The following is a 57,184-nucleotide window of genomic DNA, read 5'->3' on the forward strand; positions in this document are numbered from 1 at the left end:
GGGCAGGGCTTCAGCTGAGGCTTATTCCTTGCCGCAGCACTGCTTGTACTTCTTGCCGCTGCCGCAGGGGCAGGGATCGTTGCGGCCCACCTTGTCGCCGTCGCGGCGCTGGGTGGCCGGGTTGCGCTTGGCCAGCCAGAAGCGGTGGATTTCGGCCACGGCCAGGGGCAGATCGTCCTGGCACTGCTTTTCCATGTCGGCCTTTTCCTTGCCGTCGGGCCATTCCTCGCCGTGCTCCTTGGCGGCGGCCTCGGCTTCGCCGGTCAGCACCATGAAGGGGAACAGGCGCTCGTCCAGCCATTCCAGTTCCTCTTCGTCGGCGATGGCGTCGAACCAGTCTTCCGGCGCCGCATCCACGCCCAGCAGGTAGGCGGAACACCAGGGGGCGAAATCGCTGGGGGCGTCGTCCCCTTCCTCCTGGCCGTAGAGCAGCAGCACGGGGGGCTCGCCAGAGTTGAGCAGCTCGGCCTGGCCGGCGGCAAAGCGGCGCAGCAGGCCGGTCAGTTCCTGGCCGGCGGGGCTGGCGGCGGCTTCGTCGCTGCCCAGGACCTCGGCCAGCCATTCTTCTTCGGGCACCGGCACCGGGCCGCCCAGGGTGGCGCAGAGGTAGCCCTGGATTTCGTCCAGGCGCAGGGTGTCTTCCAGGGCCGGGTCGTCCAGCAGGACTTCCAGACGGTCCAGGTCGGCATCGTTGAGCGGGGTGGGGGGAGTGGTGGTCATGGTGAGGTCTCAGGGTTTGATTTCAGTGGAATCCGGGTGCAACAAATCGGTCGTGTGGGGCCTTGGCCGGGGCTGGTCCGCCGGCGGCGGTGTTGTGCGGCAGGGCGGAAAACCGGACATGTCGCCTGCCACGCCGAGGCGCTTCAGGCGGGGCGCCGCACTGCCGTTGCCTGAATGAAACTGTCGGCGGACGGCCAGTTTTTGCTGCTGCCCGGCCCGGTCCCGGTTTCTGCCGGTGAAAAAGGACCGGGGCATGATGGCGGGGTAGTTCGTCCGCCACAGGCAAAATGCTATTATACGCGCCCATGTATGTGGATTCCGGGGCGCCCGCAGTCTTTTCTGGCGCCCTTTTCGTTTCATTTGGATTAACGAGAAACGCGATCCGGGCTTTTCGGGGGAAAAACCAAGTTTTCTCCTCCGGCCGACCCGCCGCCTGACTGACCCGCCGATGCGCCTGACCAAGCTCAAACTTGCCGGCTTCAAATCCTTTGTCGATCCCACCATGGTGGCCCTGCCGGGGCAGCTGGTGGGCGTCGTCGGCCCCAACGGCTGCGGCAAGTCCAACATCATGGACGCGGTGCGCTGGGTGCTGGGGGAGTCCAAGGCCTCGGAGCTGCGCGGCGAGTCCATGCAGGACGTCATCTTCAACGGCTCCTCCAATCGCAAGCCGGTGTCCCGGGCCTCCGTCGAGCTGATCTTCGACAATTCCCTGGGCCGGGCCATGGGCCAGTGGAGCCAGTACGCCGAACTGTCGGTGAAGCGGGTGCTGACCCGTTCCGGCCAGTCCGACTACCTGATCAACAACATCAAGGTCCGCCGCAAGGACATCACCGACCTGTTCCTGGGCACCGGCCTGGGTCCCCGGGCCTACGCCATCATCGGCCAGGGCATGATCTCCCGCATCATCGAGGCCAAGCCCGACGAGCTGCGGGTGTTCCTGGAAGAGGCAGCCGGCGTCACCCGCTACAAGGAACGGCGGAAGGAAACCGAAGGTCGCCTGGCCGACACCCGGGAAAACCTGCTGCGGGTGGAGGACATCCGTCTCGAGCTGGCCGGCCAGATGGAGCGCCTGGAAGCCCAGGCCGCCGTGGCCCGCCAGTACCACCAGCTGAACGACGAACTGACCCTGAAGCAGCAGGTGCTGTGGGTGCTGCGGCGCAACGAGGCCAAGGCCGAGCAGCAGCGCTTCGCCATGGAAATCGAGCGGGCCGGTACCGATCTGGAAGGCCAGACCGCCGCCCTGCGCGACATCGAGGCCCAGCTGGAAGCCTCCCGGGAAGCCCATTTCGCCGCCAGCGACGGCGTGCACCAGGCCCAGAGCGACCTCTTCGCTGTCAATGCAGACGTGGCCCGGCTGGAAACGGAAATCCGCCACCAGCGCGAATCCGGCGTGCAGCTGGAATCCCGCCTGGCCCAGTTGGAAGGCGAGCAGCAGCACTGGCAGGAACAGGCCGAGCGCCTGGACATGGACGAGGAACGCTGGCGCGAACTGCAACTGGTGGCCGAAGGCCGCCAGGAACAGGCCCAGATGAAGCTGGAGGCCCGCCAGGAGCGCCTGCCCATGGCCGAGGAGGCCCAGGCGGCGGCCCAGGAGGCCCTCAACCAGCAGCGGGCCGAGATGGCCAAGGTGGAGCAGGCCCTGCAGGTGGAACAGACCCACCGCAGCCATGCCGAGCGCACCCTGCAGAGCATCGCCCAGCGCCGCGATCGCATGGAGCAGGAGCGGGAAAGCCTGGCCGATCCGGATACCAGCGAGCTGGACCTGAAGACCGAGGAACTTGCCGAACAGCAGGAGCGCCTGATTGTCCTGCAGGACAAGCTGGGCGCCGCCCAGGGCGAACTGCCCCAGCTCGAGGCCCGTCGCCGCGAATTGCTGGAGGAAGTGCAGGCGGCCGTGAAGGATGTGGCCGACGTGCGCGCCCGCCGCGCCGCCCTGGAACAGTTGCAGGAGCGGGTCCAGTCCGGCGGCAAGGTGGGTGAATGGCTGCGCCGTCACGGCCTGGAAAGCCGCACCCCCCTGTGGAAGCGCCTGGAAGTGGACGCGGGCTGGGAAGACGCGGTGGAAGCCGTGCTGCGCGAACGCCTCAACGCCGTTTCCCTGGAAGACCCGGCGGCCCTGGCCGCCCTGGTGGACGACAAGCCGGCGGGCAAGCTGACCCTGCTCCTCTCCGGCGCCGCCGAAGCCCCGGCCGGCGGCCTGCTGGGCCGCATCCGCTGCCATGAGCCGGCCCTGGCCGGCGTCCTGGCCGACTGGCTGCACGGCATCGATTGCGTGGACAGTATGGAGGCGGCCCTGCAGCGGCGCGCCAGCCTGGCCTCCGGCCAGCTGCTGGTGACCCGGGAAGGCCATCTGCTGAGCCGCCACAGCCTGACCCTGTTCGCCCCCGACTCGGCCGAACACGGCCTGCTGGAACGCCAGCGGGAAATCGAGGCCCTCGCCGCCGCCCTGGACGACAAGCAGCTGGCGGTGGAAACCGCCCAGGCCCGCCTGGCCGAAGTGGAAGAACGCATCGCCGCCGGCCAGAGCGACAGCCAGAACCTGCGCCGCCGCACCCAGGAACAGCAGGACCGCATCCACACCCTGCAGATGGAAGTGATGCGGCAGAACCAGATTCTCGAGCGCATCCGGGAGCGCCACGCCCAGATCGAACAGGCCGCGGCCGAACTGGCGGCGGAAGAGGAAGTGGAGCAGGAGCGCCTCTTCATCGCCGACGAGGCCATCGCCCAGCAGCGGGAAAACCTGGACGCCCTCCATGCCCGCTTCGCCGGCGTGCGGGCCCGCCTGGAAGAGGCGGACCGGGCCCTGCGCGAGGAACGGGAAGCCCTGGCCAACGTGGAGCGGGAACACCGGGAAGCCCAGTTCTCCCTGCGCGAGGCCGAAGGCAAGCTGGCCGAAGTGGCCAACAACCGGGTCATGTCCCAGCGCCAGCTGCAGCGCATCGCCGACGACCTGGCCCAGTGCCGCCAGACCCGGGAAAACCTCCAGGTCGAGATTCTCGAACCCAAGCTGCAGGAAGCCCTGGAACAGCGCGTGTTGCGCGAGCAGGCCCTGGCGGCCCAGCGGGAGGCCATGGAAAACGCCACCCAGGCCCTGCGCCAGCTGGAAGAGCAGCGCCTGAAGATCGAGCAGGGCCTCAATCCCATGCGCGACCGGGTCGGCGAACTGCGCCTCAAGGAACAGGCGGCGGCCCTCAATGTGGAACAGCTCACCGCCCAGCTGCTGGAAGCCGGCGCCAACGAGGAAGTCCTGGCGGAACAGGCCCAGGCCTTCGCCGGCACCAAGGCCAGCAGCCTGCAAAGCTCCATCGGCAGCCTGCAGAAGGCCATCCTGGAACTGGGGGCGGTGAACCTGGCGGCCCTGGAGGAACTGGAATCGGCGACCCAGCGCAAGCAGTTCCTCGACGACCAGGCGGAAGACCTGAACACCGCCATGGAAACCCTGGAAAACGCCATCCGCCGCATCGACAAGGAAACCCGGGACCTGCTGCAGGCCACCTACGACACGGTGAACCGGCACTTCGGCGAACTGTTCCCGACTCTCTTCGGCGGCGGCGAGGCCCGGCTGGTGATGACCGGCGACGAGATCCTCGATGCCGGCGTGCAGATCACCGCCCAGCCCCCGGGTAAGAAGAACGCCACCATCCATCTGCTCTCCGGCGGCGAGAAGGCCCTCACTGCCATCGCCCTGGTGTTCGCCATGTTCCAGCTCAACCCGGCGCCCTTCTGTCTGCTCGACGAAGTGGATGCGCCCCTGGACGATTCCAATACCGAGCGCTTTGCCGAGATGGTCAAGCGCATGTCTGCCAATACCCAGTTTTTGTTCATCAGCCACAACAAGATCGCCATGGAAATGGCCCAGCAACTGGTGGGCGTGACCATGCAGGAATCCGGGGTGTCCCGGATCGTCGAGGTGGATATCGCCGAGGCCCTGCGCATGCGCGAACAGGTGGCCGCATGACCCCGATGGAAAAGGAAAAGCCATGACCGAATTGCACATTGGCCTGTTGGCTTTCGGCGGCGTCGCCGTGGTTGGCGTGCTGGCCTACAACAAGTGGCAGGAGCGCAAGCACCGCCAGGTGGCCGAGCAGATGCTGCGTCCCAGCGACGAGGACGTGCTGCTCGACGGCGAGGAGGATGCCGTGGAGGAAGAGGGCGAGGAGGAATACGCCGTCCTCATCCAGCGCGATGAAAACGGCGAGATCATCCGCGCGCCCCAGCTGGCCCAGCGCAAGGAGCCGGTGTTCGAGGCAGAGGCGGAGCCGGCCCCGGCCGCGCGCCAGGAACCGGTGTTCAGCTTCGACGACGAACCGGCCCCGGCGGCCGAGCCCGTTTATGCCGCCGAAGCACCCCGGACCGCCGCCAAGGCCACGCCCCAATCCGCCCTGGACTTCGATGCCGAGCCTGCCCTGGCGGTGAAGCCCGCTGCGCCTGCCTTCGCCGCGACACAGGCCCAGGGTGCTCTGTCCATCGACCCGATCGCCATGCCCCTGCGGGAAGCCGCGCCGGCCGTGGCTGCGCGGGCACCCGCCAGCGAGATGCCGGCCCCGGGCGAAGCCGAGGCCCCCCGCACCCTGATGGCGCCGGCCCTGCCCACCTTCCTGCTCTCTCCGGCCGCCGACTACATCGTGGCCCTGGAAACCGTGGATTTCATTCCCGCCGGCCAGTTCATGCAGTCCCAGCGGGAAGCCCTGCTGCGCATCGGCAAGCGGGTCACCTGGGTCGGCCTCAACGAAGGCAGCGGCGAGTGGGAAGTGATGGACGAGAACAGTCCCCAGGAATACCGCCGCCTGCGCATCGGCGTGCAGTTGGCGGACCGCCGCGGCGCCATTTCCGACGCCGAGCTGTCCATTTTTCACACCGCCATGCGCCAGCTGGCCGAGGAGTTCATGGCCGTGGCCGATCTGCCGACCCGCAAGTCGGCCCTGGAAGACGCCTACGAACTGGACCGCTTCTGCGCCGACGTGGATATCCAGATCGGCATCAACGTGGTGGCCGTGGGCCAGCTCTTCCCCGGCACCAAGATCCGCGCCCTGGCCGAAGCCGCCGGCATGGTGCTGGAAGCCGACGGTGCCTTCGTCCGCCGCGACGACGACGGCCGGGTGCTGTACACCCTCAGCCACCAGAGCCAGCAGCCCTTCACCGCCGAGGCCATGAAGACCCTCTCCTGCCACGGCCTGACCTTCCTCCTGGATGTGCCCCGGGTGCCCAACGGCGACCGGGTCTTCAACCAGATGGGCGACCTGGCCCGCCGCTTCGCCGATTCCCTGCACGGGGTGGTGGTGGACGACAACCGTCAGCCCCTGACCGAGGCCCTGCTGGAGCCCATCCGCAAGCAGGTGGCCCAGTACCAGGGCGCCATGGCCCAGCGCGGCCTGGTGGCCGGCGGTTCCCTCTCCCTGCGCCTGTTCGCCTGATGCCGGTGGGGGAAGTCGCCCGGGCCCGGGCCGCGGCCCTGCGGGCCGAGCTGGAAAGCCACAACCACGCCTATTACGTGCTCGATGCGCCGACGGTCCCGGATGCGGAATACGACCGCCTGTTCCGGGAACTGCAGGCCCTCGAAGCCGAGTATCCCGAGCTGCTCAGCGCCGATTCGCCGACCCAGCGGGTGGGCGGCAAGCCCCTGGACAGCTTCCCCAGCGTCAGCCATGCGGTGCCCATGCTCTCCATCCAGACCGAGACGGATACGGAGCCCCGCGGCGCCTTCAATTTCGACGCCCGGGTGCGCAAGGAACTGGAGCTGGAGGAGGGCGCGGCGCCGGTGGAATACGCCGCCGAGCTGAAGTTCGACGGCCTGGCGGTGAGCCTGCGCTACGAGCACGGCGTGCTCGTCCAGGGGGCCACCCGGGGCGACGGCGCCAGCGGCGAGGACGTCACCCAGAACCTGCGCACCGTGCGCTCCATCCCCCTGCGCCTGCAGGGCCCGGCGGCAAGCCTGCCGCCCCTGCTGGAAGTGCGGGGCGAGGTGTACATGCGCCGGGACGACCTGGCCCGCTACAACGAAAAGGCCCTGGCCCGGGGCGACAAGACCCTGGTCAATCCGCGCAACGGCGCCGCCGGCAGCATCCGCCAGCTGGACCCGGCTATCGCCGCCAGCCGCCCCCTCAATTTCTTCGCCTACGGCATCGGCGCCGTCTCCGGATGGACGCTGCCCGCCACCCATGCCGGCCTGCTCGACGCCCTGGCCGCCTTCGGCCTGCCCGTGTGCCAGCACCGGGACGTGGTGCGGGGCGCCGCGGGCCTGGCCGATTTCCACCGGCGCATGGGCGCCCTGCGGGACAGCCTGCCCTTCGACATCGACGGCGTGGTGTACAAGGTCAATTCCCTGGAACTGCAGGCCCGCCTCGGCTTCCGCTCCCGGGAACCGCGCTGGGCCGTGGCCCACAAGTATCCGGCCCAGGAGGCCCTGACCGTGGTCGAGGCCATCGACATCCAGGTCGGCCGCACCGGCGCCCTGACTCCCGTGGCCCGGCTGCAGCCGGTCTTCGTCGGCGGCGTCACGGTGACCAACGCCACCCTGCACAACGAGGACGAAATGGCCCGCAAGGGCGGGCTCTGCATCGGCGACACAGTCATCGTGCGCCGGGCCGGCGACGTCATCCCCGAAGTGGTGGGGGTGGTGGCCGAGCGCCGTCCCGCCGGCGCCACGCCCTTCCAGATGCCCCGCAGCTGCCCGGTGTGCGGCTCCCATGTGGTGAAGGAGGAGGGCGAGGCCGTGGCCCGCTGTTCCGGCGGCTTCGCCTGCCGGGCCCAGCGCATCCAGGCCATTCTGCACTTCGCCGGGCGCCGCATGATGGACATCGAGGGCCTGGGGGAGCGCTATGTGGAACGGCTGGTGGAGTTCGACCTGATCCACGGCGTCGCCGACCTCTACCGCCTGACCCTGGCCGACCTGCTGGAAATGAAGCGCCTCGCCGACGAGCGGGATGGCGTCACGCCGGAGACGGTGAAGCAGGGCCAGATCGCCACCCGCTGGGCGGAGAACCTGCTGGCCGGCATCGCCGCCAGCAAGACGCCGCCCCTGGCCCGGCTGCTGTTCGCCCTGGGCATTCGCCACGTCGGCGAATCCACGGCCAAGACCCTGGCCGACTGGCTCGGCTCCCTGGCCGTGGTGCGCCGGGCTCCGGCGCCCCTGCTGGCGGCCCTGCCGGATATCGGCGCCACCGTGGCCACGGCCATTGCCGACTTTTTCGCCGAACCCCACAATGCCGCCGCCGTGGATGCCCTGCTGGCGGCCGGTGTGGCGCCGGCCGACGAACATGCCCCCAGCCCCGAGCTGGGCGGCCGCCTGGGCTGGAGCGAACTCTACGCAGCCCTCGGCATTCCCCGCCTGACGCCGGTGCGGGCGCGCCAGCTGGCCGACCTGGTGCCTGAAGGCGAGGGACTGGCTGCCCTGGCACCCGGCTGCCTGGAACTGGCGGCCCTGCCCGCCGAGGTGGCGACCGCGGTGCTGGCCTGGCTGGAGGAGGAGGGCAACCGCGCCCGCCTGACGGCCCTGGCGGTCCTGCGGCGGGAACTGCTGGCAGCCCTGCCGGCCCAGGCCCTGGGGCCCCGGCCCCTGGCGGGCATGACCTTCGTCCTCACCGGCACCCTGCCGACCCTGAAGCGGGACGAGGCCAAGGCCCGCATCGAGGCCCAGGGCGGCAAGGTCAGCGGCTCGGTGTCGAAGAAGACCGATTATGTGGTGGCCGGCGAGGAAGCCGGCTCCAAGCTGGAAAATGCCTTGAAACTGGGGGTGCCCGTGCTCGACGAGACGGCCCTCCTGAATCTGCTGAATGAGGAAAAATCCAATGAAAAAAGTGCGTAAGGCCGTCTTTCCCGTGGCCGGCCTGGGAACCCGCTTCCTGCCGGCGACCAAGGCCAGTCCCAAGGAAATGCTGCCCATCGTGGACAAGCCCCTGATCCAGTACGCGGTGGAAGAGGCCTGTGCCGCCGGCATCACCGACATGATCTTCGTCACCGGCCGCAGCAAGAGGGCCATCGAGGACCATTTCGACAAGGCCTACGAACTGGAGAAAGAACTGGCCGAGCGGGGCAAGACCGAAATGCTCAAGTTCGTGCAGGACATGCTGCCCAAGTCCATGAACTGCATCTACATCCGCCAGCCCGAGGCCCTGGGCCTGGGCCATGCCGTGCTGTGCGCGGCGCCGGTGGTGCAGGACGAGCCCTTCGCCGTGATCCTGGCCGACGACTTGCTGGACGGCGAGACGCCGGTGATGAAGCAGATGGTGGACACCTACGACTACTACCATTGCTCCGTGCTGGGGGTGCAGGACGTGCCCCGGGCCGACACCAAGAGCTACGGCATCGTGGACGCCAAGCCGGTGGCCGAGCGCCTGGAGCAGATCGCCGCCATCGTCGAGAAGCCCAAGCCCGAGGAGGCTCCTTCCACCCTGGCGGTGGTCGGGCGCTACATCCTGACGCCGCGCATCTTCCACCACCTGGAGCGCATCGGCAAAGGCTCCGGCGGCGAAATCCAACTCACCGACGGCATCGCCTCCCTGCTCTCGGAAGAGCAGGTGCTGGCCTACCGTTATGCCGGCACCCGCTACGACTGCGGCTCCAAGCTGGGCTATCTGCAGGCCACGGTGGACCTGGGCCGGCGCCATCCCGAAGTGGGGGCCGCCTTCGGCGCCTATCTCGATTCCCTGAAATAAGAAGGAGCAGCCCATGGCTACCCGTGAAGAAGCCCTGGCCCTGCTGGCCCGGGGAGAATTGGTCCATTCCGCCGAAACCGTGTCCGCCGCCGTGGACCGGGTGGCTGCGGAAATCACCGCCCGCCTGGGGGAGAGCAATCCCCTGATCCTCTGCGTCATGACCGGCGGCGTGGTCTTTGCCGGCCAGTTGATGGCCCGCCTGCCGTTCCCGGCGGACTTCGACTACCTGCATGCCACCCGCTACGGCCAGGATACGGCCGGCGGCGCCCTGTCCTGGCGCGCCGCGCCCTGGACCAGCGTCAAGGACCGCACCGTGCTGGTGGTGGACGACATCCTGGACGAAGGCGTGACCCTGGCGGCCATCAAGGACCGCCTGCTGCACCAGGGGGCCAAGGCCGTCTATCTGGCGGTGGCGACGGACAAGGAAAACGGCAAGAATAAGCCCGTGACCGCCGATTTCGCGGCCCTCAAGGTGCCCGACCGCTTCGTCTTCGGCTACGGCATGGATGCCTACGGCGCCTGGCGCAACCTGCCGGCCATCTACGCCCTCAAGGACGAGTAATCCCGGCGGCGGCCTTCGCCGCCACCGGCCAATCTTCGGAGTTTTCCCGCAATGCTTGCAATCATCGGCGGCAGTGGCCTGACCCAGCTGGCCAACCTGGATATTTCCCACCGGGAAATCGTCCGCACCCCCTACGGCGAGCCCTCCGGGCCCGTCACCTTCGGCAATATCTGCGGCCAGCCCGCCATGTTCGTCGCCCGCCACGGCTACGGCCACACCATTCCGCCCCATGAGGTGAATTACCGCGCCAACCTGTGGGCTCTGTGGTCGAAGAAGGCCACGGCCATCGTCTCCGTGGCTTCCGTCGGCGGCATCCGCGGCGACCTGGCTCCCGGCGACATCGTCGTGCCGCACCAGATCATCGACTACACCTGGGGCCGCCGTTCCACCTTCCACGAAGGCGACGGCTGCACCGTGACCCATGTGGATTTCACCCATCCCTACGACGAGCTGCTGCGCAACCAGATTCTCACCGCCGCCTCCATGATCGGCGAGGAGGTGCGCATGGGCGGCGTCTATGCTGCCACCCAGGGGCCGCGCCTGGAGACGGCCGCCGAAATCAACCGCATGGAGCGGGACGGTGCCGACCTGGTGGGCATGACCGGCATGCCCGAAGCGGTGCTGGCCCGGGAGCTGGATCTGCCCTATGCCGCCATCAACGTGGTGGCCAACTACGCCGCCGGCCGCGGCGAGAGCCGGGACGGCATCCACTTCGAGTCCATCGAGGACGTGCTGCAGAACGCCATGGGGCGGGTGCGGGGCATCATCGAGCAGCTGGTCGCCAACCACGGCGCCCGGGACTGACCATGGCCGCCGGCGTCGCCCGTCCCGTCCTGCGCATGGGCCATCCGGTGCTGCGGCAGCGGGCCCGGGAAATCACCGAGTTCGGCACTCCGGCCCTGGCCGCCCTGATTGCGGACATGGAAGCGACCATGGTGGCGGAGGGCGGCGTCGGCCTGGCGGCACCCCAGATCGGCGTGGACCTGCGCCTGGTGGTGTTCGGCTTCGACAGCAGCGAGCGCTATCCGGAGGCTCCGGCCATTCCCTTCACGGTGCTGCTCAATCCGCAGCTGGAGCCCCTCGGCAGCGAGGAGGAAGAGGGCTGGGAAGGCTGTCTCTCCCTGCCCGGCATGCGCGGCTGGGTGCCCCGCTGGAAGCGCCTGCGCTATAGCGGCTTCACCCCCGGGGGAGAGCCCCTGGAGCGGGTGGTGGAAGGTTTCCACGCCCGGGTGGTGCAGCACGAGTGTGACCATCTGGACGGCCTGCTCTATCCGGCCCGCATCCGGGACTTTTCCCGCTTCGGCTTCATCGAGGAGTTGTTTCCCGAGGGCCCCGGCACGGGGGCGGAGGATTAAAAAAAGGAGGCCTCGGCCTCCTTTTTTCTTGGCGCAGTCCACCGCCTGGATTCTGCCCTAGACCTGCAGCATTTCCAGCAATTCCGTTTCCAGACGGATGCGCTTGCTGCTCTGGTCCAGGTCGCCGCCGGAAACGAGGAAGGTGTCCTCGGCCCGTTCGCCCAGGGTGGCGATTTTCGCCGTCTGCAGCCCGGCGCCGTGTCGGGCCAGGGTCTGGGCAACGGAAAAGAGCAGGCCGGGACGGTCGGCGGCGACGATGGAGAGGACGCAGTGGCCCCGGTCGTCGGGCAGCAGGCTGACCTGGGGCGCGATGGGGAAGTGCCGCACCTGGCGGGACAGGCGGCCGGTGGGCGGTGCCTCCGGCGGCCCCGGGTGGAGCAGGGCCTCGGTCAGTTCGTGTTCCACATAGCTGGCCATTTCCCGAGGAATCTCCCGGTTGGAGACATCGAGCAGGATGAAGCTGTCCAGGGCGTAGCCGTGGCGGGTGGTGTGGATCTTGGCATCGACGATGTTGAAGCCGGCGCGGCCGAAGAAGCCGCAGAGGCGGGCGAAGAGGTCCGGCTGATCCCGGGTGTAGACCATCACCTGCAGGGTCTCGGTGGCCTCGCTGCAGTCCTGGATCTGGCGCAGGCGGGCCTTCACCAGGGGCTCGTCGTGGTGGATGCGGTAGTGCAGGCAGCGGGTGTGCCAGGCGATTTCCTCGGCCGAGTGGCGCAGGAAATAGACCGTGTCCAGCTGCTTCCACAGGCCCTGGTGCACCGTGTCGGAGAGGGCGAAGTAGCGCAGCAGGCGCAGGGCCTCCTCCTGGCGCTCCTCGATGACGCCGTGGGGTTCGGGCGTGACGCCCTTTTCCAGCAGGCGCAGGGTCATGCCGTAGAGGTCCTCCAGCAGCTTGCCCTTCCAGGCGTTCCACACCTTGGGGCTGGTGCCCCGGATGTCGGCCACGGTGAGCAGGTAGAGGGCGGTGAGATGGCGTTCGTCCCTGACCCGGGCGGCAAAGGCGGCCACCACTTCGGGATCGGTGATGTCCTCCTTCTGGGCCACCTGGGACATGACCAGGTGCTGGCCCACCAGCCATTCCACCAGCTCCGTGTCTTCCGGCGCCAGGCCGTGGTTTTCACAGAAGGCGCGGGCGTCGGCCATGCCCAGGCTGGAGTGGTCGCCGCCCCGGCCCTTGGCGATGTCGTGGAACAGGGTGGCGATGTAGAGCAGCCAGGGGCGGTCGAAGCCGGCCACCAGGCGGGAGCAGAGGGGGTATTCGTGGGCGAATTCCTCCATGGTGAAGCGGCGCATGTTGCGCATCACCTGGAGGATGTGCTGGTCCACCGTGTAGGCATGGAACAGGTCGTGCTGCATCTGGCCCACCACGGCGCCGAAGGCCGGGATGTAACGGCCCAGGATGCCGTACTGGTTCATGCGGCGGAATTCGTGGACGATGCCCTGCTTCTGCTGGAAAAGCTTGAGGAAGCAGGCCCGGTTGGCCGGATCGGCGCGGAATTCGTCGTTGATGAGCAGGCGGGCCCGCCACAGGGCGCGCAGGGTGCGGGCGGTCATGCCCTTCAGGTCCGGGTTCTGTTGCAGCAGGAGAAAGGCTTCCAGCAGGGCGCCGGGACGGCGCTGGAAGACTTCTTCGTCGCTGACGTCGAGCAGGCCGTTGGCCTTCTGGAAATCGGCGTCGATGGCTTCGGGGGCCCGTTCCTGGGCCGGGAAGATGGCGGCCCCGATGTTCTGCATGAGGATGATGTTGAGCTGGGTCACCAGCTTGGCATTGCGGTAGTAACGCTGCATCAGCTGTTCGCTGGAGCGGCGGGTGGGCGTGGCTTCGATGCCCATGTCCGCCGCCATGGGCGTCTGCACGTCGAACAGCAGCCGGTCCTCGCGCCGGCCGGTGAGCAGGTGCAGCCTGACCCGCAGGGTCTCCAGCAGGCCCTGGGCCTCGATCAGGGCCTGGGTTTCCTCGGCGGTGATGAAACCGCCCCGTTCCAGATCCTGCCAGGTTCGGCCCAGGCCGGCCGCCTGGGCCACCCACAGCACCACCTGGAGGTCCCGCAGGCCGCCCGGGCTTTCCTTGAGGTTGGGCTCCAGGGCGTAGGGGGTTTCATGGAAACGGATGTAGCGCTCATCCTGCTCCAGCTTCTTGGCCTTGAAGAAGGTCTGGGGGTCCAGGGTGGCCGCCAGTCCCTGCTGGAAGCGGCTGAAGAGGGCCTGGTCGCCGCTCAGCAGGCGGGCTTCGATGAGGGCCGTCTGCACCGTGATGTCGCCGGCAGCTTCCTGCAGGCATTCTTCCAGGGTGCGGACACTGTGGCCGATTTCCAGACCGATGTCCCAGAACAGGCCCACCAGCTGTTCCAGCTTGCCCTTCAGGGCCTCGTCGGGCTCCTCCGGCAACAGCAGCAGCAGGTCGATGTCGGAGGCCGGATACAGCTCGCCGCGGCCGTAGCCGCCCACGGCCACCAGGGCCAGGGAGGAGGGGAACTGCTGGTCCTGCCAGATTTGCACCAGCAGTTTGTCGATGTTGCTGCAGCGTTGCCGCAGCAGGGCAGCGGCGTCGCCTTGGGACTGGTAGTCCGACTTCAGCGCCTGCTGCCCTTCCTGCAGCATGGCTTTGTAATGGGCCAGGGGATGGGGAGCGGGGGCGCTGCTGGGCATGGGCTTCAGATCCAGTCGGGTTTGGGGCGGCTGCCGGCGGAGACGGTCAGGGCTTCGTAGCCGGTTTCGGTGACCAGGATGGTGTGTTCCCACTGGGCGGAAAGGCTGCGGTCCTTGGTGACGATGGTCCAGCCGTCGCCCATTTCCTTGATGGCGGCCTTGCCGGCGTTGATCATGGGTTCCACGGTGAAGATCATGCCGGGCTTCAGTTCGATGCCGGTGCCGGCCTTGCCGTAGTGCAGGACCTGGGGGTCTTCGTGGAACTTGCGGCCGATGCCGTGGCCGCAGAATTCCCGGACCACGGAAAAACCGGCATTTTCCGCATATTTCTGGATGGCGGCGCCGATGTCGCCCAGGTGGGCGCCGGGCTTGATCTGGTTGATGCCGATCCACATGCAGTCGTGGGTGATCTCGCACAGGCGCTTGGCCAGGATGGAGCCTTCGCCGACCACGAACATGCGGCTGGTGTCGCCGTGGAAGCCGTCCTTGATGACAGTGATGTCCAGGTTGACGATGTCGCCGTTCTTCAGCGGCTTTTCCCCCGGGATGCCATGGCACACTTGGTGGTTGATGGAGGTGCAGATGGACTTGGGGTAGGGCGTGTAGCCCGGCGGGGCGTAGTTGAGGGGGGCGGGGATGCAGCCCTGCACATTGACCATGTAGTCGTGGCAGATGCGGTCCAGTTCGCCGGTGGTGACGCCGGGCTTCACATAGGGGGTGACGTGGTCGAGCACTTCCGCCGCCAGGCGGCAGGCGATACGCATTTTTTCGATTTCGTCGGCGGTTTTGATGATGACGCTCATTGCGGCTCTTTGTCTGATGCGGGTTGAAGGGCGAAGGATATAGAAGGCGCCACCCTTAGGCAATTTTGGCGGCCGGAGGTTCGCCTTGAGTAAAAAGCGATGAAATGCTAAAATCCTGCGGCTTTTCGGCTTCGGTCCATCGAAACCGGGAAGACGGGGCTGGCGAAACTGTTTTGCCAGGCCTGCATGTCATGGAACCGGGTGGTCCGGTTCCGGGCAAATTACTCACATCCGCCTCTATCTAGGGTGCCCGCTTTGCGGGTGGCAGTAGTGGCTTTTAAAGCTGTAATGCGGCGGATGGCGGTTCAACCCTTGAGGAGTTTTATATGTCCGCAACTATGCGTCAGATGCTGGAAGCCGGTGTTCACTTCGGCCACCAAACCCGTTTCTGGAACCCGAAGATGGCTCAGTACATCTTCGGTGCCCGCAACAAGATTCACATCGTCAACCTGGAAAAGACCCTGGCCAAGTACAACGAAGCCATGGCCTTCGTGAAGAAGCTGGCCGCCAACAAGGGCACCATCATGTTCGTCGGCACCAAGCGCCAGGCTCGCGAGATCATCGCCGAAGAAGCCCAGCGCGCCGGCACCCCCTATGTTGACCAGCGCTGGCTGGGCGGCATGCTGACCAACTTCAAGACCGTCAAGCAGTCCATCAAGCGTCTGCAGGACATGGAACAGTCCGTCGAGGACGGCTCCATCGAGCGTCTGGGCAAGAAGGAAGCCCTGATGCAGAAGCGCGAACTGGAAAAGCTGCAGAAGTCCATCGGCGGCATCAAGAACATGGCCGGCCTGCCCGACGCCCTGTTCGTGGTGGACGTGGGCTACCACAAGATCGCCATCACCGAAGCCAACAAGCTGGGCATCCCCGTGATCGCCGTGGTTGATACCAACCACTCCCCCGAAGGCGTGGATTACGTGATCCCCGGCAACGACGACTCCTCCCGCGCCATCCGCCTGTACGCCCGTGGCGTGGCCGATGCCATCCTGGAAGGCCGCAGCATGTCCCTGCAGGAAATCGTGGCTGCCACCGGCGGCGACGACGAGTTCGTTGAAGTGGAAGAAGCTGCCGAGTAATCGGTCCCTTCCGACGCCGCTTCCGAGCGGCGTTTCTGATTCGTTTATGTAAATCCGGAAGGGCGCCTGCGTGGCGCCCTTCCAGTAGCAACCGGAGAAAAAATATGGCGGCAATTACCGCAAGCATGGTGGCTGAACTGCGCGCAAAGACCGATGCGCCGATGATGGAATGCAAGAAGGCCCTGACCGAAGCCGACGGCGACATGGGCAAGGCCGAGGAAATCCTGCGCGTCAAGCTGGGCAACAAGGCTACCAAGGCCGCTGCCCGCGTGACCGCCGAAGGCGTGGTCGGCATCTACATTTCCGCTGACGCCAAGCTGGGCGCCATCGTCGAAGTGAACTGCGAAACCGACTTCGTGGCCAAGAACGACGACTTCCTGGAACTGGTGAAGAACGCCGCCGAACTGGTGGCCACCAAGAACCCGGCCGACGTGGAAGCCCTCTCCGCCCTGGAAGTGGGTGGTCAGAGCCTGGAATCCATCCGTGCCGCCCTGGTCGGCAAAATCGGTGAAAACATGTCCTTCCGCCGCTTCGTGCGCGTGGAAGCCCAGGGCAAGCTGGCCTCCTACATCCACGGCGGCGCCAAGATCGGCGTGCTGCTGGACCTGGTGGGCGGTGACGAACAGCTGGCCAAGGACATCGCCATGCACATCGCCGCTTCCAAGCCCAAGGCTCTGGATGCTTCCGGCGTTTCCCAGGAACTGATCGACACCGAGCGTCGCGTCGCCATCGAAAAGGCCCGTGCCGACAACAAGCCCGAAGCCATGCTGGAAAAGATTGCCGACGGCACCGTGCAGAAGTTCCTGAAGGAAGTGACCCTGCTGGCCCAGGTCTTCGTCAAGGCTGAAGACGGCAAGCAGACCATCGAACAGCTGCTGAAGGCCAAGGGTGCCTCCGTGGCCGCTTTCACCCTGTTCATCGTGGGCGAAGGCATCGAGAAGAAGGTCACCGACTTCGCTGCTGAAGTGGCTGCCCAGGCTGCCGCTGCTGCCCAGAAGTAATCTAGCAATCTAAGGATGCCCATGCCCGATACCACTCCCCAGCCGGCCTACAAGCGTATTCTCCTCAAACTCAGCGGCGAGGCCCTGATGGGCTCCGATGCCTACGGCATCAATCGCCAGACGATCTCCGAGATTGTCGCCGAGATCAAGGAAGTGGCTGAACTGGGGGTGGAAATCGGCGTGGTCATCGGCGGCGGCAACATCTTCCGCGGTGTTGCGCCTGCCGCCACCGGCATGGACCGGGCTACTGCCGACTACATGGGCATGCTGGCCACCGTCATGAACGGTCTGGCCCTGCAGGACGCCATGCGCATGGCCGGCCTCAACAGCCGGGTCCAGTCCGCCCTGGATATCGAGCAGGTGGTGGAACCCTACATCCGGGGCAAGGCCATCCGCTATCTGGAACAGGGCCGCATCGTCATTTTCGCTGCCGGCACCGGCAACCCCTTCTTCACCACCGATACCGCCGCCGCCCTGCGCGGTGCCGAAATCGGCGCCCAGATCGTGCTCAAGGCGACCAAGGTGGACGGCATCTACACTGCCGACCCGAAGAAGGACCCGTCCGCCACCCGTTACGACAAGATCAGTTTCGACGAAGCCATCGCCCGCAATCTGGCGGTCATGGATGCCACCGCATTCGCGCTGTGCCGCGACCAGAAACTGCCGATCAACGTGTTTTCCATCTTCAAGAGCGGCGCCCTGAAGCGGGTGGTGCTGGGTGAAGCGGAAGGCACGCTGGTCTACTGCTGAGGGGAACAGACCATGATTTCCGAAGTCAAGAAGAACACCGAAGCCAAGATGCAGAAGTCCATCGAGGCCTTGAAGAACGACCTCGCCAAGGTCCGCACCGGCCGTGCCCATACCGGCCTGCTGGATCACGTGCAGGTGGATTACTACGGCAGCATGGTGCCGGTTAACCAGGTGGCCAACATCACCCTGGTGGACGCCCGCACCATCGGCGTGCAGCCCTGGGAAAAGGGCATGGGCGCCAAGATTGAAAAGGCCATCCGCGATTCCGATCTGGGCCTCAATCCGGCCACCCAGGGCGACCTGATCCGCGTGCCGATGCCTCCCCTGACCGAAGAGCGCCGCCGCGACCTGACCAAGGTGGTCAAGGGCGAAGGCGAGAATGCCAAGGTGGCCGTGCGCAACCTGCGCCGGGATGCAAACAACAGCCTGAAGGAAGGCGTCAAGTCCAAGGAGATTTCCGAGGACGACGAGCGTCGTACCCAGGACGACATCCAGAAGCTCACCGACAAATACATTGCCGAAGTGGACAAGCTCGTCGCCCAGAAGGAAGCCGAGCTGATGGCGGTCTGACCGCCATCTTCCCCTTCCGGGAGATTTCACCGGATGTCCATTTTCAAAAGCTCCACCCGGGATATCCCCCGGGCGGCAGCGGTGCCCCGGCACATTGCCATCATCATGGATGGCAATGGCCGGTGGGCCAAAAAGCGTTTCCTCCCCCGTTTTGCCGGTCACACCAAAGGCGTCGAGTCTGTCCGGGACATGGTGCGGGCTTGCCTGGAAAAAGGGGTGGAATACCTGACCCTGTTCGCCTTCAGTTCCGAGAACTGGCGCCGTCCCCAGGATGAAGTCAGCCTGCTCATGCAGTTGTTCGTCAAGGCGCTGCAGCAGGAGGTGGAACGGCTGCACAGCAACGGTGTACGCCTGCGCATCGTGGGCGACCTGTCCCGTTTCGATCCCGCCTTGCAGCAACTCATCCGCCAGGGCGAGGAGCGCACTGCCGGCAACGAGCGCCTGACCCTGACCATTGCCGCCAACTACGGCGGTCGTTGGGACATCCTGCAGGCGGCCAACCGTCTGGCCCAGGCCTGTCCCGACAAGCTCGGACAGTGGCAGGAAGAGGACCTGGCGCCTTTCCTGGCCATGGCCTATGCCCCGGAGCCGGATCTGTTCATCCGCACCGGGGGGGAGCAGCGCATCAGCAATTTCCTGCTCTGGCAGCTGGCCTACTCGGAGTTCTATTTCACCGATACCCTCTGGCCCGAATTCGATACGGCCGCCCTGGAGGCTGCCATTGCTTCCTACCAGCAGCGGGAGCGCCGCTTCGGCCGTACCAGCGAGCAGCTCGCCACCGACACCAAGGGGAACTCCCATGCTTAAGGCCCGGGTCATCACCGCCATTTTCCTGCTGATCGGTTTCCTGGCCGCCTTGTTCCTGCTTTCGCCCCTGGGCTGGACCCTGCTGGCCACCGTTGTCGCCATGCTGGCGGCCTGGGAGTGGGGCGGCCTGATGCGTCTGGTCGGCATCCAGCGGATCGCGGTGGCCTTGCTCCTTGGTGTCCCTTGTACCACCTTGATGCTTGCCCAGCCGGAGGCGCTCGGTCTCTCCGGCAGCCTCGACAAGGGCGCCGCCCTGTCCCTGGCCTGGTGGTTCCTGCTGCCGGCCCTGGGTTTCTGGACCCTGCTGGTGCCCTTGTGGCTGGTGCGGCGCTTTCCCTTGTCGGGGACAGCGTTCGGCCTGCTGACCGGCGCCGTGGTGCTCTTGCCCACCTGGCTGGCCCTGGTCCTGCTGCGTCACCTGGGTCCTTGGGCCCTGCTCGGCATCATGGCTCTGGTCTGGATCGCTGATATTGCAGCCTACTTCACCGGCCGGGCCTTCGGCCGCCGCAAGCTGGCGCCCCAGATCAGCCCGGGAAAGACCTGGGAGGGGGCCTATGGCGCCGTAGCCGGCGTCCTGATCTACGGTCTGGCGGTCTATTTCCTTGCCGGTTCCGCGGTGATCTTGCCTGTGCTGCTCCTGATTCCCACCCTGCTGGTGCTGACCGCTGTCAGCATCATCGGCGACCTGTTCGAGTCCCTGCTCAAGCGCCAGGCCGGCATCAAGGACAGCAGCCAACTGTTGCCCGGCCATGGCGGCATTCTGGATCGCATCGACAGTCTCACTTCGACCCTGCCTTTGGTGACCCTGCTCTGGCTCGTTCTCTGATCCTTCCGTATTTTTTGCCGGACTCCCCATGCAGCCCCAGCGTCTCACCATCCTAGGTTCCACCGGTTCCATCGGCGTCAGCACTCTGGACGTCGTCCGCCGCCATCCCCAGCGCTACCGGGTGGTGGCTCTGTGTGCCCACCGGCAGGTGGACAAGCTGGCGGAACAATGCCGGGAATTCCTGCCATCTTATGCCGTGGTCGGTACCGAGGCTCTGGCCCACGATTTGAGGGGCCGGCTGGCGGGGCTCTCCATCGAGGTGCTGCACGGTCCCCAGGCCTTGTGCCAGATGGCGGAGCTGGCGGAGGTGGATGCGGTCATGGCCGCCATCGTCGGTGCGGCCGGTCTGGCCCCTACCCTGGCCGCGGTCCGTTGCGGCAAGAAAGTGCTGCTGGCCAACAAGGAAGCCCTGGTCATGGCCGGGCCGGTATTCATGGCTGCAGTGGCCCGGCATGGCGCCACGTTGCTGCCTATCGATAGTGAACATAACGCTATTTTTCAATCACTTCCGATTAATTTCTCAAGTAATTTGTCAAGAAATGGGGTGCGTCGGATTCTGCTCACCGCCTCCGGCGGGCCGTTCCGCAACGCCACGGCAGAGAGTCTCGAATCGGTCACGCCGGATCAGGCCTGCGCCCATCCCAACTGGGTCATGGGGCGCAAGATTTCAGTGGATTCGGCTTCCATGATGAACAAGGGCCTGGAGGTGATCGAGGCCCACTATCTGTTCAACGTGGCCGCCGACAAGATCCAGGTGGTGATCCATCCCCAGAGCGTCATCCATTCCCTGGTGGAGTATGTGGATGGCTCGGTGCTGGCTGAACTGGGCAACCCGGACATGCGCACTCCGATTGCCCATGCACTGGCCTTTCCCGAGCGCATCGAGTCCGGGGTCGGCCCTCTCGACCTGTTCCAGGTTGGCCGGCTGGATTTCCAGGAGCCCGACAACCGGCGTTTCCCCTGCCTCTCCCTGGCCTATCGGGCTCTGGCGGAGGAGGGCAGTGCCCCGGCCCTGCTCAACGCAGCCAACGAAGTGGCAGTGGAGGCATTCTTGGCCGGTACCATCGGCTTTACCGCTATTCCCCGCGTCATTGAGGCGACCCTCGATGCCATTCCCGCGGTCGCCGTGGGCAGTCTTGACGACGTGATGGGCGCGGATGCCCAGGCCCGTGCCAAGGCCAGGGAACTGTTGGCCCGGGAATCGCTGCGGTGAGCAACTTCCTTTTCTACCTGGCGGCATTCGCCGTCGTCCTCGGTATCCTGATCGTGGTGCACGAACTGGGACATTATTGGGTCGCCCGGCTTTGCGGCGTGAAGGTCCTGCGCTTTTCCATCGGTTTTGGACGGCCAATTTTTTCGCTGTTCTCCGGGGCGGACCGTACCGAATGGGCCGTCGGTGCCTTCCCGCTGGGCGGCTACGTCAAGATGCTCGACGAGCGGGAGGCTCCCGTGGCGGCCCAGGAACTGCACCGGGCCTTCAATGTGCAGCCGGTGGGCAAGCGCATGGCCATTGTGGCGGCGGGCCCCCTGGCCAACCTGTTGCTGGCGGTCCTGGTTTACTGGGGGCTTTTCTACAGCGGCACCGAAGAACTGCGCCCCATCCTGGGTGCGCCACCGGCCGCCTCCGCGGCCGCCGAGGCGGGTATTCAAAACGGCGAAGTGGTGGTCCGGGTGGATGGCCGGCCGGTGCAGACCTGGCAGGATTTCCGCTGGGAACTGCTGCAGTCCAGCGTCAATAAGTCCGCTGGTGCCGAAGGTGGAGAGCCCGATCCCGGCTATGTGAGTATCGAAGTCCAGGACGCCCGTCAGCAAATCGTATTCCGGCGCCTCAACCTGGCACCCTTGAGGGAGCAGGGTTACGAGGGGGACCCGCTGGGGCTCCTGGGGGTGAATTTTTTCCGGCCCCAGCTGGCGCCGGTGTTCGGCAAGGTGACGCCCGGCAGTCCGGCGGAGGCCGCGGGGCTCCTGAGTGGTGATCGGGTGCTGGCGGTGGATGGTGTGGCCATCGAATTCTGGTCGGATGTGGTGCAGAAAATCCGCAATACGCCGGACCAGCCTCTGCGCCTGAGCATTCTTCGCGACGATGCCCGGCTGGAAATCAGTGTCGTGCCGGAAGGCTATGGGGATCGCGGCGCCAGGATCGGGCGCATCGGCGTCGGCGTGCGCGATGCGGGTCCCAGCCGCGACGAGTTGACGGTCACGGTGCGCTACGATGTGCTGACCGCCTTGTCCAAGGCGGTCGAGGAAACCTGGGAAAAATCCTCCTTCAGCCTGGTGATGATGGGCAAGATGCTGACGGGAGAGGTGTCCTGGCGCAATCTTAGCGGTCCGGTCACCATCGCCGATTACGCGGGGCAATCGGCTCGCATGGGCATCGACTACTACCTCAAGTTTTTGGCCCTGGTCAGCATCAGTCTGGGCATCCTCAATCTGCTCCCCGTGCCGGTGCTGGATGGCGGGCATTTGATGTATCATATGATTGAGATTATCAAGCGAGGACCAGTCTCGGAGCGGTTCATGGAGATTGGTCAACAAATCGGGCTGGCGCTGCTTTTGTTGCTCATGGCGTTTGCCTTCTACAACGACATCAACCGATTGATTTCCGGCTGAATATGAACAAAAACCTGTTGGCAGGGGCTGTTGCGGCGCTTTTCGCTTCTGCTGCCCAAGCCTTCGACCCGTTTGTGGTCAAAGATATCCGTGTTGAAGGCATTCAGCGTACCGAAGCCGGTACCGTATTCAGCTACCTGCCGGTCCGAGTTGGCGACACCCTGAATGACGAGCGTGCTGCTCAGGCCATCAAGGCCCTGTTCGCCACCGGCTTTTTCAAAGACGTCCGAATTGAAATTGATGGTGATGTCTTGGTTTTGGTGCTTGAAGAGCGCCCAGCCATTTCCCAAATCGATTTTATTGGTTTGAAAGATTTTGATAAAGACCAGTTGAAAAAAGGTTTAAAGGAAATTGGTCTTGCTGAATCTCGTACCTTTGATCGATCCTTGTTGGAAAAGGCTGAGCAGGAGTTAAAGCGCCAGTACCTCTCTAGAGGCAAGTACTCCGTTGAGATAAAAACAACTGTTACTCCCTTGGAGAGAAACCGTGTTGCAATCAACTTTGCAATTGACGAGGGCGATGCTGCCAAAATTCGGCAGATAAATATAGTTGGAAATCAAGCCTTTAAGGAAAAGGAGCTGCTGGAGCTATTTCAGTTGCAAACTCCTGGATGGCTTACGTGGTACACAAAAAATGACCAATACTCCAAGCAAAAACTTTCTGCGGATATCGAGAATTTAAAGTCATTTTATCAAAATCGTGGATATCTTGAGTTTAATGTAGAGTCCACTCAGGTTTCAATTAGTCCTGATAAAAAAGATATATATATTACCGTAAGTATATCTGAGGGAGAGCGTTATACTGTGGCGTCACTCAAGCTTGCAGGTGATTTGGTTGCGCCTGAAAGCGAATTGCGTCAATTGGTCAAGGTAAAAGCTGGTGACATTTTTTCTCGAGAAAAGCTGAATGAAACTCAGAAAGCCATTTCTGACCGATTAGGGAAGGAAGGATACGCTTTTGCTAACGTTAACTCTGCTCCAGAAATCAATAAAGAAAAGAGGCAAGTAGCATTTACCATTTTCGTCGATCCTGGAAAACGAGTTTATGTTCGCCGTATCAATATAGGTGGCAACACTCGAACTCGTGACGAAGTGATTCGCCAAGAGATGCGGCAGATGGAAGGGGGGTGGTACGACTCTGAAAAGATTCAGTTGTCGAAGCAACGCGTCGATAAATTGGCATATTTTTCAGACGTTACTCTTGATACGCCTCCTGTTCCGGGGACTAGTGATCAAATTGACGTAAATATGAATGTGACTGAGAAGCCTACTGGCAGTCTGATGCTAGGGGCCGGCTTTTCCAGTTCAGATGGTGTTATTTTATCTGGTTCTATTGCTCAGAATAATCTTTTTGGCAGCGGGAAGTCAGTGTCGATCTCGGTAAACACTGCAAAGTCTCGAGAAACTTACTCTTTCTCATATACTGACCCATATTTTACTGTCGATGGCATTAGCCAGGGTTTTGATATTTACAAAAAAACCTATGACCCAACAAGCACTAGCTATGCGAAAAGTTACAAAACTTCCTCTATTGGCGGAGGCTTGCGTTGGGGTATTCCGATAGCGGAGAAAGAAAGTGTCAGTTTTGGTGTTGCCATCGACAAGACAGACATTAGTACGTTTGATGATAGCCGTCAGATTTATAAAGATTTTGTTTCTGAATTTGGAAATTCTAATACTTCTGCAACTGCTAATCTTGGTTGGGGGCAGGATGCTCGAGACAGTGCAATTTATCCCACCCAAGGATCGGTAACGCGGGTCGGTGGGGAAATAGCGCCTGCAGGTAGTTTAAAATTTTACCGCACCAATTTTCAGCACCAACGCTACATTCCTCTTACTAAGGATTTGGTCCTTATGCTAAACGGTGAGCTTGGTGTAGGTAATGGCATCGGTGGAAAAGCATTGCCGTTTTATCGCAGCTATTACGCCGGTGGTGTAACTTCAGTACGCGGATATGACGTTGCTAGCCTAGGTCCTCAGCAAAATGGCGAAGCAATTGGTGGTAACAAGCGAGTTGTGATGAATGCCGAATTGCTATTCCCGCTACCAGGAATTGGTATGGATAAAACTTTGCGTCTGGGATGGTTTGTTGACGCAGGCCAAGTTTTTGGTAGAAAGGATGATTTAGGGCGTTATTCAAAGATTAGCATGGCTGATTTACGTTACTCGACTGGTTTGTCTGTTGCTTGGACTTCACCAATGGGACCGCTTAAGTTTAGTATCGCGCAGCCGCTGAATGATAAAGAAGGTGACAAAACACAAGCCTTCCAATTTACTATGGGTACTAATTTTTAATCAGGAGAGACTGGTTTGAAATACAAAATGCTTAATGTCGGTGCCGCCGCTGTCCTGTCTGCATTTCTGGTTGTGCCTGCTTTTGCCAATGAAGCGAACAAGATCGGTTACGTGAATACCCAGCGGGTGTTCCGCGATGCCCCCGCCGCCGTCAAGGCCCAGAAGAAGCTCGATGCCGAGTTTTCCCGCCGGGACCAAGACCTCCAGGTCGTTGCCAAGAAACTGCAGACCTTGCAGGAAAGTCTGGAAAAGAACGGCGTCACCATGTCCGAGAGCGAGCGCCGCAACAAGGAGCGCGAGCTGAACGATCTGAACCGCGACTTCCAGCGCCGTCAGCGCGAGTTCCGCGAAGACCTGAACCTGCGCCAGAACGAGGAAATGGCCGCCGTGCTGGAAAAGGCCAACAAGGCCATCAAGCAGATCGCCGAGAACGAGAAGTTCGACCTGATCCTGCAGGATGTGGTCTGGGTCAGCCCCAAGCTGGACATCACCGACAAGGTGATCAAGGCCCTGTCCGACGACAAGGCCGGCAAGTAAGCCGATTTGCCAGGGGGCCGCGTGACGGGGGAGGGGATTCGTCTTGACGAAATCGTCGCCCGTCTGGGAGGCTCCCTGCTGGGTGACGGTGCCGTCCGGATTTGCGGGGTGGGCACCCTGGCCGGGGCCGGCGAGGGGCAGATCAGCTTCCTCTCCAACCCCAAGTATCGCAGCCAGCTGGCGAGCACCCGGGCGGCCGCGGTCATCGTGCCGCCGGCCATGCAGGACGGCACGGACCGGCCCCGCATCGTTGCCGCCAATTCCTACACGTATTACGCCCGGGTAGCCCAGCTGCTCTATCCGGCTCGTCAGCCAAAAACGCCGGTGCATCCGAGCGTGGTGCTGGGGCAGGATGTGCAATTGGGCGAGGGCGTGGTGATCCATGCCGGCTGCGTCATCGGCGACGGTGCCAGTATCGGCGACGGTTCGGTGCTGCATCCCAATGTCACCGTGTATGCCGGTTGCCGCATCGGCAAGCGGGCCCTGATCCATGCCGGTGCCGTGATCGGTGCCGACGGCTTCGGTTTCGCCAAGGATGGCGAGGCCTGGCTGAAGATTCCCCAGGTGGGGCGCGTCATCATCGGCGACGATGTGGAAATCGGCGCCAACACCACCATCGACCGGGGCGCTATCGAGGACACCGTGATCGGCGACGGCGTCAAGCTCGACAACCAGATCCAGGTCGGCCACAACGTGGTGATCGGCGACCACGCGGCCATGGCCGGCTGCGTCGGCATCGCCGGCAGCGCCCGCATCGGCAGGCGCTGTACCGTCGGTGGCGGTGCCATCATCCTGGGCCACCTGGAGCTGGGGGACGATGTGCATGTCTCTTCCGGCACCCTGGTGGCCAAGAGCCTGAAACAGCCCGGTCAATACACCGGAGCCTTCCCCGTGGAGCGCCACGAGGGCTGGCTGAAGAATGCGGCCCACCTGCGCCATCTGTCGAAGCTGGCGGACCGGGTCCATGAACTTGAAAAAAAACTTAGTGAGCTGGAGAAAAAATCTTGACCAATATGGATATTCACCAAATTCTCGAATACCTGCCCCACCGTTATCCCATCCTGCTGGTGGACCGGGTGCTCGAATGCGAGCCGGGCAAGAGTATCCATGCCATCAAGAATGTGACCATCAACGAGCCCTTCTTCAACGGCCACTTCCCGCACCATCCGGTCATGCCCGGCGTGCTGATCCTGGAAGCCCTGGCCCAGGCCGCTGCCATCCTGTCCTTCAAGACCATGGGTTCCAAGCCTGACGACAAGTCCGTCTATTACTTTGCCGGCATCGATGGTGCCCGCTTCAAGAAGCCGGTGAGCCCGGGCGACCAGCTCAACCTGCATGTGGAGATCATCGCCAGCAAGCGCGGCATCTGGAAGTTCAAGGCCGAAGCCCGGGTCGATGGTCAGCTGGCCACCGAAGCCGAACTGATGTGCACCGTCCGTTCCATCGAGTAAGCCCATGATCCATCAGACGGCCATCGTCCATCCCGGAGCCAGGCTCGGAGCGAACGTCTCCGTCGGCGCCTATTCCATCATCGGCGAGCATGTGCAGATCGGTGACAACACCGAGATCGGTCCCCATGTGGTGATCGAAGGCCATACCACGATCGGTCGGGACAACCGGATTTTCCAGTTCTGCTCCATCGGTGCCGAACCCCAGGACAAGAAGTACGCCGGCGAACCGACCCGTCTGGAAATCGGCGACCGCAACGTCATCCGGGAGTTCTGCACCTTCAACCTGGGCACCATCCAGGACGGCGGCGTCACCCGCCTGGGCAACGACAACTGGATCATGGCCTACGTGCACCTGGCCCACGACTGTCAGGTGGGCAACCACACCATTTTCGCCAACAATGCCCAGCTGGCCGGCCACTGCCATGTGGACGACCACGCCATCCTCGGCGGTTTCACCGTGGTGCACCAGTTCGTGCGCATTGGTGCCCATTCCATGACCGGCATGGGCACCATCCTGTTCCAGGATCTGCCGCCCTACGTCACCGCTGCCGGCAATACGGCTTCGCCCTACGGCATCAACAGCGAGGGCCTGAAGCGCCGCGGTTTCTCCTCCGAGGCGGTGATGGCCCTGAAGCGGGCCTACCGGGCCATCTACAAGTCCGGCCTGACCCTGGAAGAAGCCAAGGCCAAGCTGGAGGCCGATCTGGCCAAGCATCCCGAATACCAGCTGTTGCTCGATTTCCTCGCCGTGTCCAAGCGCGGCATCGTTCGGTGAGGCCATGGCGGGCAACGGAATCCGTATCGCCATGGTGGCGGGGGAAGCCTCGGGCGACCTCCTGGCCAGCCATCTGATCAAGGCGCTCAAGCAGCACCTGCCAGACGCCACCTTCTACGGCATCGGCGGCCCCAAGATGTCGGCCCAGGGCTTCGATGCCTGGTGGCCCCTGGAAAAGCTGGCGGTGCGCGGCTATGTGGAAGTGCTCAAGCACTACCGGGAAATCACCGGCATCCGCCGCCAGCTGAAAAAGTGCCTGCTGGAGGAAAAGCCCGATGTCTTCATCGGCGTGGACGCGCCGGATTTCAATCTGGATCTGGAGCGGGGCCTGAAAAACAAGGGCATTCCCGCCATCCACTACGTCAGCCCCTCCATCTGGGCCTGGCGCGGCAAGCGCATCCACAAGATCGCCCGTTCCGTCTCCCGCATGCTCTGCCTGTTCCCCTTCGAGCCGGCCCTGTACGAGGCCAAGGGCGTGCCGGTAGACTACGTGGGCCATCCGGTGGCCGACATGGTGCCCCTGGAGATCAACCGCCAGTCGGCCCGGGAAAAGCTGAACCTGCCCCTGGAGGCGCCGATCTTCGCCTTCCTCCCCGGCAGCCGCCAGTCCGAGCTGGAGTACATGGCGGACACCTTCATCGAGACGGCCAAGCGCATTTACGCCCGCATGCCCAAGGCCCTGTTCCTGGTGCCCCTGGCCACCCGGGAAACCCGCCTGCTGTTCGAGACCGCCATCTACCGCCATCAGGCCCTGGATGTGCCGTTCACCCTGCTCTTCGGCCATTCCCACGATGCCATGGCGGCCGCCGACACGGTGCTGGTGGCGAGTGGCACCGCCACCCTGGAAGCGGCGCTGCTCAAGCGTCCCATGGCCATCGCCTACCGCATGGCGCCTTTCTCCTGGCGGCTCATGAAGCGGATGAAGTACCAGCCCTGGGTGGGCCTGCCCAACATCCTGGCCGGCCAGTTCGTGGTGCCCGAATTCCTGCAGGACGATGCGACGCCGGACAACCTGGCCCAGGCCCTGCTCAACCTGCAGACCGACAAGCTGCTGCGTAGCCGCATCGAGGACGAATTCACCCGCATCCACCTGCAGCTGCGCCAGAACACGGCGGAGAAGGCGGCGGCGGCCATCCTTTCCGTGCTCGGGCGCCGTCCCGTGCGGGCCGACGATGTCCCTGCAGCTGTTTGACGACCTGGTCTGCGGCATCGACGAAGCCGGCCGCGGCCCCCTGGCGGGCAGCGTGGTGGCGGCGGCGGTGATCCTGGACCCGGCCCGGCCCATTGCCGGCCTCAACGACTCGAAAAAGCTGAGCGCGGCGAAGCGCGAGGCCCTGGCCCCGGAAATCCGGGAAAAGGCCCTGGCCTGGTGTGTGGCGGAAGCCTCCGTGGCCGAGATCGACCGTCTCAACATCCTCCACGCCACCATGCTGGCCATGCAGCGGGCCGTGGCCGGCCTTGCCGTGGTGCCCCTGCGGGCCCTGGTGGACGGCAACCGCTGCCCCAAGCTGGCGGTGCCGGCGGAGGCGGTGGTCAAGGGCGACGGCAAGGTGGCCTGCATTGCCGCCGCCTCCATCCTGGCCAAGACGGCCCGGGACGAGGCCATGCTCGACCTGCACCGCCAATACCCCGAATACGGCTTCGACCGCCACATGGGCTACCCCACGGCGGACCATCTGGAGCGCCTGCGGCAGCATGGGCCGAGCCCCATCCACCGGCGCTCCTTCGGCCCGGTGAAGCTGCTGCTGGCCCAGGCCGAGCTGTTCTGAACCATGCGCTTCGTCGAATCCTCCGACAATCCCGCCTACCGCCAGTTGCGGCGCCTCTGCCAGTCCGGCCGGGAGCGGCGCAAGACCGGCTTTTCCGTGCTCGACGGCATGCATCTGCTGACGGCCTACGAGGAACGCTTCCAGAAGGTGCGGGAGCTGTTCGTCAGCGAGGCGGCCCGGGACAAGCCCGAAATCGCCGCCTACCTGGCCGCCTCAGCCGGCATCAAGCAGACGGTGCTGAGCGAGCGCCTGTTCGAAGACCTGGGGCTGGTGGATACGCCCACCGGCATCGTCGGCCTCATCAATACCCCGGTGCCCGCCGCCGGCCCCGACGCCCAGGGCGATGCGGTGCTGCTGGACGGTGTGCAGGACCCGGGCAACCTGGGCTCCATCCTGCGTAGCGCCGCCGCCGCCGGTTTCCGCCAGGTGCTGTTGAGCGCGGATTGCGCCCAGGCCTGGGCACCCAAGACCCTGCGGGCGGGGCAGGGCGCCCATTTCCAGACGGTCATCCATGAGAACCAGGACCTCTGCGCCTTTCTGGCCGGCTATGGCGGCAAGGCCGCCGTTACCTGCCTGGGGGCCCAGGGCGATCTCTTCGATGCGGACCTGCGCGGCCCGGTGGCCTGGGTCTTCGGTTCCGAAGGGCAGGGCGTGCGGCCCGCCGTGCTGGCCCTGACCAATGCGCCCCTGGCCATTCCCATGCCGGGGGGCAGCGAATCCCTCAACGTGGCTGCTGCCGCCGCCATTTGCCTGTTCGAGACGGTGCGCCAGCGGCGCTGAGCCGCAGCAGCGAGAGCAGTACCTTGAAGCGGCCCGGCCTGAAATGCAGCAGGGGCGCCATTCTTCCCGGCCTATGGCTGGAGAATGGCGCCCCTGCTGCCTTGTAGGGCGACGGGTTTAGAAGCTCAGCCGTTCCAGCTTCACTTCCTGCATGATGGTGGTGGAGATTTCCTCGATGGACTTGGTGGAGGAATCGAGCCAGCGGATGTCGTGCTGGCGCATCATCTTCTCTGCCTCCTTGACCTCGTAGCGGCAGTTTTCCAGGGAGGCGTACTTGCTGTTGGGGCGCCGTTCGCTGCGGATCTGGTTGAGGCGCTCGGGCTGGATGGTGAGGCCGAACAGCTTCTCCCGGTGCTTGACCAGGCTGTCGGGCATCTTCATGCGCTCGAAGTCTTCCGGAATGAGGGGGAAGTTGGCCGCCTTGACCCCGAACTGCATGGCCAGGTAGAGGCTGGTGGGCGTCTTGCCGCAGCGGGAGACGCCGACGAGAATGACGTCGGCCTGCTCCAGCCCCTGGTTGGTGACGCCGTCGTCGTGGGACAGGGTGTAGTTGATGGCCTCGATGCGCTGCTTGTAGTCGTTGGTGTCGATGGAGCCGTGGGTGCGGCCGATGGTGTGGGTGGACTTGACGCCCAGCTCCGCCTCCAGGGGCACGATGAAGGTGTCGAAGAAGTTCAGGCAGAGGACGTTGGCCTCGCTCAGGATGCGGTTCAGGTCCCGGTCGATGAGGGTGGAGAAGACGATGGGCCGGGCGCCGTCCAGGATGGTCGCTTCCTTTAGGCGTTCCAGGCATTCCCGGGCCTTGTCCGTGGAATTGACGAAGGGAATCCGCACCATCTTCAGGCGCACACCCTCGAATTGGGTGAGCAGGCTGTGTCCCAGGGTTTCAGCGGTGATGCCCGTGCCATCGGAGATGAAGAAGATGGTGCGGGAGGGGAGATGGGACGGCGCTTGAGTCATGGATTTCCCTAATCGGCGGGTCAAGTGTTGTGGAAGGCGCTAAAATAGCGGTTTCCCGATTTTGAAACAATCTTCAGAGGACTTCATGAGCGATTATGTAATCGGTTTCGACCAGCTGCGCATGACAGATGTGGACCGTGTCGGCGGCAAGAACGCCTCTCTCGGCGAAATGATCAGCCAGCTGGCCAATACCGGTGTGCGGGTTCCCGGCGGTTTCGCCACCACGGCCCATGCCTATCGGGAGTTCCTGGCCCATGAAGGCCTGGCCGCCCGCATCGAGGCTGAACTCTCCAACCTGGACGTGGATAACGTCAATGCCCTGCTGGCTGCCGGTGCCAAGATCCGCCAGTGGATCATCGACACCCCGTTCCCGGCCCAGCTGCAGAACGAGATCAAGGCCCACTACGACGCCCTGATCGCCGATTCCACCGCCGACGCCTCCTTCGCCGTGCGCTCCTCCGCCACCGCCGAGGACCTGCCCGACGCTTCCTTCGCTGGCCAGCAGGAAACCTTCCTCAACATCCACGGCTTCGACAACATCCTTCACGCCATGAAGGAAGTGTTCGCCTCCCTCTATAACGACCGCGCCATTTCCTACCGCGTGCACAAGGGCTTCACCCACGCCGAGGTGGCCCTGTCCGCCGGCGTGCAGCGCATGGTGCGTTCCGACAAGGGCGCCGCCGGCGTGATGTTCACCCTGGATACCGAATCCGGCTTCCGCGACGCCGTCTTCGTCACCGCCTCCTATGGCCTGGGCGAAACCGTGGTGCAGGGTGCCGTGAACCCGGACGAGTTCTACGTGCACAAGCCCATGCTGGCTGCCGGCAAGAAGGCCGTGATCCGCCGCAACCTGGGTTCCAAGCTGATCAAGATGACCTTCTCCGCCGAGAAGGTGGCCGGCAAGTCCACCATCACCGAGGACGTGGCCGAAGCCGAGCGTCACCGTTTCGCCATCAACGATGCCGAAGTGGAAGAGCTGGCCCGCTACGCCATGATCATCGAAAAGCACTACCAGCGTCCCATGGACATCGAGTGGGGCAAGGATGGCGTGGACGGCAAGCTGTACATCCTGCAGGCCCGCCCCGAGACTGTGAAGTCCCAGGAAGGCCACGGCCGCGTCGAGAAGTTCAAGCTCAAGTCCTTCTCCAAGGTGCTGGCCTCCGGCCGCGCCATCGGCCAGAAGATCGGCGTCGGCCCGGTGCGCGTGGTGCACGATCCCTCCGAGATGGACCAGGTCAAGCCCGGCGACGTGCTGGTGGCCGACATGACCGATCCCAACTGGGAGCCGGTGATGAAGCGGGCTTCCGCCATCGTCACCAATCGCGGTGGCCGTACCTGCCACGCCGCCATCATCGCCCGGGAACTGGGCATCCCCGCCATCGTCGGTTGCGGTGACGCCACCGAGACCCTGGCCGAAGGCGAAGTGGTCACCGTCTCCTGCACCGAAGGCGATACCGGCCACGTTTATCGCGGGAAGCTGGACTACGAAGTGACCTCCCGCGATCTGGGCACCATGCCCGAGATCAAGACCAAGATCATGATGAACGTGGGCAACCCGGAGCTGGCCTTCGAGTTCTCCCAGTTGCCCAACGCCGGCGTCGGCCTGGCCCGGGTCGAGTTCGTCATCAACAACGTCATCGGCATCCACCCCAAGGCCATCCTGGAAATCGACCGTCTGCCCGCCTCCAAGCGGGAAGAGATCCTGCGTCGCGCCCGGGGTTACGCCAATCCGGTGGAATTCTTCGTCGAGAAGCTGGCCGAGGGTGTGTCCACCATCGCCGCCGCCTTCTGGCCCAAGCCCGTCATCGTGCGTCTCTCCGACTTCAAGTCCAACGAGTACCGCAAGCTACTGGGTGGCGATCTCTACGAGCCCGAGGAAGAGAACCCCATGCTGGGCTTCCGCGGCGCCTCCCGCTACATCGCCAGCACCTTCCGTGACTGCTTTGCGCTGGAATGCCGGGCCATGAAGAAGGTCCGCGAAGAAATGGGCCTGACCAACGTGGAACTGATGGTGCCCTTCGTGCGCACCGTCGATGAAGGCAAGGGCGTGGTCAGCCTGCTGGCCGAACATGGCCTCAAGCAGGGCGAGAACAATCTCAAGCTGATCATGATGTGCGAGATTCCCTCCAACGCCCTGCTGGCCGACCAGTTCCTGGAAGTGTTCGACGGCTTCTCCATCGGCTCCAACGACCTGACCCAGCTGACCCTGGGCCTGGATCGTGACTCCGGCCTGGTGGCTTCCCTCTTCGACGAGCGGGACCCGGCGGTCAAGACCCTGCTGGCCATGGCCATCGCCTCCGCCAACAAGAAGGGCAAGTACGTCGGCATCTGCGGCCAGGGCCCCTCCGACCATCCGGATCTGGCCGAGTGGCTGATGGACCAGGGCATCTCCTCCATCTCCCTCAACCCGGATACGGTGGTGGACACCTGGACCCGCCTGGGCGCCCACAAGGCCAGCTAAAGGCAAAGGGAGCCCGTCTCCCTGACGACTGCGGAAAAGGCGCCGAGTGTACAACTCGGCGCCTTTTTTCATGGCATGCCCAGAAGGCAGGAGGGACGCGGTTTTCCGGATTGGGTGCACGGAGATGGGCATCCATTCTGGCTTGTGGGGGAGGTGCTGGTGCGAGGCTGGAAAAGACGTGCTACCGAGGCCGGCGGCTAGGCCCGGGCCTTGAAGGTGGGCAGGGAAATCTTGAAGACGATGGCGGCCCAGCGCAGGCCGAAGATCAGCGCCGCCGCCAGCCAGGCGGCCCAGACCGGGGAAACGCCGAGGGCCTGCAGGCCGATCAGCAGCAGGCAGCCGGCCAGGGCGGCCGAGGCGTAGAGTTCGCCGGGGAGGAAGATCAGGGGCACCTGGTTGCAGAAGATGTCCCGCAGCACGCCGCCGAACACCCCGGTGATGACGCCCATGAGGCTGGCCACCAGCCAGGGTGCATGCCAGTGCAGGGCGGCCTGGGTGCCGAGGACGGCAAACAGGGCCAGGGCCAGGGCATCCGGATAGAGGAAAAGGCGAGGGGAGATGGGGCGCCGGCGGACGATGAAAAAGGTGAGAATGCCGGTGGCGAAGGCGGTGATCAGATAGGTCTGGTCCACCACCCAGAAGACATTGCGGTCCAGCAGCAGGTCCCGCACCGTGCCGCCGCCCAGGCCCGTGGCCACCGCCACCATGACCGTGCCGACCAGGTCCATGCCCTTGCGTTCGGCTTCAAAGACGCCGGTGGCGGCACCAACCGCCACGGCCACCAGGCCGACCCAGTAGAGCAGATCGGCCAGCAGCATCAGACCTTGACCCGCATCAGGCGCTGCTTTTCCCGGTCCCAGTCGCGCTGCTTCTCGGTTTCCCGCTTGTCGTGCATTTTCTTGCCCTTGGCCAGGCCCACTTCCACCTTCACCCGGCCCCGGGTGTAGTGCAGGTCCAGGGGGACGAGAGTGAAGCCGGCCCGTTCCACCTTGCCGATGAGCTTGTCGATCTGCTCCCGGTGCAAGAGCAGCTTGCGGGTGCGGGTGGCTTCGGGATGGACGTGGGTGGAGGCGGTGTAGAGGGGCGTCAAATGCATGCCCAGCAGCCAGATTTCGCCGTTCTTGATGACGACGTAGGATTCCTTGAGATTCACCCGTCCGGCACGAATGGCCTTCACTTCCCACCCTTCGAGGGCGAGACCGGCTTCGATCTTCTCCTCGACGAAGTAGTCGTGAAAGGCTTTCTTGTTGGTGGTGATGCTCATTGGGCCGGGCTTTCCGCTAAAATTGGCAATTCTACAAGGATTCGGGAAAAAAGGCCGCCCATGGCCCTGGTGGAAAAATCAGTATTGATCGAGTTTTCGGCCCAGCAGATGTTCGATCTGGTGGACCGGGTGGAGGACTATCCCCAGTTCCTGCCCTGGTGCAGCTCCACGGAACTGAAGTTCCGCGACGGGCAGAAGACGGCGGCGACCCTGCATATCAACTATCACAGCGTCAAAAGCCACTTCACCACCGAGAACGACAAGGAAATTCCCCTGTGGATGAACATCCGCCTGGTGGATGGTCCCTTCCGCCGCCTCGAGGGGCGCTGGGTATTCAAGCCCCTGGCGGAAAAGGCCTGCAAGATCGAATTCACCCTGAGCTACGAGTTTTCCAGCAAGCTCTTTGAAAAGGTGATCGGTCCCGTCTTCAATCACATTGCCAATACGTTCGTCGAAGCCTTCGTCAAACGTGCGGCCCAGATCTATGGCTGAAAAAATCAACGTCGAAGTCGTCTACGCCCAGCAGCGCAAGCAGGACCTGGTGTCCGTCAAGCTGGAGGAGGGCGCCACCGTGCGCCAGGCCATCGAGGCCTCGGGCCTGCTGGAGAAATATCCGGAAATCGACCTGGCCAAGAACAAGCTGGGCATCTTCGCCAAGCTGGCCAAGGCCGACGCGGTGCTGCGGGACAAGGACCGGGTGGAAATCTACCGCCCCCTCATCGCCGACCCGAAGGAGGTGCGCAAGCAGCGGGCCGCCGAAGGCAAGGTGATGAAGAAGGGAGCCGGGGATGAAGGCTCCGGCGAATGAAAAAGGCGGCTTCAAGCCGCCTTTTTCATTGTTGGCATACGAGCCTTATTTGCAGGCCTCGTTAACCAGCTTTTGCGCCTTGGCGGCTTCTGCGGCCCGCTGGTCGTCGTCCAAAAACTCTCGCTCTCCGGCATCGTTGCGTCGCACGATCCGTTCGCCGGACTGGTAGAGCTGCAGGTTGCGCCGGGCGTTGTCGCAGTTTTCCTTGCGTCGGGCCAGTTCGGCCTGTTCTTCCTCTGCCTTCTTGGCCTTTTCCTGGCGGCTCTGCTGCTCCTTGCGGAATTCCATTTCCTTTTCCGCCAGGGTCTTGGGTGGGGGAGACGGAGTTTCGCTGCTGGCGGGCGGTGTGTTGATCACCCGTTTCTGCTGCACCTTGCCCACGGGAGGCTTGTCGGACATGACGGTGCGGCCGTTTTCGTCCTTCCAGGTATAAATTTGTGCCAGTGCCGAAGTGGCTGCGAAAAGCAGGGATATGGCAGCGATTCGGGCAATATGGGGACGGTTGCCGGAGGATGTCGCAGGCCGGAATGGGAAGATGGGCATGCCTAGGCTCTTTTCCGAGGGTAATCCAGTCCCGTATAATACGTTTTTGAGACTCCGGATCAAAGCCATGCGTGTAATCCAGAAGGCCTTGACGTTCGACGACGTCCTGCTTGTCCCCGCCCATTCCAACATCCTGCCTCGCGACGTCAGCCTGGCCACCCGCCTGACCCGCAACATTTCCCTGAATCTGCCCCTGGTGTCCGCCGCCATGGACACCGTGACCGAAGCCCGCCTGGCCATCGCCATCGCCCAGGAAGGCGGCATCGGCATTGTGCACAAGAACCTCTCGGCCAAGGCCCAGGCCGCCGAAGTTTCCAAGGTCAAGCGCCACGAAGCCGGCATCCTCAAGGATCCCATCACCATCACCCCCAGCATGACCATCGGTGAAGTGGTGGCCCTGACCCGCCAGCACAAGATTTCCGGCCTGCCGGTCTTGGAAGGCAAGAAGGTGGTGGGCATCGTCACCAACCGGGACCTGCGGTTTGAAGGCAAGCTGGATCAGCCGGTGACCAAGATCATGACCCCCAAGGAGCGCCTGGTCACGGTCAAGGAAGGTGCCAGCATCGAAGAGGCCAAGGAACTGATCCGCGAGCATCGCATCGAGCGCGTGCTGGTGGTCAATGACGACTTCGAACTGAAGGGCCTGATCACCGTCAAGGACATCCTCAAGACCTCCGAGCACCCCCTGGCCAACAAGGACGAAGCCGGTCGCCTGCGCGTTGGCGCCGCCATCGGCGTCGGTGCCGGCACCGAGGAGCGGGCAGAACTGCTGGCCGCCGCCGGTGTGGACGTGCTGATCGTGGACACCGCCCACGGTCATTCCCAGGGTGTGCTGGACCGGGTCAAGTGGGTCAAGCAGAACTTCCCCCATGTGGAAGTGATCGGCGGCAACATCGCCACCGCCGCCGCCGCCCGTGCCCTGGTCGATCACGGCGCTGATGGCGTCAAGGTCGGCATCGGCCCCGGCTCCATCTGCACCACCCGTATCGTGGCCGGCGTCGGCGTGCCCCAGATCACCGCCATCACCAATGTGGCCGAAGCGCTCAAGGGCACCGGCGTGCCCATGATCGCCGACGGCGGCATCCGCTTCTCCGGCGATATCTCCAAGGCCATTGCCGCCGGCGCCAACTGCGTCATGCTGGGCGGCCTGTTTGCCGGTACCGAAGAGGCCCCGGGCGAAGTGGAACTGTTCCAGGGCCGCTCCTACAAGTCCTATCGGGGCATGGGCTCCCTGGGCGCCATGCAGGCCGGCTCCTCCGACCGCTACTTCCAGGACAACACCGCCAACGTGGACAAGCTGGTGCCGGAAGGCGTCGAAGGCCGGGTTCCCTACAAGGGTTCCGTGCTGGCCGTGATCCACCAGCTGATGGGCGGTCTGCGCGCCTCCATGGGCTATGTGGGCTGTGCCACCATCGACCAGATGCGGGAGACCGCCGAGTTTGTCGAGATCACCGCCGCCGGCGTCCGGGAATCCCACGTCCACGACGTGCAGATCACCAAGGAAGCGCCCAACTACCACCAGGACTGATCCTCCGGGACCAAGCAAGGGCGGCCAGTTCCAACTAGGCCGCCCTTTTTCATAGCATTGGCTTCATCGCCCCTATTGCCCACATAGCAGACCCATCATGGCCCACCAGAAAATCCTCATTCTCGACTTCGGTTCCCAGGTCACCCAGCTCATCGCCCGCCGGGTGCGGGAGGCCAAGGTTTTCTGCGAAATCCACCCCTACGACGTGTCGGAAGAGTTCATCCGCAACTACGGCGCCAAGGGCATCATCCTCTCCGGTGGCCCCAGCTCCGTGACCGAGGGCGATACCCCCCGGGCCCCCAAGGTGGTGTTCGAACTGGGCATCCCCGTGCTGGGCATCTGCTACGGCATGCAGACCATGGCCCAGCAGCTGGGCGGCACCGTGATGACCGCCGAGGCGGCCGGCAAGGCCCGGGAATTCGGCTATTCCGAAGTCCGCGCCCACGGCCACACTGCCCTGCTGAAGGACATCGCCGACTTCACCACCCCCGAAGGCCACGGCATGCTCAAGGTGTGGATGAGCCACGGCGATTCCGTCATGGAACTGCCCCCGGGCTTCAAGCTCATGGCCTCCACTCCTTCCTGTCCCATCGCCGGCATGGCCGACGAGGAGCGCAAGTTCTACGCCGTCCAGTTCCATCCGGAAGTGACCCACACCGTGAAGGGCCGGGCCATCCTGGAAAGCTTTGTGCACGGCATCTGCGGCTGCGGCACCGACTGGGTCATGGGCGACTACATCGCCGAGGCCGTCGCTGCCATCCGCGCCCAGGTGGGCAGTGAAGAAGTCATCCTGGGCCTCTCCGGCGGCGTCGATTCCAGCGTGGCCGCCGCCCTGATCCACAAGGCCATCGGCGACCAGCTCACCTGCGTCTTCGTGGACCACGGTCTGCTGCGCCTCAACGAAGGCGACATGGTGATGGACATGTTTGCCCGCAACCTGGGCGTCAAGGTCATCCGCGTCGATGCGGTGGACGACTTCATGGGCAAGCTGGCCGGCGTTTCCGATCCGGAACAGAAGCGCAAGATCATCGGCAAGGAATTCGTCGAGGTCTTCCAGGCTGAGTCCAAGAAACTCTCCGCCGCCAAGTGGCTGGCCCAGGGCACCATCTACCCGGACGTGATCGAATCCGCCGGCAAGGGCAAGAAGGGCGCCCACACCATCAAGAGCCACCACAACGTGGGCGGCCTGCCGGAAGACATGCACCTCAAGCTGCTGGAACCCCTGCGCGAGCTGTTCAAGGACGAGGTGCGGGAACTGGGCGTGGCCCTGGGGCTGCCCCGGGAGATGGTCTACCGCCATCCCTTCCCCGGTCCCGGCCTGGGCGTGCGCATCCTAGGCGAGGTGAAGCAGGAGTACGCCAAGCTGCTGCAGCGGGCCGACGCCATTTTCATCGACGAACTGCGCGCCACCCTGGCCACCGAGCGGGACGTGGCCGCCGGCGCCTGTACCGAGACCGATATCGGCAAGAGCTGGTACGACCTGACCAGCCAGGCCTTCGCCGTCTTCCTGCCGGTGAAGAGCGTGGGCGTCATGGGCGACGGCCGCACCTACGAAAACGTGGTGGCCCTGCGCGCCGTGGTCACCAGCGATTTCATGACCGCCCACTGGGCCCATCTGCCCTACGAGCTGCTGGGCAAGGTCTCCAACCGCATCATCAACGAAGTGCGCGGCCTCAACCGGGTGGTGTACGATGTCTCCGGCAAACCGCCCGCCACCATCGAGTGGGAATGAGTGTGCCGCTCTGCCGGTAGATATCAGGCAGCCTGGCCCAATAAAAAAAAACCGGACGCGAAGTCCGGTTTTTTTATTCCGAGTCCTGGGGATCAGGTCCGGATGAAGCTCGAATCCGGGTTTAGGCGCGGCATTTCGTCGTCCTGCCGATCCTTCAAGGTCTCCCGCAGGGCACTCACAACTTCGGCATGGCCGTGCTGCTGCGCCAGCATCAGGGCGGTCTGGCCGTCACCGGCCGCCTGGGTCGGATTGGCGCCGGCCTGGAGCAGTGCCTGCACCAGGGGCAGGTGGCCGTTCATGGCGGCCATCGCCAGGGGTAGACGGCCCTGTTCGTCCATCTGGTTGGGATCGATCTCCATGGCCAGGACGCGGCGGGCCAGGGACAGATTGTTCCGTTCCACCGCGCCGCACAGGGCTCGGGTGCCTTCGCTGCTTTTCACCTTGGGCTTGGGCTCCAGGCCGCTCGGCACCAGGCGGGTGACCTGATTCACCAGGGAGCCGGCCACCATGAAGCCCAGGGCGATGAGCAGGGGCATGCGCGATACGCCCAGGCCATCGGCCCACTGGTCCGGCAGGTTGGCGCCGACCACCAGCAGGGCGTAGAGCAGGAAAAAGGTGAAGCGGACGTAAAGGAAGAGGGCCAGCAGCACCATCAGGCCGAGGACGGCCACCAGGTAGTTGGTGTTGAGATGCAGGGCCTGGCTCAGGTCGTGGGGCAGGTTGGCCAGCACGGCCAGCAACAGGACCAGGCCAACGAGCATCCATTCGCGGCGACGGCGGGCTTCAAATTGATCCATGGCGATCACTTGTGTGAAATATTTCACAAAATTGTCCGGCATTATTCTTCCCCCTGCAAGTCTTGCCTGAGCCGTTGGCACCCCCAACCCCTTTCCACCTGTCATGGTTCTGTCACATGGGGCGCGAACAATGGACAATTTTCGCCACGAGGCTCCCATGAAAGACTTCGACGACGCCTGTTGCAGCAATGCCAGTCCCAATCCCCATCTTCTCGATCTGACTAGTCCCGCTCGCCGCCAGATGCTGGCCGGCGGCCTGGGAGCCGCTGCCCTGGCCGGCCTGCCCCTGCCGGCAGCAGCCGTCAGCGCGGCTTCCGGTGCCGGGCGGGCGGCCAAGGTGCCCATCGGTTTCGATCCCATCCCGGTTTCCCAGCTGGACCAGGTACGGGTGCCGGCCGGTTACCGGGCCGAACTGCTCTATGCCTGGGGCGACCCGGTGTCCGACGGCTCGGCCTATCGGGCCGATGGGGGCAACAGTGCCGCCGAGCAGGGCCTGCAGTCCGGCAGCCACCACGACGGCATGCATTTCTTCCCCTTCGTCGAGGGCAAGAAGCTCTCTTCCACCCACGGCCTGATGTGCATCAACCACGAATATACGGACGACGGTCTGCTCCACGCCGGCGGCATGGCCGACTGGTCTGCCGAGAAGGTGGCCAAGTCCCAGGCGGCCCACGGGGTTTCAGTCATCGAAGTGAAGGAGGAGGGCGGCCGCTGGCAGGTGGTACGGCCTTCCGCCTACGCCCGCCGCATCACGGCCCAGAGCGCCATCACCGTCTCCGGCCCGGCCGCCGGCAGTGCCGGCCTGAAAACCGCCCAGGACCCCCACGGCCGGCTCATCTTCGGCACCTTCAACAACTGCGCCATGGGCCATACGCCCTGGGGTACCTACCTGACCTGCGAAGAGAATTTCAACGGCTACTTCAAGACCGGCAAGAGCGCCACGCCGGACGAGAAACGCTACGGCATCAACGACAAGACCGCCGGCTATCGCTGGCACGAGTTCGACGAGCGCTTCGACGCCGCCAAGCACCCCAATGAGCCCCACCGTTTCGGCTGGGTGGTGGAAATCGATCCGTGGAACCCCATGCAGCCGCCGGTCAAGCGCACCGCCCTGGGCCGCATCAAGCACGAGGGCGCCACCGTGACCCTGGCGGCGGATGGCCGGGTGGTGGTCTACATGGGCGACGACGAGCGCTTCGAGTACATCTACAAGTATGTCTCCAGGGGCATCTACCAGCCCGGCGACCGGGCTGCCAACGCCAGCCTGCTGGACGAAGGCACCCTGTACGTGGCCAAGTTTGGCGAGGAGGGTAAGGGGCGCTGGGTGGCCCTGGAGCATGGCAAAAACGGCCTCACGGCGGAAAACGGCTTTGCCGACCAGGCCCAGGTGCTGATCCGCACCCGCCAGGCCGCCGACCAGGTGGGCGCCACCAAAATGGACCGGCCCGAGTGGATCGCCGTCCATCCCAAGAGCGGCGAGGTCTATGTTTCCCTCACCAACAACGTCAAGCGCGGTACCAGTGAAGTGCCCGGGCTCAATGCCGCCAATCCCCGGGCCGACAACGTCTTCGGCCACATCGTGCGCTGGCGCGAGGCTCCGGCCAAGGTCCGGCACGATGCCGGCAGCCTGGATTTCGAGTGGGACATTTTCCTCCTGGCCGGCGATCCCCAGCATCCGGAGGCTTCCCGCCGCGGCAACATCAAGGGCGATGCCTTCGGCAGCCCGGATGGCCTGTGGTTCGACGCCGCCGGCCGCCTGTGGATCCAGACCGACGTTTCCACCAGCGTCCTCAACCAGGGCGACTACGCCCGCCTGGGCAACAACCAGATGCTGGTGGCCGACGTGGCGACGGGCCAGGTCAAGCGCTTCCTCACCGGGCCCAAGGGCTGCGAGATCACCGGCATCACCAGCACGCCGGACGGGCGGACCCTGTTCGTCAATATCCAGCACCCGGGGGAGCCGGCCAGCGAGCGTTCCGAGCCGGCCAAGGCCACCGCCATTTCCCACTGGCCCCACAGCCAGTTCCCGGAAACGCCCGCTGGCCGGCCCCGTTCCGGCACCGTGGTGATCCGGCGCGAAGACGGCGGCGTGGTGGGGGGCTAGGGCAGCAGCTCCGGAGCCAGGGGGCGGACCAGGTAGGCCGCTCCCGGCCCGTAGGAAGAAAGATCGGGCGCTACCTGCCCGGGAACGAAGCCGTGGCGGGCCCAGTAGGGGACGGAACCCTGGACGGCAATCAGGCTGACCCACCGCAGGCGGCCATGCCGGAACTCGGCTTTCTGTGCGGCATCCAGGGCATGGGCCGTCATGCGGGCCGCCAGTCCTGCCCCCCGGGTTAGGGGGCTGACGGCCATGTCGTGCAGGTGCAGGGTGTCGGCACCGTCCGTATGGCTACCGCCCCCATCGCCCAGACAGGGCGGGCGGCCCAGGCGGGCGGGCTGGGTGAAGAGGTAGGCGGCCAGTTCGCCGTCTGCCATCTGCGCCACCCAGCACCAGTCCGGAAAGGCCGCCAGCTTGCCGCGGAAGACGGCTTCGTCCTCATGGAAGAAGGGCACGTAGGCCCGGGCCTGGAGCGCCAGCACGGCGGGCAGGTCGGCCCCTTGCATGGGGCGCAGGCGGAAGTTGCGGGAGGTCATGGTCGCAAGCCCTTATTTGGGGCGGTTGGCGGACTTGTCCCGCTGCACCGTCTTCCGGGCAGCCAGGATGTCCGCCAGGTTGCCCTCGATCCAGTCCGCCAGGGCCTGGACCCGCTCCCCGGCCTCCCGGCCCAGGCCCGTCAGGCTGTACTCCACATGGGGCGGCACCACCGGGAAGGCCTGGCGTCGCACCAGGCCGTCGGCCTCCAGCCATTGCAGGGTCTGGGCCAGCATGCGTTCGCTGACGCCGGCCACCTTGCGCCGCAGGTCGCTGAAGCGGTGGGTGCCTTCCAGCAGGGCCACCAGCACCAGCACGCCCCAGCGGCTGGTGACGTGCTGCAGCACTTCCCGGGAGGGGCAGCGGTCGGAAAAGACGTCGCCCCGGCGCATCAGTTCGGCCAGGGTCGGTGTCTCGGCTGGAGTGGTGGCGGGAACGGCGGGTGGGGAGGAGGGCATGGGTACTTACCTTTGTGTGCGTACTTATTTTTAGTTTGTATGGTTGCTATTCTCCCATTTCCCTTGGCAAAACCCAAGCCCGGGGCGGGAGGTGGCCAGTGGCCAATGCTTTCCGCCCGAAACCAGAGATGAAGGAGCAATTCCATGATCGTCGTTACCGGCGCCACCGGCCAACTGGGCCGCCTGGTCATCCAGTCCCTGCTGCAACGGCAGGTTCCCGCCAGCCGCATCGTCGCCGCCGTGCGCAACCCGGCCAAGGCCGCCGACCTGGCGGCCCAGGGCATCGTCGTGCGCCAGGCCGACTACAGCCAACCGGAAAGCCTGCGTACTGCCTTCGCCGGCGCCGAGAAGGTGCTGCTCATTTCCTCCAGCGAAGTGGGCCAGCGCCTGCCCCAGCACCGCAACGCCATCGAGGCCGCCCAGGCGACCGGCGTGGGCCTGCTGGCCTACACCAGCCTGCTGCATGCCGATACCTCGCCCCTCGGACTGGCAGAAGAGCATCGGCAGAGCGAAGCCTTGCTGCGCCAGTCCGGACTGCCCCACGTGATCCTGCGCAACGGCTGGTACACCGAGAACTACCTGGCCAGCGTCGCTCCGGCCCTGCAGCACGGCGCCTACATCGGCGCCGCCGGCGAGGGGCGCATCGCCTCGGCGGCCCGGGCCGACTATGCCGAGGCGGCCGCTGCCGTCCTCACCCAGCCCGATCAGGCCGGCAAGGTCCATGAACTGGCCGGGGACACGGCCTACACCCTGGCCGATCTGGCCGCCGCCATCACCCGCCTGAGCGGCAGGGCCGTGCCCTATGTGAACCTGAGTCAGGCCGATTTCGAGGCCGCCCTGCTCAAGGCCGGCCTGCCGGCGCCCCTGGCGGCCCTGCTGGCCGACTCCGATGCCGCTGCGGCCCGGGGCGCCCTGTTCGACGACCAGCACCAGCTGAGCCGCCTCATCGGCCGTCCCACCACACCGCTGGAGGCCCTGCTGCCGTCCGTGCTGGGCTGACGACGTCTGCGCCCGTCTCTCCCAGGCCGTCCCGGGGTTGAGGGTCGGCCGGGATTCATACGAAATCCTCGAAAATCGCTTTTAACCGACGGATTTGATTTAGAAATTTTTGGCGTCAACTACTTCAACTGGTGGCGCCAGCCAGGCCTGTGGCTCAACAGCGGCGGATCAAATAACGTACCGCACACTACGTTGAACAATTGATTTGAGTTCATTAACCCACCACAGAATTCAGGCTCAGTCGCAATAGTCATTCCCGTCATTCGCGGGAAAATCCACGACATGAACGGACTTGTTGGATCAAGGCATGCCTGGATTTCATCTTGGCCGACCAGTTGAAGCTGGTCGCCTCCTCCGCATGAGTCCGGACTTTCGGTGAAGTAATCCAGATCGATATCGAGGATAGCCGAATCATATTTCAGCCCTGAAACCGCCTCTGTTAATTGCTCCACGGAGTCATAGCAGCAGACCAGGTGCTTCCGTCCGTCGACATCCACGAAGTCCTCCGGGCATTCATCACGCTGCTTCTGCACAACGTGAATGTCACCAATCAAGTTGAGGTAAGCCGCGGCCAGGATGTGACCATCGTTTAAGACATGTAGCTTATCCCAGCAAAAGTAACCGACAGCCTTATAATCATCTGCATCAAGTGCGCTGAGCCACTCGCATTCGAGGTCACAGGGCGGAACAAGATCTTGATGCCAATCCAAAGAAATCAAGGCTGGCGGATTGGGCTGATCAGCTTGTTTGTTTCGCCATTTGAGCCAATAGAAGAAAGCGAAGCGATGGTCCTGAACGATCGCCACCTCGATGGCACGCTTCCGATCGACCGGATGAGCGATGATGTCGTAGTAGGTTCCCGGCGGTCGAATGCACTCGTTCGAATCCATGCCACCCTCTGTAGTCCGCTTTGCTTATGAGCATAGTATCGTTGAAAGCATGTGACGAGGTGCCAAACTGCTGCGCGACAACTGATCCTCCTATTACTTTTTCGGTTCAAAGAGCGATTCTTGGTTCTCTGCACTTCCCTTGCGCTGTCCGCTGCCTTTCGTTGCGGGGGGCTGGCTGATAGTGATCCTTTGCAGGATTTGTTCTTGGCTGGCTAACACAGCTTTTGCTGCAGTCAGTTCAGCCTCCAGGCGGAGTCCGGCTTGATGTGTATCCTGCAATTTCTCTGTGTAGCTTTGGTTGTCCGCTTTCAGTTGATCAAGGTGGGTAGTGCTCTGGGCCAGGCGCTCTTCCAGCTGTTGATTCTTCAGTTCGAAGACCGCCAATTGTTCCCGGGCGGTACGTAGCGGTCGAATTTCGGTTTCCAGGCGATGCAACTCGCTACGAAGATGGGCCTGCTCGCTGGAAAGACGGGCATTGTCCTCGTGGCTGCGGATGAGCTCCTGCTGTTTCGCATTCACCGTTTCCTTGGCTCCACGCAGTTCCCCCTGCAAGAACTGAATCTGCTGTTCGAACTGCCGCTGATCCTGCTCACGTTGCTCCTTCGCCGCTGTGCGGAAATGCTCCAGCGCCTCCCGGGCATGCTGATGCTTTTCTTCCAGCGATATGCGGTGCATTTCTTCCTTTGCCAGTTGCCCCTCCATATCCTCGATACGCTGCGTCATTTGCGCCCGAACGATTCTCTCTTCCTGAAGCGTGCTCAGGGTTTCGCTGTGGGTGGTCTTCTCTGCCGACAACTCCAATACCTGACGCTCAGACTGGCTGCGGAAGGAATCGACTTCATTACGTAACGCGATGATGGTGTCGTTCAGCGCTGAAATTTCCGCCTTGTGCTTATCGGTCAGCGCCGCCATGCGCTGATCGGCTTCCAAATGCAGACGTTCGGCCAGCCTGGCTGACAGGTCTTGAATGGCATCACTGACCGCAACCTGGGTACCGGTATTCCCGCCTTCCTCTTCCTCGATCTCCTTGAGGTAGCGGTGAATCGTACCTTTGGAGCCCGTGTTGCCCAGTTCGCCACGGATGGCGTCAATCGATGGATAGCGCCCCATCGCCAGCAGGTTGTTACGCGCTCTGACAACTTCTGATTTGTAGATTCCGGCTCTGGCCATGGCATCCTCGAATTTCGTACCGTATTACGTAATACGATAGTACATACTGAATTGCGATAGCACAAGGTGAGAAATTGACAAAATATAAGAAGTGATAATGGTTTGTTATTTGGTGTGATCGTGTTTTTTAGGAAACCATGACTCGGAAACCGTACGAAGCAGAGGAAACAGTTGCTATTCAGCCCCCCTCGCTCTCGAGTGGCTTAGCTCAGGCTGTGCCTGCGTGAGTATTCTCACCAAACCTACCACCCAGTGACGCAACAAGGCAGCCACCCTGCCTACTCAGTGCTTTCCAGAGATATTTGGCACCTATCCAACAAGTACTTTCCAGGCCCCAATACCACTAAGTAACATGCCCGAGATAGACAGATGATGTCTTTCATTCTAGTATCGCCCCCGTCATTGGGGAGTAGCCTCCCTCCATCTATTGGAGGGGCCCGTATCAACAGACTCGGTCTTCTGGCCGTGGTGCGGGCGGTTCCTGAACTTGGCAAGACCTTTGACCACATCGACTCGGAATGGCCGGGAGCGGTGTGGTCATTGGTATTTGTCCGGCCAGGGAGTCATTTTGGAAGCATTCCTCGTCTCAACGGGCATCGTAGCCCTGGCCGAAATCGGCGACAAAACCCAACTTCTCGCATTTCTCCTGGCAGCCAAGTTCCGGCGGCCAATCCCTATCGTCCTGGGCATTCTGGCGGCAACCCTCGCCAATCATGCGTTTGCCGGCGCGGTTGGTACCTGGATTACCACTTTGATGCCCCCCCAAGCACTTCGCTGGGTGCTGGGAGTCTCGTTTATCGCTATGGCAATCTGGACCCTCATTCCGGACAAGCTGGATGAGGAAGAAACCCAACTGGCCAAGATGAGTGTCTTTGGCACTACCCTTGTCGCTTTCTTCTTAGCCGAAATGGGCGATAAAACCCAGATCGCTACGGTCGCTTTGGCTGCCCAGTTCCAGAGTCTCGCTCTCGTTGTGGCTGGAACGACCCTTGGGATGATGATAGCGAATGTGCCTGCAGTACTCCTGGGAGACCGTGTAGCTCATCGAATCCCTGTACGCCTGGTTCATGGCATTGCAGCAGTCATTTTTGCCATCTTGGGAGTGGCTACGTTGTTGGGTGCAGGAAACGCATTTGGGATTTAGTACATAGATGGTTTAGGGCAAGGCCTGGATTCATGGTCCGGACTTTTTCGCGATGTTCGAGATGGATATGTCGCACCTATCCTTAGTTTGTAATGCTCATTCTCTAGCTCGCTGGCAGTCTGATACGCCATTCAATGGCAATGTTGGGATGCGCCTTCTGGCGCCACTAGGAGGCAAGATTTATGCGAATACTCACTTGCGACTGCTTAAGGAGGTCAATAAGTCCTCGGGGCTGAACACAAAAAACCATCATAAGTACAGGAACCGCAAGTTTGTGGAGCGAGGTGCTCCACATGTACTCCGGCTCAGTGACGGTGTTCGTGGTGCATGTCAGGAAAATGCGGGTGGCTGTGCTGCAGTGTCCTGTGGACATGGCTGTGACGATGGCGGGTACCGGCCGCCACAGGCGGGTCATGGGGATGGTCGTGATGGGGATCGTCGCCATGGTAGTGGGTGTGCTCGTGGCTGCCAGACTTGTGCACATGGGGGTGCTCATGGCGCTCGGTCAGGTGCAGCCATACCCCCAGCAGCATCAGGGCACCGGCCAGGGCGAGTTGGGGAGTGACAGGCTCCTGCAGCAGGGCGATGGCCAGCAGCGTGCCGAGAAAGGGGGCTACCGAGAAGTAGGCACCAGTACGTGCCGTCCCCAGGTGGCGTAGGGCCACCACGAACAAGATGAGGCTGGCGCCGTAGCTGGCCAGTCCCAGGAACAGGGCTCCCGTAACAATGCCAGGAGCCGGCCACGGAGCATGGAGCGCCAGGGCTAGCGCTAGGTTGGTGGCACCTGCTGCCAGCCCCTTGGTCATGGCGATAAAGGAAGCATCGGCTAGGGACACCTTGCGCGTCAGGTTGTTGTCCACCGCCCAGGCCAGGCAGGCACTCAAGACCAGCAAGGCGGCCTGGCTGCCGGCGAAGCTGGCCTCCCCTGGCCAGGACAGGACCAGGGCGCCGGCAACGATGGTCACCATACCAAGGGCAACCCGACGGTCAAAGTTCTCATGGAAGACAAACCAGGCCAGGAAGGCGGTGAATACTCCCTCGGCATTGAGCAACAGGGAAGCACCGGAGGCCGGCATCCGCGCTAGGCCGAGTAGCAGCAAGACCGGGGCCACCACGCCGCCGGCCAGGATGGCTCCGGCTAGCCAGCCCCACTCGAGTCCTGGCAGGGACACCGCCGGCACCCGCCAGAGGCGGCGAAGCAGAAGGAGACCAAGACCTGAGCCTAGGTACAGCAGGGCCGCGAGTAGCCAGGGGTTGGTATGGACCAACAGCAGCTTGGCCAATGGGGGGCTGGCACCGAAAAGGAGCGCCGCGATCAGAGCTGTGGCGATACCCCCCATGTCGACCTGCTTCATCAGGATTGCTCCCGATCAGTGGTCTTCAGATGGCAGGTGCAGGTCCCTGATGAGTAGCCTATATCCGCCATCATTAACTGCGCCCCCAAAAAAAGTTCACCCGCTACTCTAAAATAGATTTTAAAACTAAAAAACGCATTTATTAATTTCAATTTTTATAACCGAAATAGCGAGTTAAAAAATTTGACAATGCGAATCCATCGCTCTTCCCGCCAAGTAGCAAAAATCAATAACAACAAAAATATGAGCAGTGCTAGAACCCCTACGACAATCAGCAAAAAACCATCATCCTGCCGCATATGGTTGAGCATGTGACAAATACTTCGATGCAATCGATTTACTCTCTTTCGCCAGAAATAAACTCACTAAATTACTATTTCAGATTCCTAAGCAACTCAGCCATATCCTTGAACTCACCTCCGACACGATCCAAAGTGAATTGGTACATAACAGCATTTTCAGCAAAGTGTTGTCGTTCAATATCCATTTCAACAGTATTGCCATCAGCACTGCTTTGATATGGAACGCGATATTTTAAATTAAAAGTATTAACCTTACTTAAGGTGACTCCTGACATGTGGCTAGCGCTTGATTTTGCTAACGCCATTGAATCGCGATTCATTACACCAATTGACTCATTAATTTCAATATCTTGAGCCTTATACCCAGGGGTATCGGAATTAGCAATGTTTGAAGCAATTAATTGTTGCCGATAGGCTCGTATACTCAGCATATTCTCCTGAAAGTCAGATTTTCCGCCACGTGCGTTATTATTGCTTAAAAGGCGCGTAGAATCAGGAGTGTTGTTTTTCAATTTTTGTGTATCACTAGGATTATTTATTAAGTGATAATGCTCTAATATTTTTGAAAAGCTTTGTTGAGTATTGTATTTCTCATTACTCCCCTCTTTGGTAGTTGTACCTCTAAGAGGGAGTGCAATAGAATTTAAATTTGGAATATCCGCCATATGCAATTATTTCTCCTAAATGTGGAATGTTCATAACAAGCCATCTTTGTTATGCCTCATTTTTACTGTTAGGATTTCTATGCTTCCTTGGATGCCTTTTCAATCGGTTAGGGAGGCTTTTTGCATATGACTTTCTTTTGTTTCTTTTCTCTAGATGCCTCTCTATTAAAAAACGACTGACAAAAAATAAAAGCACCAACGCCACAAAAATTAAAGGGCCGTCGTGGAATAATTCAGAATGGGAATTATGAAGCATCTTATGACTAGCCTAGCCCTATTCAGAAAAATGCCAAACGCTTTTTATAGTCATGCTTTAGCACTACGTCTTTGCAGATAAAGGTTGATTAGATGGAATAGTGTCCAGCTAGCCACATGACGAACTGGACACAGATTCCACTAAAATGAGTAGTTAATTTTTCGAACTGTCAGGAACAGATGCGAAGTCAATTTCTTCGGCATCTTTTCCATGGACAAGGCGATAGAGGAGAGGCAACACAAGAAGCGTCAAAGCAGTCGACGATAGAATTCCACCAATCACTACAGTCGCAAGCGGACGCTGGACCTCTGCACCAGTTCCTGTGGCAATTGCCATTGGAACAAAGCCAAGAGAGGCAACCAGGGCTGTCATCAACACAGGACGCAAGCGGGTCAATGCGCCTTCATGAATTGCTTCATCTAGAGTTCGCCCCTCCTCTCGCAGGTTTCGAATAAAGGAAATCATCACTAGGCCGTTCAATACCGCCACACCGGACAGCGCAATGAAGCCGATTCCTGCAGAGATTGAAAGCGGGATATCCCTCAACCACAGCGCCACAACCCCGCCAGTTAGCGCGAATGGAATGCCGGTAAACACCAGTAGTCCATCCTTCACATTGCCAAACATGGCGAACAACAGTGTGAAAACCAGCAGCAATGCGACAGGGACCACAATTTTTAGGCGTTGGGAGGCCGATTCCAGTTGCTCGAAGGTTCCACCCCAAACGGTCCAATAGCCAGCCGGTATTTTTACCTCGGACAAACGGCTTTGTGCCTCGGAAACAAATGAGCCGATATCTCGCCCGCGAACGTTGGCGCTGACGACCACACGGCGCTTGCCATTCTCGCGACTAACCTGATTGGGGCCCGGTGCTAAATCTAAGCTAGCCACCTCCCCCAAGGGGATGTACGTCGTACGCCCTTCCATTCCACTTACACCGGCACTCACTCTCGGTAGGGCAATTGGAAGACGTTTCAACGACTCGAGGTCTGATCGCAGCGTGTCAGGCAAACGAACAACAATGTCGAAGCGACGATCTCCTTCAAACATCGTTCCGGCTTCTCGACCACCTATGGCAGTAGAAATCGCATCTTGGACATCACCGATGTTGAGTCCATAGCGAGCGGTCTTGTCCCGATCAATATTCACCGTCAGCATGGGCAAACCCGTGGTCTGCTCAACCTTGACTTCGGAGGCACCGGGAAGCTTTTCGAGGATGGCGGCAATTTTTCCTGCCGTATCGTTCATGACCTCCATATCGTCACCAAAGACCTTGATGGCAACGTCACTGCGGACCCCTGAGATTAATTCGTTAAAACGCAACTGGATGGGTTGAGAAAACTCATAGGTATTGCCTGGTAACTGGCCTACGCTCTTTTGAATGGCGGCCAGCAGTTCATCTCTGGTTTTTTTAGGTTCTGGCCACTGAGCTTCAGGCTTTAACATGATGTAGCCATCTGAGATATTAGGTGGCATTGGGTCAGAGGCAATTTCAGCCGTCCCGGATCGAGCAAATACACGCTCGATTTCCGGGAAGTCTGTCTTTAGCTGCTTTTCCAGTTGCTGCTGCATTGCAACTGATTGAGATAGGCTGGTTCCCGGGATGCGTAGTGCCTGGATTGCGAAGTCGCCTTCATTAAGGCTGGGAACAAATTCACTCCCCATGCGGGTTGCAAGCAGACTGGAGAGAATCACCATTACGGTGGTAAAGACCAAAACGACCGGCTTGTTTTCCATGACATAGGCCAGAGCAGGCTCATACCAACGCTTGGCCATCCGCATCAGGATGTTCTCCTTCTCCGCGACCTTCGTGCCGATGAACAATGCAACCGCTGCCGGAATGAATGTGACGGATAGGATCATGGCGCCAACCAGAGCAGTCACTACGGTGAACGCCATAGGATGGAACATCTTTCCTTCGACACCGGTGAGGGCAAATATCGGCAGATATACGATCATGATGATGAGCTGGCCAAATAACAGCGCTCGGCGTGCTTCCTGAGATGCGGCAAAGACCTCATGGAAGCGCTCCGTCCGAGTTAGCGGCCGCCCGTGACGTTCCTGTGCATGAGCTAGGCGACGAACGCAGTTTTCCACGATCACAACTGCGCCATCGATGATGATCCCGAAGTCGAGAGCCCCTAGGCTCATCAGATTGGCACTGACGTGGTAGGACACCATGCCTGAAAAGGTGAACAGCATGGAGAGCGGAATCACCATTGCTGTGATCACTGCCGCCCTAATGTTCCCCAAGAACAGGAACAGGATGGCGATAACCAGGATTGCTCCCTCCAGAAGGTTCTTCTTGACGGTATTAATCGCTTTGTCTACCAGAACAGTCCGGTCATAGACGGTTACTGCATGGACACCTTCAGGCAAGCTGCGGTTGATTTCAGCCATCTTCTGATCGACAGCTCGTGATACCGTCCGGCTGTTCTCACCAATCAGCATGAATACGGTGCCAAGTACAATTTCCCGGCCGTTATCCGTTGCAGCACCTGTACGGAGCTCTCGGCCGATACCGACTTCCGCTACATCACGAATGCGGATCGGGACTCCCTGAACATTGCCGAGAATGACGTTCCGGATATCCTCAATGGTTCGTACTTGTCCTGGTGCTCGAATCAAGTATTGCTCACCACGCTTCTCTATATAGCCAGCCCCGACGTTGCCGTTGTTGCGGTCAAGAGCTGTAACTACGTCTTGAAACGTCAGCCCATAGGAAGCCAGCTTCTCTGGGCTGGGGGCAACCTGGTATTCCTTGGCAAAACCGCCAATCGAGTTGATTTCGGTAACCCCTGGAACATTGCGCAATTGCGGCTTGATGATCCAGTCTTGGATTTCGCGCAAATCAGTCGGCGTATAAGGCGTGCCATCTGCTTTCTTTGCAGCATCTTCGGCTTCAACAGTCCAAAGATAGATTTCCCCAAGGCCAGTTGAGATGGGCCCCATGGCTGGAGCAATTCCAGCCGGCAACTTCTCCTTGGCCTCTTGAATGCGCTGATTGACCAGTTGGCGGGCAAAATAGATATCCGTCCCATCTTTAAAGATCACGGTTACTTGAGACAATCCATAACGTGACATGGAACGGGTCTGCTCCAGATGAGGCAACCCGGCCATGACGGTCTCGACCGGGTAGGTCACCCGTTGTTCCACCTCTAGCGGCGAATAGCCGGGAGCAGAAGTGTTGATCTGAACCTGGACGTTGGTGATGTCCGGTACCGCATCGATTGGGAGACGCTGATAGTTGTAGATTCCAAGTCCAGCTATCCCAAGCACGGCTAAGAGGACCAGCCACCGGTTCTCAATGGCAAGTCGAATGATGCGTTCAAACATGTTGTCTTCTCCCGGCTCAGTGGCTATGTTCGGCACTGCCCTTGCCGAGTTCAGACTTCAATACAAAGCTACCGGATCCTGCATATGGGGTCCCCGCCTTTAGGCCACTAAGCACCTCCACCAACTTGCCGTCAGAGCGTCCCAAGGTGACAGGTTGTGCAATAAAGCCATCCGCAACTCTGGTGAAGATGATGGATTTGTCTCCGATCATCTGAACTGCATCAGCCAGAACACTCACCGGAACATCCGCCTCACCTGAAACGACTTCCACATTGACAAATAGGCCTGGGCGCCACGCCATATTTGGATTGGACAGGGTCACACGCGCCTTGGCTGTACGGGTATCCTGCCCAAGTAGAGCTCCCACATAGGAGATGCTGCCTTCGGCTTTTGAGTCGAAGGCAGTGGCCTTGACTATGACCTTTTCACCAACACGAACTATGTTCAGATCCTTGGCCGGAACCACGATTTCTGCCCAGACGGAAGATAGGTCAGAGACCGTAAAAATACTGGCATCTTCCTTGACGGCCTCGCCGAGTGCGATGTGCTTCTCGACGACCATGCCATCAAAAGGAGCCCGGATTTCATAGCGATTGAGGCTCCCCGATACGCTTGAGCCGGCTCCCAGGGCAACCAGCTTCTGCTGGCTGTTCGCTACGGAAATTTCAGCTTCCCGCAGTACTTGCTGTGCTTGAAGGTAGTCTTGCTCCGCCGAAATCTTTTCCTCCCAGAGCTTCTTTTCCCGCTCATAGGTGGACTTAGCCAGAGTTAGGCGTTTCTGAGCAGCTAACAACTCGCTACGTTGCTCGGAGAGTCCCGTGCTCGCGATTACGGCTAGCACTTGTCCACGCTTGACTGGTTGCCCAAGATTGGCAGGAACGCTCTCTACAACACCGGCTAACCGCGGTACGACGTGCGCAGTCCTATCTTCATTGAAGCGAATCTCTCCCGGCAATTTCGCAGAGGTTCTAATTTTTGCAGGGGCTGCCTTCTGAATAGAAATACCGGCAGATCTAACCTGCTCTTCCGTCAGTTCGATTTTTCCTTCTTCCTGTGTATACATAAACCGGAACGGAGCATTTCCTAGCCTAGCAACAATTGCTGCCTCAAATACATGAGGTTCTGCGATCGGGCTTGTGCTTTTCAGGTAGTCCTTTTCTGACTGGAAAGTGATCTCCTGCTTTTCCCCATCTGGCCGTGTCAGAGTCACTGAAACGTTAGTGGCAGTTGGTACCAACGGCTTGTCTTGTTTGAACAGCCAAACCCGGAAATGCGGCTCTCCCCCCTCTTCAGCCAATAGCAATTCCAAACCGAATCCATCCTCGGTAAACAACTTACCCCCATGGACTCCAGTTTTTGGGCTGCCTTCATGATGTTCTGCATCGCCGTGCTCCTTGGCGTGGTCATGGCTATCGCCAGCCTTTTCACCATGGTGCTCGGCATCGGCATGCCCCTTGGATTCCTCATGGTTGTTATGCTCATGCTGTTCTCCGGCCGGCTTGGACGGACCGGATACCAGGATCCATCCACCGGTAATCAAGCCCAGGGCCACAATCACAGCAATGGTGACACCCTGCTTTTTAGGGATATTCAACGCGTTCTTTTTAAAATTGATCTTCACAACTGGCTCCTACGGACGGCTAGGTACGACGGGCGATATTGAATTGGTGGAACCAAGGACACGCTCCAGCTCTGCGGCAGTCCGGTGGGCCTCGGATAAGCTTCTCAGGTACTGAGCTCTCGCCTGGAAAAAGGTCCGTTGAGCATCCAGGACTTCCAGAAAGCTAAATTTCCCAAGCTCGAAACCCTTGCTGGCAGCCTCATAAGCACTGCGAGCACCAGGTAGGATTTCGCTTTGCAGGGTTTGCGCTTCGACGACGAGTGCCTTTAGACGCTCCTGGTTTTGCGCAATCGCGGTGCTTAAGCGGATTTCTGTAGCACTGAGGTCGTCTCGTGCCTTGTCGGCTCGTCGAAGCGCTTCGAGCAGGTTGCCCTGATTGCGATCAAATATCGGGAATGGGATTGAAACGCCAACAATAGTCTGATCACGCCCAAGATCTTCAGCTCGCTTTGAGCCCACGCTAATAGTGACATTGGGTATCTGGCGGGATCGCTCAACGTCGGCAAGTGCCGCGAAGCGATCAGCCTCATGGCGGGCTCTGACAAGTACGGGAGAATTATTCAGACGCTGCCCGATCTCTTCGGCTGGAAATACTTCCGGCAAGATGTCAGTTTTCCCTTCAGCCTGCTCAAAGCGCGGTGCTGTGCTTCCCCATGTTGCTGCTAAGCGGTTGCGCGCAGTGATCAGGTCACCTTTGGCTTGATTCATCTCAACCCGAGCGGCTGCCTCTGCAACACGGGCCTTGGTTTCTTCTACCGGAGAGATTTTCCCAGCGATAACCCGCCGTGATGCAGCCTGAGTAGCTCGCTGAGCGAGATTGAGCAAATCCTCAACTTGTCGGACTCGCTCTTGTGCGACCAAAACGTCAAAGAATGATCCAACCACGGTCGCTCTGACATCCAAGCGCTTGGCAGCTAAGTCAGCTGTCGCCACATCCCTTCCCCGTTCAGCAGAGGCAATTCGAGCTGCACGCTTGCCACCTAATTCAATCAATTGATTGATCTGAACAGTAGTGGTACGGGTTGTCTTGTTTTGGGTATCTTCAACTAAGGTTGAAATATCTGGGTTTGGCAGTATGCCGGCTTGAACCACAGTCCCTTCTACGGCACGCAATTCGTTGGCCGCGGCAGATAATTCGGGATTGAATGCCAGGGCAAGATTAATTGCAGCAGCGAGATTCAAGGTACCTGTTGGTTCCTTGAGAGGAGTTGGCGCGGCGGCACTCAATGACGGTGATTTCTCCGTCTGCGCCCAGAGATGGGTGCTAGTAAGCACCATAACTCCGAACAGGCCTCGGACCAGTAATGCGGTAATTGTGACTCTTGGGTACATCCGATTCTCCAGTGACGAAAGACACATAGGGAATCGGCGGGGCGCCATCCGGTAAGCGGCATGGCGAAAGTAGCAGCTGATGCTGCTACAGACAGGTGGGCAACAACAACCCAGCCCCGCCGATTAGGCGGGGAAGAACCAGTTGGGACGTTCAGGTTGGTCGCCGTATAGCGACACCTGGTAATGAAGGTGCTGCAGGTGTTCTGTCACAATCTCAGCTATCGGTACGACCGTGGTCGTACTTGTCATAGCCGCAAGACAACCTGCATGGCACACCGCACAATCATTGTCGGCGTTGACAAGCGATCCCTTGGCATCTTTGGCAACATCATTGGCCTGATGCTTGTGCTCATGGTGACCAAAATGCTGAGCGGTCTGATCGGTTTCATGCAGACAATAGGAAGCCGCCATCGTCCAACTGAATTGGAGCGGTAGGAACACCAGGAGAAAGATGGAGAACCAGCGGCGCATGGAAGAAATCTTAACAGAACCGGGAGTACCCCAGAAGCGAAGTATCGAAGAGAGTTTGATGGCCAGCCCGAGCGCAGAGGGCGCTATTAAAAAAGTTGATGGCCAAGATAAGATTGCCTCTTGGCCATCACTTGAGCACAGCCCTGAATCTTAAGAGCGATACAATTCGTCACGCTGCTTCCGCTCTTCCGGGCTCATCTCCAGAGAGGGTTTCGGCGTCTTGTGGTCGAATTTATCAACATCTTGCCATTTACCATCACGATAGGCATATTCGTGCTGAATAAGCACCCACCCCAGTTCACCACCCACATAGCGATATTGACCATCAGCACTGACAGGATTGCGTTTGAACTCATCCAGTTCCTTCTGGACTTGTTGAGTCGCTTGGCCACCAGCACTGTGCGACGGGTAGAACGCAGTAGAACCACCAGCACCACTGTGGATCACGGACTCCGCAGATGCCATTCCCGA

The 57,184-nt window shown here is 61.7% G+C and carries 50 protein-coding genes and 1 riboswitch (1 of these 51 cut by a window edge); of the genes, 31 read left to right on the forward strand and 19 right to left on the reverse strand.

Translation table 11 applies throughout. The annotated features are described in order from the left end of the window. Positions 1-21: 21 nt before the first annotated feature. Positions 22-720, reverse strand: a complete 699-nt coding sequence (locus AC1RTA_RS01545) for a YecA/YgfB family protein (protein WP_014237735.1) — start codon at positions 718-720, stop codon at positions 22-24. 448 nt (positions 721-1,168) lie between these two features. Between AC1RTA_RS01545 and smc the strand changes: the two genes are divergently transcribed. From smc to def, 7 genes are read left to right on the forward strand one after another with little or no spacing between them, the layout of a single operon-like run. Next, on the forward strand, positions 1,169-4,678 hold the full coding sequence (smc, locus tag AC1RTA_RS01550; protein ID WP_492783790.1) for a chromosome segregation protein SMC: 3,510 nt from the start codon (positions 1,169-1,171) through the stop codon (positions 4,676-4,678). A 22-nt stretch (positions 4,679-4,700) separates the two neighbouring features. Further along, entirely contained in the window at positions 4,701-6,134 is a 1,434-nt protein-coding gene (locus AC1RTA_RS01555) for a cell division protein ZipA C-terminal FtsZ-binding domain-containing protein (RefSeq protein WP_492783791.1), read from the forward strand. Further along, on the forward strand, positions 6,134-8,524 hold the full coding sequence (gene ligA, locus AC1RTA_RS01560) for an NAD-dependent DNA ligase LigA (RefSeq protein ID WP_492783792.1): 2,391 nt from the start codon (positions 6,134-6,136) through the stop codon (positions 8,522-8,524). Before AC1RTA_RS01555 ends, ligA begins: the two co-directional genes overlap by 1 nt. Continuing rightward, positions 8,508-9,374 carry a UTP--glucose-1-phosphate uridylyltransferase GalU gene (gene galU / locus AC1RTA_RS01565; RefSeq protein WP_014237731.1) on the forward strand — a complete coding sequence of 289 codons (867 nt, stop codon included), beginning with the start codon at positions 8,508-8,510 and terminating at the stop codon, positions 9,372-9,374. Before ligA ends, galU begins: the two co-directional genes overlap by 17 nt. Before the next feature lie 13 nt (positions 9,375-9,387). Continuing rightward, positions 9,388-9,936, forward strand: a complete 549-nt coding sequence (locus AC1RTA_RS01570) for a hypoxanthine-guanine phosphoribosyltransferase (protein ID WP_014237730.1) — start codon at positions 9,388-9,390, stop codon at positions 9,934-9,936. Positions 9,937-9,987: 51 nt separating this feature from the next. After that, positions 9,988-10,740: an S-methyl-5'-thioinosine phosphorylase gene (locus tag AC1RTA_RS01575; RefSeq protein ID WP_014237729.1), complete on the forward strand. Its 753-nt coding sequence runs from the start codon at positions 9,988-9,990 to the stop codon at positions 10,738-10,740. 2 nt (positions 10,741-10,742) lie between these two features. Next, positions 10,743-11,291 carry a peptide deformylase gene (def, locus tag AC1RTA_RS01580; RefSeq protein ID WP_152089142.1) on the forward strand — a complete coding sequence of 183 codons (549 nt, stop codon included), beginning with the start codon at positions 10,743-10,745 and terminating at the stop codon, positions 11,289-11,291. A gap of 57 nt (positions 11,292-11,348) precedes the next feature. Here def and AC1RTA_RS01585 read toward each other — a convergent pair whose 3' ends face one another. Together AC1RTA_RS01585 and map are read right to left on the reverse strand one after the other, a co-directional pair. Beyond that, positions 11,349-13,940 carry a [protein-PII] uridylyltransferase gene (locus AC1RTA_RS01585; RefSeq protein ID WP_492783793.1) on the reverse strand — a complete coding sequence of 864 codons (2,592 nt, stop codon included), beginning with the start codon at positions 13,938-13,940 and terminating at the stop codon, positions 11,349-11,351. 5 nt (positions 13,941-13,945) lie between these two features. After that, positions 13,946-14,743: a type I methionyl aminopeptidase gene (gene map / locus AC1RTA_RS01590; RefSeq protein WP_014237726.1), complete on the reverse strand. Its 798-nt coding sequence runs from the start codon at positions 14,741-14,743 to the stop codon at positions 13,946-13,948. A gap of 326 nt (positions 14,744-15,069) precedes the next feature. Between map and rpsB the strand changes: the two genes are divergently transcribed. The 16 genes from rpsB (at position 15,070) to AC1RTA_RS01670 (ending at position 29,989) form a co-directional block, all read left to right on the forward strand. Next, on the forward strand, positions 15,070-15,819 hold the full coding sequence (gene rpsB / locus AC1RTA_RS01595; RefSeq protein WP_014237725.1) for a 30S ribosomal protein S2: 750 nt from the start codon (positions 15,070-15,072) through the stop codon (positions 15,817-15,819). Between the two features lie 104 nt (positions 15,820-15,923). Further along, on the forward strand, positions 15,924-16,820 hold the full coding sequence (gene tsf / locus AC1RTA_RS01600; protein WP_014237724.1) for a translation elongation factor Ts: 897 nt from the start codon (positions 15,924-15,926) through the stop codon (positions 16,818-16,820). Between the two features lie 21 nt (positions 16,821-16,841). Further along, positions 16,842-17,570 (forward strand): UMP kinase, encoded by a 729-nt coding sequence (gene pyrH, locus AC1RTA_RS01605; RefSeq protein ID WP_130458553.1) that lies wholly within the window; start codon positions 16,842-16,844, stop codon positions 17,568-17,570. A 12-nt stretch (positions 17,571-17,582) separates the two neighbouring features. Next, positions 17,583-18,140 carry a ribosome recycling factor gene (gene frr, locus AC1RTA_RS01610; RefSeq protein WP_014237722.1) on the forward strand — a complete coding sequence of 186 codons (558 nt, stop codon included), beginning with the start codon at positions 17,583-17,585 and terminating at the stop codon, positions 18,138-18,140. A 33-nt stretch (positions 18,141-18,173) separates the two neighbouring features. After that, positions 18,174-18,947, forward strand: coding sequence for a polyprenyl diphosphate synthase (gene uppS, locus AC1RTA_RS01615; protein WP_205230386.1), 774 nt, complete (start codon positions 18,174-18,176; stop codon positions 18,945-18,947). Beyond that, positions 18,940-19,773 carry a phosphatidate cytidylyltransferase gene (locus tag AC1RTA_RS01620; protein WP_152089147.1) on the forward strand — a complete coding sequence of 278 codons (834 nt, stop codon included), beginning with the start codon at positions 18,940-18,942 and terminating at the stop codon, positions 19,771-19,773. The genes uppS and AC1RTA_RS01620 overlap by 8 nt, the downstream gene beginning before the upstream one ends. A gap of 28 nt (positions 19,774-19,801) precedes the next feature. Then, positions 19,802-20,986, forward strand: a complete 1,185-nt coding sequence (gene ispC / locus AC1RTA_RS01625) for a 1-deoxy-D-xylulose-5-phosphate reductoisomerase (RefSeq protein WP_492783794.1) — start codon at positions 19,802-19,804, stop codon at positions 20,984-20,986. Next, positions 20,983-22,383, forward strand: coding sequence for an RIP metalloprotease RseP (gene rseP, locus AC1RTA_RS01630; protein ID WP_492783795.1), 1,401 nt, complete (start codon positions 20,983-20,985; stop codon positions 22,381-22,383). Before ispC ends, rseP begins: the two co-directional genes overlap by 4 nt. A gap of 2 nt (positions 22,384-22,385) precedes the next feature. After that, a complete protein-coding gene (gene bamA / locus AC1RTA_RS01635) occupies positions 22,386-24,677 on the forward strand; it encodes an outer membrane protein assembly factor BamA (protein WP_492783796.1) in 2,292 nt (763 codons plus the stop codon). Positions 24,678-24,704: 27 nt separating this feature from the next. Next, positions 24,705-25,214, forward strand: a complete 510-nt coding sequence (locus AC1RTA_RS01640) for an OmpH/Skp family outer membrane protein (protein WP_492783836.1) — start codon at positions 24,705-24,707, stop codon at positions 25,212-25,214. 21 nt (positions 25,215-25,235) lie between these two features. After that, a complete protein-coding gene (gene lpxD / locus AC1RTA_RS01645; protein WP_492783797.1) occupies positions 25,236-26,222 on the forward strand; it encodes a UDP-3-O-(3-hydroxymyristoyl)glucosamine N-acyltransferase in 987 nt (328 codons plus the stop codon). Between the two features lie 5 nt (positions 26,223-26,227). Then, entirely contained in the window at positions 26,228-26,665 is a 438-nt protein-coding gene (fabZ, locus tag AC1RTA_RS01650; RefSeq protein ID WP_014237714.1) for a 3-hydroxyacyl-ACP dehydratase FabZ, read from the forward strand. A 4-nt stretch (positions 26,666-26,669) separates the two neighbouring features. Further along, positions 26,670-27,440: an acyl-ACP--UDP-N-acetylglucosamine O-acyltransferase gene (lpxA, locus tag AC1RTA_RS01655; RefSeq protein WP_014237713.1), complete on the forward strand. Its 771-nt coding sequence runs from the start codon at positions 26,670-26,672 to the stop codon at positions 27,438-27,440. 4 nt (positions 27,441-27,444) lie between these two features. Continuing rightward, on the forward strand, positions 27,445-28,632 hold the full coding sequence (gene lpxB, locus AC1RTA_RS01660; RefSeq protein WP_492783798.1) for a lipid-A-disaccharide synthase: 1,188 nt from the start codon (positions 27,445-27,447) through the stop codon (positions 28,630-28,632). After that, positions 28,613-29,209, forward strand: coding sequence for a ribonuclease HII (gene rnhB / locus AC1RTA_RS01665; RefSeq protein ID WP_492783799.1), 597 nt, complete (start codon positions 28,613-28,615; stop codon positions 29,207-29,209). Before lpxB ends, rnhB begins: the two co-directional genes overlap by 20 nt. 3 nt (positions 29,210-29,212) lie before the next feature. Then, on the forward strand, positions 29,213-29,989 hold the full coding sequence (locus AC1RTA_RS01670; RefSeq protein WP_492783800.1) for a TrmH family RNA methyltransferase: 777 nt from the start codon (positions 29,213-29,215) through the stop codon (positions 29,987-29,989). Between the two features lie 117 nt (positions 29,990-30,106). On the opposite strand, the gene ppsR is transcribed toward AC1RTA_RS01670, so the two are convergent. After that, positions 30,107-30,949, reverse strand: a complete 843-nt coding sequence (ppsR, locus tag AC1RTA_RS01675; protein ID WP_014237709.1) for a posphoenolpyruvate synthetase regulatory kinase/phosphorylase PpsR — start codon at positions 30,947-30,949, stop codon at positions 30,107-30,109. Between the two features lie 85 nt (positions 30,950-31,034). Here ppsR and ppsA point away from each other — a divergent pair, with 85 nt between their 5' ends. Next, positions 31,035-33,410 carry a phosphoenolpyruvate synthase gene (gene ppsA, locus AC1RTA_RS01680; protein WP_492783801.1) on the forward strand — a complete coding sequence of 792 codons (2,376 nt, stop codon included), beginning with the start codon at positions 31,035-31,037 and terminating at the stop codon, positions 33,408-33,410. A 197-nt stretch (positions 33,411-33,607) separates the two neighbouring features. Here the strand turns inward: ppsA and AC1RTA_RS01685 are convergent, their stop codons facing one another. Both AC1RTA_RS01685 and smpB read right to left on the reverse strand, forming a co-directional pair. Continuing rightward, positions 33,608-34,228 carry a trimeric intracellular cation channel family protein gene (locus AC1RTA_RS01685; RefSeq protein ID WP_130458544.1) on the reverse strand — a complete coding sequence of 207 codons (621 nt, stop codon included), beginning with the start codon at positions 34,226-34,228 and terminating at the stop codon, positions 33,608-33,610. Beyond that, on the reverse strand, positions 34,228-34,674 hold the full coding sequence (smpB, locus tag AC1RTA_RS01690; protein ID WP_014237706.1) for an SsrA-binding protein SmpB: 447 nt from the start codon (positions 34,672-34,674) through the stop codon (positions 34,228-34,230). Before smpB ends, AC1RTA_RS01685 begins: the two co-directional genes overlap by 1 nt. Positions 34,675-34,734: 60 nt before the next feature. Here smpB and AC1RTA_RS01695 point away from each other — a divergent pair, with 60 nt between their 5' ends. Together AC1RTA_RS01695 and AC1RTA_RS01700 are read left to right on the forward strand one after the other, a co-directional pair. Next, positions 34,735-35,166, forward strand: a complete 432-nt coding sequence (locus AC1RTA_RS01695) for a type II toxin-antitoxin system RatA family toxin (protein WP_130458543.1) — start codon at positions 34,735-34,737, stop codon at positions 35,164-35,166. Then, a complete protein-coding gene (locus AC1RTA_RS01700; protein ID WP_205230376.1) occupies positions 35,159-35,482 on the forward strand; it encodes an RnfH family protein in 324 nt (107 codons plus the stop codon). Before AC1RTA_RS01695 ends, AC1RTA_RS01700 begins: the two co-directional genes overlap by 8 nt. 45 nt (positions 35,483-35,527) lie before the next feature. Here AC1RTA_RS01700 and AC1RTA_RS01705 read toward each other — a convergent pair whose 3' ends face one another. Beyond that, entirely contained in the window at positions 35,528-36,202 is a 675-nt protein-coding gene (locus AC1RTA_RS01705; protein WP_492783802.1) for a DUF4124 domain-containing protein, read from the reverse strand. On the opposite strand from AC1RTA_RS01705, the gene guaB reads away from it, so the two are divergent. Together guaB and guaA are read left to right on the forward strand one after the other, a co-directional pair. Next, entirely contained in the window at positions 36,093-37,553 is a 1,461-nt protein-coding gene (guaB, locus tag AC1RTA_RS01710) for an IMP dehydrogenase (protein ID WP_014237702.1), read from the forward strand. The genes AC1RTA_RS01705 and guaB overlap by 110 nt on opposite strands. A 97-nt stretch (positions 37,554-37,650) precedes the next feature. After that, positions 37,651-39,285, forward strand: a complete 1,635-nt coding sequence (gene guaA / locus AC1RTA_RS01715) for a glutamine-hydrolyzing GMP synthase (RefSeq protein WP_492783803.1) — start codon at positions 37,651-37,653, stop codon at positions 39,283-39,285. A gap of 92 nt (positions 39,286-39,377) precedes the next feature. Here the strand turns inward: guaA and AC1RTA_RS01720 are convergent, their stop codons facing one another. After that, on the reverse strand, positions 39,378-40,082 hold the full coding sequence (locus AC1RTA_RS01720; protein WP_157870640.1) for an ankyrin repeat domain-containing protein: 705 nt from the start codon (positions 40,080-40,082) through the stop codon (positions 39,378-39,380). Positions 40,083-40,239: 157 nt separating this feature from the next. On the opposite strand from AC1RTA_RS01720, the gene AC1RTA_RS01725 reads away from it, so the two are divergent. After that, positions 40,240-42,186, forward strand: a complete 1,947-nt coding sequence (locus AC1RTA_RS01725; RefSeq protein ID WP_492783804.1) for a PhoX family protein — start codon at positions 40,240-40,242, stop codon at positions 42,184-42,186. Here AC1RTA_RS01725 and AC1RTA_RS01730 read toward each other — a convergent pair. Beyond that, positions 42,183-42,716 (reverse strand): GNAT family N-acetyltransferase, encoded by a 534-nt coding sequence (locus AC1RTA_RS01730; RefSeq protein WP_492783805.1) that lies wholly within the window; start codon positions 42,714-42,716, stop codon positions 42,183-42,185. The genes AC1RTA_RS01725 and AC1RTA_RS01730 overlap by 4 nt on opposite strands. A gap of 12 nt (positions 42,717-42,728) precedes the next feature. After that, on the reverse strand, positions 42,729-43,172 hold the full coding sequence (locus AC1RTA_RS01735; RefSeq protein WP_492783806.1) for a winged helix-turn-helix transcriptional regulator: 444 nt from the start codon (positions 43,170-43,172) through the stop codon (positions 42,729-42,731). Between the two features lie 144 nt (positions 43,173-43,316). Here AC1RTA_RS01735 and AC1RTA_RS01740 point away from each other — a divergent pair, with 144 nt between their 5' ends. Then, the gene (locus tag AC1RTA_RS01740) at positions 43,317-44,171 is read left to right on the forward strand and encodes an SDR family oxidoreductase (RefSeq protein WP_492783807.1); all 855 of its coding nucleotides are present in this window, start codon (positions 43,317-43,319) and stop codon (positions 44,169-44,171) included. A 119-nt stretch (positions 44,172-44,290) separates the two neighbouring features. Here AC1RTA_RS01740 and AC1RTA_RS01745 read toward each other — a convergent pair whose 3' ends face one another. Together AC1RTA_RS01745 and AC1RTA_RS01750 are read right to left on the reverse strand one after the other, a co-directional pair. Beyond that, positions 44,291-45,061: a hypothetical protein gene (locus tag AC1RTA_RS01745; RefSeq protein WP_152089184.1), complete on the reverse strand. Its 771-nt coding sequence runs from the start codon at positions 45,059-45,061 to the stop codon at positions 44,291-44,293. A 93-nt stretch (positions 45,062-45,154) separates the two neighbouring features. Beyond that, positions 45,155-46,231 (reverse strand): DNA-binding protein, encoded by a 1,077-nt coding sequence (locus tag AC1RTA_RS01750; RefSeq protein WP_152089183.1) that lies wholly within the window; start codon positions 46,229-46,231, stop codon positions 45,155-45,157. Positions 46,232-46,623: 392 nt separating this feature from the next. Continuing rightward, positions 46,624-46,796, forward strand: a riboswitch (yybP-ykoY riboswitch). A 3-nt stretch (positions 46,797-46,799) separates the two neighbouring features. Here AC1RTA_RS01750 and AC1RTA_RS01755 point away from each other — a divergent pair. Beyond that, a complete protein-coding gene (locus AC1RTA_RS01755) occupies positions 46,800-47,375 on the forward strand; it encodes a TMEM165/GDT1 family protein (RefSeq protein ID WP_152089182.1) in 576 nt (191 codons plus the stop codon). A gap of 305 nt (positions 47,376-47,680) precedes the next feature. Here the strand turns inward: AC1RTA_RS01755 and AC1RTA_RS01760 are convergent, their stop codons facing one another. The 7 genes from AC1RTA_RS01760 to AC1RTA_RS01790 all read right to left on the reverse strand — a co-directional run. Beyond that, complete coding sequence (locus tag AC1RTA_RS01760; RefSeq protein ID WP_152089181.1) at positions 47,681-48,730, reverse strand: DMT family transporter; 1,050 nt, start codon at positions 48,728-48,730, stop codon at positions 47,681-47,683. A gap of 373 nt (positions 48,731-49,103) precedes the next feature. After that, entirely contained in the window at positions 49,104-49,697 is a 594-nt protein-coding gene (gene flgB, locus AC1RTA_RS01765; RefSeq protein ID WP_314624389.1) for a flagellar basal body rod protein FlgB, read from the reverse strand. A gap of 409 nt (positions 49,698-50,106) precedes the next feature. Continuing rightward, positions 50,107-53,289: a CusA/CzcA family heavy metal efflux RND transporter gene (locus AC1RTA_RS01770; RefSeq protein ID WP_152089180.1), complete on the reverse strand. Its 3,183-nt coding sequence runs from the start codon at positions 53,287-53,289 to the stop codon at positions 50,107-50,109. A gap of 16 nt (positions 53,290-53,305) precedes the next feature. Further along, entirely contained in the window at positions 53,306-54,910 is a 1,605-nt protein-coding gene (locus AC1RTA_RS01775; protein ID WP_314624382.1) for an efflux RND transporter periplasmic adaptor subunit, read from the reverse strand. A gap of 9 nt (positions 54,911-54,919) precedes the next feature. Continuing rightward, positions 54,920-56,185: a TolC family protein gene (locus tag AC1RTA_RS01780; protein WP_416242513.1), complete on the reverse strand. Its 1,266-nt coding sequence runs from the start codon at positions 56,183-56,185 to the stop codon at positions 54,920-54,922. Positions 56,186-56,365: 180 nt separating this feature from the next. After that, positions 56,366-56,713, reverse strand: coding sequence for a cation efflux protein, CzcI family (czcI, locus tag AC1RTA_RS01785; protein WP_152089178.1), 348 nt, complete (start codon positions 56,711-56,713; stop codon positions 56,366-56,368). Positions 56,714-56,863: 150 nt separating this feature from the next. Further along, positions 56,864-57,184, reverse strand: partial view of a hypothetical protein gene (locus AC1RTA_RS01790; RefSeq protein WP_152089177.1) — the 3' portion only. It continues 54 nt past the right edge of the window; 321 of the gene's 375 nt are visible here — the last part of the coding sequence; its start codon lies off the right edge, out of view — the gene reads right to left on this strand; it ends in the stop codon at positions 56,864-56,866.

The sequence above is a fragment of the Azospira sp. MPR-E4 genome (assembly GCF_058809645.1).

Excerpts from the sequence above, each read along its gene's own strand:
- AC1RTA_RS01545 (WP_014237735.1), bottom strand. The coding sequence starts at position 720 with ATGACCACCACTCCCCCCACCCCGCTCAACGATGCCGACCTGGACCGT.
- smc (WP_492783790.1), top strand. The coding sequence starts at position 1,169 with ATGCGCCTGACCAAGCTCAAACTTGCCGGCTTCAAATCCTTTGTCGAT.
- AC1RTA_RS01555 (WP_492783791.1), top strand. The coding sequence starts at position 4,701 with ATGACCGAATTGCACATTGGCCTGTTGGCTTTCGGCGGCGTCGCCGTG.
- ligA (WP_492783792.1), top strand. The coding sequence starts at position 6,134 with ATGCCGGTGGGGGAAGTCGCCCGGGCCCGGGCCGCGGCCCTGCGGGCC.
- galU (WP_014237731.1), top strand. The coding sequence starts at position 8,508 with ATGAAAAAAGTGCGTAAGGCCGTCTTTCCCGTGGCCGGCCTGGGAACC.
- AC1RTA_RS01570 (WP_014237730.1), top strand. The coding sequence starts at position 9,388 with ATGGCTACCCGTGAAGAAGCCCTGGCCCTGCTGGCCCGGGGAGAATTG.
- AC1RTA_RS01575 (WP_014237729.1), top strand. The coding sequence starts at position 9,988 with ATGCTTGCAATCATCGGCGGCAGTGGCCTGACCCAGCTGGCCAACCTG.
- def (WP_152089142.1), top strand. The coding sequence starts at position 10,743 with ATGGCCGCCGGCGTCGCCCGTCCCGTCCTGCGCATGGGCCATCCGGTG.
- AC1RTA_RS01585 (WP_492783793.1), bottom strand. The coding sequence starts at position 13,940 with ATGCCCAGCAGCGCCCCCGCTCCCCATCCCCTGGCCCATTACAAAGCC.
- map (WP_014237726.1), bottom strand. The coding sequence starts at position 14,743 with ATGAGCGTCATCATCAAAACCGCCGACGAAATCGAAAAAATGCGTATC.
- rpsB (WP_014237725.1), top strand. The coding sequence starts at position 15,070 with ATGTCCGCAACTATGCGTCAGATGCTGGAAGCCGGTGTTCACTTCGGC.
- tsf (WP_014237724.1), top strand. The coding sequence starts at position 15,924 with ATGGCGGCAATTACCGCAAGCATGGTGGCTGAACTGCGCGCAAAGACC.
- pyrH (WP_130458553.1), top strand. The coding sequence starts at position 16,842 with ATGCCCGATACCACTCCCCAGCCGGCCTACAAGCGTATTCTCCTCAAA.
- frr (WP_014237722.1), top strand. The coding sequence starts at position 17,583 with ATGATTTCCGAAGTCAAGAAGAACACCGAAGCCAAGATGCAGAAGTCC.
- uppS (WP_205230386.1), top strand. The coding sequence starts at position 18,174 with ATGTCCATTTTCAAAAGCTCCACCCGGGATATCCCCCGGGCGGCAGCG.
- AC1RTA_RS01620 (WP_152089147.1), top strand. The coding sequence starts at position 18,940 with ATGCTTAAGGCCCGGGTCATCACCGCCATTTTCCTGCTGATCGGTTTC.
- ispC (WP_492783794.1), top strand. The coding sequence starts at position 19,802 with ATGCAGCCCCAGCGTCTCACCATCCTAGGTTCCACCGGTTCCATCGGC.
- bamA (WP_492783796.1), top strand. The coding sequence starts at position 22,386 with ATGAACAAAAACCTGTTGGCAGGGGCTGTTGCGGCGCTTTTCGCTTCT.
- AC1RTA_RS01640 (WP_492783836.1), top strand. The coding sequence starts at position 24,705 with ATGCTTAATGTCGGTGCCGCCGCTGTCCTGTCTGCATTTCTGGTTGTG.
- fabZ (WP_014237714.1), top strand. The coding sequence starts at position 26,228 with ATGGATATTCACCAAATTCTCGAATACCTGCCCCACCGTTATCCCATC.
- lpxA (WP_014237713.1), top strand. The coding sequence starts at position 26,670 with ATGATCCATCAGACGGCCATCGTCCATCCCGGAGCCAGGCTCGGAGCG.
- lpxB (WP_492783798.1), top strand. The coding sequence starts at position 27,445 with ATGGCGGGCAACGGAATCCGTATCGCCATGGTGGCGGGGGAAGCCTCG.
- rnhB (WP_492783799.1), top strand. The coding sequence starts at position 28,613 with ATGTCCCTGCAGCTGTTTGACGACCTGGTCTGCGGCATCGACGAAGCC.
- AC1RTA_RS01670 (WP_492783800.1), top strand. The coding sequence starts at position 29,213 with ATGCGCTTCGTCGAATCCTCCGACAATCCCGCCTACCGCCAGTTGCGG.
- ppsR (WP_014237709.1), bottom strand. The coding sequence starts at position 30,949 with ATGACTCAAGCGCCGTCCCATCTCCCCTCCCGCACCATCTTCTTCATC.
- ppsA (WP_492783801.1), top strand. The coding sequence starts at position 31,035 with ATGAGCGATTATGTAATCGGTTTCGACCAGCTGCGCATGACAGATGTG.
- AC1RTA_RS01685 (WP_130458544.1), bottom strand. The coding sequence starts at position 34,228 with ATGCTGCTGGCCGATCTGCTCTACTGGGTCGGCCTGGTGGCCGTGGCG.
- smpB (WP_014237706.1), bottom strand. The coding sequence starts at position 34,674 with ATGAGCATCACCACCAACAAGAAAGCCTTTCACGACTACTTCGTCGAG.
- AC1RTA_RS01695 (WP_130458543.1), top strand. The coding sequence starts at position 34,735 with ATGGCCCTGGTGGAAAAATCAGTATTGATCGAGTTTTCGGCCCAGCAG.
- AC1RTA_RS01700 (WP_205230376.1), top strand. The coding sequence starts at position 35,159 with ATGGCTGAAAAAATCAACGTCGAAGTCGTCTACGCCCAGCAGCGCAAG.
- guaB (WP_014237702.1), top strand. The coding sequence starts at position 36,093 with ATGCGTGTAATCCAGAAGGCCTTGACGTTCGACGACGTCCTGCTTGTC.
- AC1RTA_RS01705 (WP_492783802.1), bottom strand. The coding sequence starts at position 36,202 with ATGTTGCGGGTCAGGCGGGTGGCCAGGCTGACGTCGCGAGGCAGGATG.
- guaA (WP_492783803.1), top strand. The coding sequence starts at position 37,651 with ATGGCCCACCAGAAAATCCTCATTCTCGACTTCGGTTCCCAGGTCACC.
- AC1RTA_RS01720 (WP_157870640.1), bottom strand. The coding sequence starts at position 40,082 with ATGGATCAATTTGAAGCCCGCCGTCGCCGCGAATGGATGCTCGTTGGC.
- AC1RTA_RS01725 (WP_492783804.1), top strand. The coding sequence starts at position 40,240 with ATGAAAGACTTCGACGACGCCTGTTGCAGCAATGCCAGTCCCAATCCC.
- AC1RTA_RS01730 (WP_492783805.1), bottom strand. The coding sequence starts at position 42,716 with ATGACCTCCCGCAACTTCCGCCTGCGCCCCATGCAAGGGGCCGACCTG.
- AC1RTA_RS01735 (WP_492783806.1), bottom strand. The coding sequence starts at position 43,172 with ATGCCCTCCTCCCCACCCGCCGTTCCCGCCACCACTCCAGCCGAGACA.
- AC1RTA_RS01740 (WP_492783807.1), top strand. The coding sequence starts at position 43,317 with ATGATCGTCGTTACCGGCGCCACCGGCCAACTGGGCCGCCTGGTCATC.
- AC1RTA_RS01745 (WP_152089184.1), bottom strand. The coding sequence starts at position 45,061 with ATGGATTCGAACGAGTGCATTCGACCGCCGGGAACCTACTACGACATC.
- AC1RTA_RS01750 (WP_152089183.1), bottom strand. The coding sequence starts at position 46,231 with ATGGCCAGAGCCGGAATCTACAAATCAGAAGTTGTCAGAGCGCGTAAC.
- AC1RTA_RS01760 (WP_152089181.1), bottom strand. The coding sequence starts at position 48,730 with ATGAAGCAGGTCGACATGGGGGGTATCGCCACAGCTCTGATCGCGGCG.
- flgB (WP_314624389.1), bottom strand. The coding sequence starts at position 49,697 with ATGGCGGATATTCCAAATTTAAATTCTATTGCACTCCCTCTTAGAGGT.
- AC1RTA_RS01770 (WP_152089180.1), bottom strand. The coding sequence starts at position 53,289 with ATGTTTGAACGCATCATTCGACTTGCCATTGAGAACCGGTGGCTGGTC.
- czcI (WP_152089178.1), bottom strand. The coding sequence starts at position 56,713 with ATGCGCCGCTGGTTCTCCATCTTTCTCCTGGTGTTCCTACCGCTCCAA.